Raw genomic sequence first — 57,671 nt, forward strand, 5'->3', positions numbered from 1 at the left:
CGGTCACGTGCCGCAGGACGTGATGCTGTTCAACGGCACCGTGCGCGACAACATCGTGCTGGGCGCGCCGGGCGCGGACGACGACGCCGTGTTGCGCGCCGCGCAGGTATCCGGCGTCGCGGACTTCGTCAACCGTGTGCCGAACGGCTTCGACCTCGCGGTGGGCGAACGCGGCGAAGCGTTGTCCGGCGGGCAGCGCCAAGCCATCGCCATCGCCCGCGCGATGCTGCTGTCGCCGCCGGTGCTGTTGCTCGACGAGCCGAGCAGCGCGATGGACAACCGGTCGGAAGAGCTGTTCAAGGCCCGTCTGTCGGTCCAGCTCGCCGGCCGCACGCTGCTGCTGGTCACGCACCGTCCGTCGCTGCTCACGCTCGTCGACCGCCTGATCGTGATGGATCAGGGCCGCGTCGTCGCTGACGGCCCGAAGGACCAGGTCCTCGCGGCTCTTGCAGGGAGGAAGCTCCATGTCGCTGCTGGCTGAACCCGACGGCGCCGGCGCGCCGACGACGCAACGCATCGCCGCGCTCAAGGCGCTGCGCGGGCGCATCGGCGCCGCGCTGAAGCCGCGCGCCGACGATACCGCGTTCATGCGCGAACGCTGCGCGGCCGCGATGGAGGGGCCGCGCTACTTCACCCACTGGATCCTGTGGGCGACGCTCGCGTTCATCGTCATCGCCCTCCTGTGGGCCGCGTTCGCCGAAGTCGACGAAGTCACCGTCGGGGAAGGCAAGGTGATCCCGTCCAGCCGCGTGCAGGTGGTGCAGAACCTGGAGGGCGGGATCGTCTCCGAGATCATGGTGCGCGTCGGCCAGGTCGTCCAGAAAGGCCAGCCGCTGATGCGCATCGACGATACGCGGTTCACGTCGTCGTACAAGGAAGGACAGGCGAAGGATGCCGCCCTCCTCGCCCGCATCGCGCGGCTGAGCGCCGAAGCGAACGGCGCCGCGTTCGTCGTGCCGGCCGCCCTGGCACGCGCGAACCCGGGCCTGCTGGACGAGGAACGCTCGCTGTTCGAGTCGCGTCAGCACGAATTGCAGGCCAATCTCGACGTGCTCCGGCAACAGGCCGAACAGCACCGGCAGGAGCTCGCGGAAAAGCGCTCGCGCGAGGGGCAGTTGCAACACAGCTACGCGCTCGTCGCGAAGGAACTGGCGTTGACGAGCCCGCTCGTGGAAAAAGGCGCGGTATCGGACGTCGAGGTGCTGCGGCTCGAGCGGCAGGCGACCGACATGAAGGGCGACCTCGATGCGACGCGGCTCGCGATGCCGCGGCTGGAAGCCGCCTATCGCGAGGCGCGCCAGAAAATCGACGAAACGACCGCGCATTTTCGCGCCGACGCGATGAAGGAACTGAATCTCGCGCGCGCCGATCAGTCGGCGCTGAGTGCGGCCAACGTCGCGCTCGAGGATCGCGTCACGCGCACGCTCGTGCGCGCACCGCTGAAAGGGATGATCAAGCAGATCAAGATCAACACCGTGGGCGGCGTGATCCAGCCGGGGATGGACCTGCTGGAAATCGTGCCGCTCGACGACACGCTGTTGATCGAAGCACGCGTGCGGCCGGCGGACATCGCGTTCCTGCATCCGGGGCAGGACGCGACGGTCAAGCTGTCCGCGTACGACTTCTCGATCTATGGCGGCTTTCCAGCCGTCGTCGAGGACATCAGCGCCGACACGATCGTGCCGGACCGTCCCGGCGAGAAACCGGACAGCTATTACCGCGTACTGGTGCGGACCCGGCAAAGCAAGCCGAGCGGCCGGAGCCAGCCGGTCGCGATCGTGCCGGGCATGATCGCGACCGTCGACATCCGCACCGGGCGCCGTACCGTACTGCATTACTTGCTCAAGCCCGTCATCAAGACCAAGGAAATGGCGTTGCGCGAGCGCTGACACGAGAACCGGTTTGCAGTTCATCGGGCATGCGTCGCATCGAGCGGCGCAGCGCCCGCATCAAAACATGACAGGACGGGGAGCACGACATGGCGACGACTTCAAACGGGACCGCGGTTTCCATCAGCAATACGCCGCAGGCAACGAACGACGTATTTACGTCGGCACAGACGGGGCTCACCGACAATACGCTCACCACCGTCTACCTGAACGTGATGGCGAACGATCTCGGCGGCGCGGCCAAGACGCTCTATTCGCTCGACTCCGGCACCGAAACGACCGTCGCGCTCGAACAGACGGCGTTGCTGACGCAGGATACGGGCCGGGCGGAATCGGTGAGCGCGGATCTCAGCGCGCACGGCGCGCACATCTGGATCACGTCGGACGGCAAGGTCGGGTATGACGCGAGCCATCTCGACGCGTCGTGGTTGTCGAACAGCTTCAATACGCTCGGCTACGCGCAGGACAGCTTCACGTACGCGATCCGGCTGGGTAACGGTACGCTGAGCTGGGCGACGGCCTATGTCGACATTGCGCCGCCCGCTCCTGTCGTCGCGCTGGCGCACGACACGGGCATGTCGGCCGCCGACAACCTCACGTCGGACGGTACGCTGTCGGTCGGCGCGGTGGCGCACGGCGCGACCGTTCAGTACAGCACCGACAACGGCGCGCACTGGAACACGAGCTTCTGCGCCGTCGAAGGAACGAATACCGTGCTGGTGCGGCAGATCGACGTGACCGGCAATGCGTCGGCCGTGTCTTCGTGCTCGTTCACGCTGGATACGACTGCCGGGACGGCGCCCGGGGTGGCGTTGGCGGTCGATTCGGGAAGTAGCGCGACCGATCACGTCACGAATGTTGGTGCGCTGAATGTCACCGGGGTCCAGACGGGCGCCACTGTGCAGTACAGCGTCGATAACGGGGCGCATTGGAGTACGAGTTTTAGCGCCGTCGAAGGGCTGAACAACGTGCAGGTTCGGCAGGTCGATGTCGCGGGCAATACGTCGGCGGCTACGTCGTTCAGTTTCACGCTTGATACGTCGGCTGGTGTGCCGGGTGTTGCGTTGACTACCGACTCGGGTAGCAATGCCGCGGACCACATTACCAATGTCGGTACACTGAACGTCTCGGGCATCGAGACCGGCGCCACCGTGCAATACAGCGTCGATAACGGTGCGCATTGGTACACGAGCTTCAGTGCCGTCGAAGGCGTGAACAATGTGCAGGTTCGGCAGATCGATGTCGCGGGCAATACGTCGGCCCCGACTTCGTTCAGCTTCACGCTCGATACGTCGGCTGGTGCGCCCGGTGTCGCGCTCACGAGTGATTCCGGCAGCAATGCCACCGACCACATCACCAACGTCGGTACACTGAACCTCTCGGGCATCGAGGCCGGCGCCACAGTGCAATACAGCGTCGATAACGGGGCGCATTGGAGTACGAGCTTCAGTGCCGTCGAAGGATTGAACAACGTTCAGGTTCGGCAGATCGACGTGGCCGGCAACACATCGTCAGCTACATCGCTCAGCTTCACGCTCGATACGTCGGCCGCATCGCCGAGTGTTACGTTGACCACCGACTCCGGCAACAGCGCCACCGACCACATCACCAACGTCGGTACGTTGAACCTCACAGGCATCGAAACCGGCGCCACCGTTCAGTACAGCGTCGACAACGGCGCACATTGGAACACGAGCTTTAGCGCCGTCGAAGGGCTGAACAATGTGCAGGTTCGGCAGATCGATGTCGCGGGCAATACGTCTGCCCCGACCTCGTTCAGTTTCACGCTGGATACGTCGGCTGCTGCGCCCGGTGTCGCACTCACGAGCGACTCGGGTAGCAGCGCCACTGATCACATCACCAATGTCGGCACGCTGAACGTCACTGGCATCGAAACCGGCGCCACCGTTCAGTACAGCGTCGACAACGGGGCGCATTGGAGTACCAGCTTCAGCGCCGTCGAAGGGCTGAACAACGTGCAAGTTCGACAGATCGATGTCGCGGGCAACACGTCCACCCCGACTTCGTTCAGCTTTACGCTCGATACGTCGGCTGCCTCGCCCGGTGTCGCACTCACGAGCGACTCGGGTAGCAGCGCCACCGATCACATCACCAATGTCGGCACGCTGAACGTCACTGGCATCGAAACCGGCGCAACCGTTCAGTACAGTATCGATAACGGTGCGCATTGGAACACGAGCTTCAGTGCCGTCGAAGGACTGAACAATGTGCAAGTTCGACAGATCGATGTCGCGGGCAACACGTCGTCGGCCACATCGCTCAGCTTCACGCTCGACACCTCGGCCGCCGCGCCCGGTGTCGCACTCACGAGCGACTCGGGTAGCAGCGCCACTGATCACATCACCAATGTCGGCACGCTGAACGTCACTGGCATCGAGACCGGCGCCACCGTTCAGTACAGTGTCGACAACGGCGCGCATTGGAGTACGAGTTTCGGTGCCCTCGAAGGCGTGAATAATGTGCAGGTTCGGCAGGTCGATGTCGCGGGCAATACGTCGTCGGCAACGTCGTTTAGCTTCACGCTCGATACGTCAGCCGCCGCGCCCGGTGTCGCGCTCACGAGCGACTCGGGCAGCAGCGCCACCGACCACGTCACCAACGTCGGAACGCTGAACCTCTCTGGCATCGAAACCGGCGCCACCGTGCAGTACAGCGTCGACAACGGTGCGCATTGGAACACGAGCTTCAGCGCCGTCGAAGGGATGAACAACGTGCAAGTCCGCCAGATCGATGTCGCGGGCAACACGTCGGCTCCCACATCGCTCAGCTTCACGCTCGATTCCTCGGCTGCCGCGCCCGGTGTCGCACTGACCACCGACTCTGGTAGCAGCGCCACCGATCACATCACCAATGTCGGCACGTTGAATCTCACCGGTTTCGAAACCGGCGCGACTGTCGAATACTCGACCGATGGTGGCCATACCTGGAACACCAGTTTCAATGCCGTTGAAGGCGTGAACGACGTGCAGGTTCGGCAAACCGATGTCGCGGGCAACACGTCAGCTGCCACATCGCTCAGCTTCACGCTCGATACCTCGGCCGCTGCGCCCGGTGTCGTGCTCACGAGTGATTCCGGCAGCAATGCCACCGACCACATCACCAACGTCGGTACACTGAACCTCTCGGGCATCGAGGCCGGCGCCACAGCGCAATACAGCGTCGATAACGGTGCCCATTGGAACACGAGCTTCAGCGCCGTCGAAGGCGTGAACAATGTGCAGGTTCGGCAGATCGACGTCGCGGGAAACACGTCGTCGGCCACGTCGCTCAGCTTCACGCTCGATACCTCGGCTGCCGCGCCCGGTGTCGCACTGACCACCGACTCCGGTAGCAGCGCCACCGACCACGTCACCAACGTCGGCACGTTGAATCTCACCGCTGTCGAAACCGGCGCCACGATCGAATACTCAATCGATGGCGGTCATACCTGGAACACCAGTTTCAATGCCGTCGAAGGCTTAAACGACGTGCAGGTCCGGCAGACCGATGTCGCGGGAAACACGTCCGCCCCAACCTCGTTCAGCTTCATGCTCGATACGTCAGCCGCTGCGCCAGGTGTCGCGCTGACCACTGACTCCGGTAGCAGCTCGACCGACCACATCACCAATGTCGGCACGCTGAATCTCACCGGTGTCGAAACTGGCGCCACGGTCGAATACTCGACCGATGGCGGCCATACCTGGAACACCAGTTTCAACGCCGTCGAAGGCGTGAATGACGTCCAGGTTCGGCAGACCGATATCGCAGGCAATACGTCGAATCCGACTTCGCTCAGCTTTACGCTGGATACCTCGGCCGCTGCACCGGGCGTTGCACTGACCGCCGACTCCGGCGGCAACGCTACCGATCACATCACCAACGTCGGTACACTCAATGTTTCTGGTGTGGAAACCGGCGCAGTTGTCGAATACTCGATCGACGGCGGCCACACCTGGAACACCAGTTTCAATGCCGTCGAAGGCGCGAATGACGTACAGGTCCGGCAGACCGATGTCGCAGGCAACACGTCGGACCCGACGACGTTCAGCTTCACGCTCGATACCTCGGCTGCCGCGCCCGGTGTCGCGCTCACGAGCGATTCCGGTAGCAGCGCTACCGATCACACCACCAATGTCGGCACGTTGAATCTCACCGGTGTCGAAACGGGCGCCACCGTCGAATATTCGATCGATGGCGGTCATACCTGGAACACCAGTTTCAACGCCGTCGAAGGCGTGAATGACGTCCAGGTCCGGCAGACCGATGTCGCAGGCAATACATCGGATCCGACGGCGTTCAACTTCACGCTCGATACCTCGGCCGCCGCGCCCGGTGTCGCCCTGACTACCGATTCCGGCAGCAGTGCCACCGACCACATTACCAGTGCCGGCACGTTGAATCTCACCGGTGTTGAAATCGGCGCCACCGTCGAATACTCGACGGATGGTGGTCATACCTGGAACACCAGTTTCAGCGCCGTCGAAGGCGTGAACGACGTGCAGGTCAGGCAAACCGATGTCGCGGGCAATACGTCGGACCCGACGGCGTTCAGCTTCACACTCGATACCTCGGCCGCTGCGCCTAGCGTCGCGCTCACCGGCGATTCCGGCAGCAGTGCCACCGACCACATTACCAATGTCGGTACGTTGAATCTCAACGGTGTCGAAACGGGCGCCACCGTCGAATACTCGACGGATGGTGGCCATACCTGGAACACCAACTTCAACGCCATCGAAGGCGTGAACGACGTGCAGGTCCGGCAAACCGATGTCGCAGGCAATACATCGGACCCGACTTCGTTCAGCTTCACGCTCGATACGTCGGCCGGTGCGCCCGGTGTCGCCCTGACCGCCGATTCCGGCAATAGCTCGACCGATTACATCACCAACGTCGGCACGCTGAATCTTACCGGCATTGAAACGGGCGCCACCGTCGAATATTCGATCGATGGCGGTCATACCTGGAGCACCGGTTTCAACGCCGTCGAAGGCGTGAACGACGTCCAGGTGCGGCAAACCGATGTCGCTGGCAACACATCGGACCCGACCTCGTTCAGCTTCACACTCGATACCTCGGCCGCCGCGCCCGGTGTTGCATTGACGACCGATTCCGGCAGCAATGTCACCGATCACATCACCAATGTCGGTACCCTGAATCTCACCGGTGTCGAAACCGGCGCTACCGTCGAATACTCGACGGATGGTGGCCACACCTGGAACACCAGTTTCAACGCCATCGAAGGCGTGAACGACGTACAGGTTCGTCAAACCGATATCGCTGGCAACACGTCGGATCCGACTTCGTTCAGCTTTACGCTGGATACCTCGGCCGCTGCACCGGGTGTCGCCCTGACAGCCGATTCCGGCAGTAGCTCGACCGATCACATCACCAACATCGGTACGTTGAATCTCACCGGTGTCGAAACAGGCGCCACCGTCGAATACTCGACCGACGGCGGACATACCTGGAATACCAGTTTCAACGCCGTCGAAGGGGTGAATGACGTACAGGTTCGGCAGACCGATATCGCTGGCAACACATCGGACCCGACCTCGTTAAGCTTCACGCTCGATACCTCGGCCGCCGCGCCCGGTGTTGCATTGACGACCGATTCCGGCAGCAATGTCACCGATCACATCACCAATGTCGGTACCCTGAATCTCACCGGTGTCGAAACCGGCGCTACCGTCGAATACTCGACGGATGGTGGCCACACCTGGAATACCAGTTTCAACGCCATCGAAGGCGTGAACGACGTACAGGTTCGTCAAACCGATATCGCTGGCAACACATCGGACCCGACCTCGTTCAGCTTCACGCTCGATACCTCGGCCGCCGCGCCCGGTCTCGCACTGACCGCCGATTCCGGCACTAGCTCGACCGACCACATCACCAACGTCGGTACACTCAACGTGTCTGGTGTGGAGACTGGCGCAGTTGTCGAATACTCGATCGACGGCGGCCATACCTGGAACACCAGTTTCAGCGCTGTCGAAGGCGTGAACGACGTACAGGTCCGGCAGACCGATGTCGCAGGCAATACATCGGACCCGACCTCGTTCAGCTTTACGCTCGATACGTCGTCCGCCGCGCCCGGTGTCGCGCTCACGAGCGATTCCGGGAGCAGCGCTACCGATCACACCACCAATGTCGGCACGCTGAATCTTACCGGCATTGAAACGGGCGCCACCGTCGAATACTCAATCGATGGCGGACATACCTGGAGCACCAGCTTCAACGCCGTAGAAGGCGTGAATGACGTACAGGTCAGGCAGACCGATATCGCAGGCAATACGTCGGATCCGACTTCGTTCAGCTTCACGCTCGATACGTCGGCCGGTGCGCCCGGTGTCGCCCTGACCGCCGATTCCGGCGATAGCTCGACCGATCACATCACCAATGTCGGCACGCTGAATCTCACCGGTGTTGAAACGGGCGCCACCGTCGAATACTCGACCGATGGCGGCCACACCTGGAACACCAGTTTCAACGCCGTCGAAGGCGTGAACGACGTGCAGGTTCGGCAAACCGATGTCGCGGGCAACACGTCGGACCCGACGGCGTTCCACTTCACACTCGACACCTCAGCCGCTGCACCCGGTGTCGCCCTGACCGCCGATTCCGGCAGTAGCTCGACCGACCACATCACCAATGTCGGTACGTTAAATCTCACCGGTGTTGAAACCGGCGCCACCGTCGAATACTCGACCGATGGTGGACACACCTGGAACACCAGTTTCAACGCCGTCGAAGGGGTGAATGACGTCCAGGTCCGGCAGACCGATGTCGCAGGCAACACGTCGGATCCGACGGCGTTCAGCTTCACACTTGATACCTCAGCCGCCGCGCCCGGCGTCGCATTGACCGCCGATTCCGGCACTAGCTCGACCGATCACATCACCAACGTCGGTACATTGAATCCTACGGGCGTTGAAACTGGCGCCACCGTCGAATACTCGATCGATGGCGGTCATACCTGGAGCACCAGTTTCAACGCCGTCGAAGGCGTAAACGACGTGCAGGTTCGGCAAACCGATATCGCTGGCAACACGTCGGATCCGACGGCGTTCAGCTTCACACTCGACACCTCAGCCGCTGCACCGGGTGTCGCCCTGACCGCCGATTCCGGCAGTAGCTCGACCGATCACATCACCAACGTCGGTACGTTAAATCTCACCGGTGTTGAAACGGGCGCCACCGTCGAATACTCGATCGATGGCGGCCACACCTGGAACACCAGTTTCAACGCGGTCGAAGGCGTGAACGACGTACAGGTCCGGCAGACCGATGTCGCAGGCAATACATCTGATCCGACTTCATTCAGCTTCACGCTCGACACCTCGGCCGCCGCGCCCGGCGTCGCGTTGACTACCGACTCCGGCAGCAATGCCGCCGACCACATCACCAACGTCGGTACACTTAGCCTGTCCGGTGTGGAGACTGGGGCAGTTGTCGAATACTCGATCGATGGCGGTCACACCTGGAACACCAGCTTCAACGCCGTCGAAGGCGTGAACGACGTGCAGATTCGGCAGACTGATGTCGCGGGCAATACGTCGGACCCGACGGCGTTCAGCTTCACACTCGATACCTCGGCCGCCGCGCCCGGTGTCGCGCTCACGAGCGATTCCGGTAGCAGCGCTACCGATCACATTACCAATGTCGGTACGTTGAATCTCACCGGTGTTGAAACGGGCGCCACCGTCGAATACTCGACGGATGGCGGTCATACCTGGAACGCCAGTTTCAACGCCGTCGAAGGCGTGAATGACGTACAGGTCCGTCAAACCGATATCGCAGGCAATACGTCGGATCCGACGGCGTTCAACTTCACGCTCGATACGTCGGCCGCCGCACCCGGTGTCGCACTGACCACTGACTCCGGTAGCAGCTCAACCGATCACATCACCAACGTCGGCACGCTGAATCTCACCGGTGTTGAAACCGGCGCCACCGTCGAATACTCGACCGATGGCGGCCATACATGGAGCACCAGTTTCAATGCCGTAGAAGGCGTGAACGATGTACAAATTCGGCAAACCGATGTCGCGGGCAATACGTCGGATCCGACGGCGTTCAGCTTCACGCTCGATACCTCGGCCGCCGCGCCGGGTGTCGCCCTGACAGCCGATTCCGGCGGTAGCTCGACCGATCACATCACCAACGTCGATACGTTGAATCTCACCGGCATTGAAACGGGCGCCACCGTCGAATATTCGATCGATGGCGGTCATACCTGGAACACCAGTTTCAACGCCGTCGAAGGCGTGAATGACGTCCAGGTCCGGCAGACCGATGTCGCAGGCAATACGTCCGCCCCGACCTCGTTCAACTTCACGCTCGATACCTCGGCCGCTGCACCGGGTGTCGCCCTGACTACCGATTCCGGCAGCAGTGCCACCGACCACATTACCAGTGCCGGCACGTTGAATCTCACCGGTGTTGAAACCGGCGCCACCGTCGAATACTCGACGGATGGTGGTCATACCTGGAACACCAGTTTCAGCGCCGTCGAAGGCGTGAACGACGTGCAGGTCAGGCAAACCGATGTCGCGGGCAATACGTCGGACCCGACGGCGTTCAGCTTCACGCTCGATACCTCGGCCGCTGCGCCTGGCGTCGCGCTCACCGGCGATTCCGGCAGCAGTGCCACCGACCACATTACCAATGTCGGTACGTTGAATCTCAACGGTGTCGAAACGGGCGCCACCGTCGAATACTCGACGGATGGTGGCCATACCTGGAACACCAGTTTCAATGCCGTCGAAGGGGTGAATGACGTCCAGGTCCGGCAGACCGATGTCGCAGGCAATACGTCCGCCCCGACCTCGTTCAACTTCACGCTCGATACCTCGGCCGCTGCACCGGGTGTCGCCCTGACTACCGATTCCGGCAGCAGTGCCACCGACCACATTACCAGTGCCGGCACGTTGAATCTCACCGGTGTTGAAACGGGCGCCACCGTCGAATATTCGATCGATGGCGGTCACACCTGGAACACCAGTTTCAATGCCGTCGAAGGCATGAACGACGTGCAGGTCCGTCAAACCGATGTCGCAGGCAATACGTCGGACCTGACGGCGTTCCACTTCACACTCGATACGTCAGCCGCCGCACCCGGTGTCGCACTCACGACCGATTCCGGCAGTGGCTCGACCGATCACGTCACCAACGTCGGTACGTTGAATCTTACGGGTGTTGAAACGGGCGCCACCGTCGAATACTCGACGGATGGTGGACACACCTGGAACACCAATTTCAACGCCGTCGAAGGCGTGAACGACGTACAGGTTCGGCAGACCGATATCGCAGGCAATACATCAGATCCGACTTCGTTCAGCTTTACGCTCGATACCTCGGCCGCTGCACCGGGTGTTGCACTGACCGCCGACTCCGGCAGCAACGCTACCGACCACATCACGAACGTCGGCACACTTAGCCTGTCTGGTGTGGAGACTGGCGCAGTTGTCGAATACTCGATCGATGGCGGTCATACCTGGAGCACTAGCTTCAACGCGGTCGAAGGCGTGAACGACGTCCAGGTTCGGCAGACCGATATCGCAGGCAATACATCAGATCCGACTTCGTTCAGCTTTACGCTCGATACCTCGGCCGCCGCACCCAGTGTCGCACTCACGAGCGATTCCGGTAGCAACTCGACCGATCACATCACCAACGTCGGTACACTCAACGTGTCTGGGGTGGAGACTGGCGCAGTTGTCGAATACTCGATCGACGGCGGCCATACCTGGAACACCAGCTTCAACGCCATCGAAGGCGTGAACGACGTACAGGTCCGGCAGACCGATGTCGCAGGCAATACGTCGGATCCGACTTCGCTCAGCTTTACGCTGGATACCTCGGCCGCTGCACCGGGCGTTGCACTGACCGCCGACTCCGGCGGCAACGCTACCGATCACATCACCAACGTCGGTACACTCGGTGTGTCTGGCGTGGAGACCGGCGCAGTTGTCGAATACTCGATCGATGGCGGTCATACCTGGAACACCAGCTTCAACGCAGTCGAAGGCGTGAATGACGTACAGGTTCGGCAGACCGATATCGCAGGCAATACGTCGGACCCGACGACGTTCAGCTTCACGCTCGACACCTCGGCCTCCGCGCCCGGTGTCGCACTGACCACCGATTCCGGCAGCAACGCCACCGACCATGTCACGAGCGTCGGCACACTCAACGTGTCTGGTGTGGAGACCGGCGCAGTTGTCGAATACTCGATCGACGGCGGTCATACCTGGAACACCAGCTTCAACGCGGTCGAAGGCGTGAATGACGTACAGGTCCGGCAGACCGATGTCGCAGGCAATACATCGGACCCGACTTCGTTCAACTTCACGCTCGATACCTCAGCCGCCGCGCCCGGCGTCGCATTGACCGCCGATTCCGGCAGCAACACCACCGACCACATCACGAGCGTCGGTACACTCAACGTGTCTGGCGTGGAGACCGGCGCAGTTGTCGAATACTCGATCGATGGTGGCCACACCTGGAACACCAGCTTCAGCGCTGTCGAAGGCGTGAACGACGTGCAGATCCGGCAGACCGATGTCGCAGGCAACACGTCCGCCCCAACCTCGTTCAGCTTCACGCTCGATACGTCGGCCGCCGCACCCGGCGTCGCATTGACCGCCGATTCCGGCAGTAGCTCGACCGATCACATCACCAACGTCGGCACGCTGAATCTCACCGGTGTCGAAACGGGCGCCACCGTCGAATACTCGACGGATGGTGGCCACACCTGGAACACCAGCTTCAACGCCGTCGAAGGCGTGAACGACGTACAGGTGCGGCAAACCGATGTCGCAGGCAACACGTCGGATCCGACTTCGCTCAGCTTTACGCTCGATACCTCGGCCGCCGCGCCCGGCGTTGCATTGACCACCGATTCCGGCAGCAACGCCACCGACCACATCACGAGCGTCGGCACACTCAACGTGTCTGGTGTGGAGACTGGCGCAGTTGTCGAATACTCGATCGACGGCGGCCATACCTGGAACACCAGCTTCAACTCCATCGAAGGCGTGAACGACGTACAGGTGCGGCAAACCGATGTCGCAGGCAACACGTCGGATCCGACTTCGCTCAGCTTTACGCTGGATACCTCGGCCGCTGCACCGGGCGTTGCACTGACCGCCGACTCCGGCGGCAACGCTACCGATCACATCACCAACGTCGGTACACTCGATGTGTCTGGTGTGGAGACTGGCGCAGTTGTCGAATACTCGATCGATGGCGGTCATACCTGGAGCACCAGTTTCAATGCCGTCGAAGGCTTAAACGACGTGCAGGTCCGGCAGACCGATGTCGCGGGAAACACGTCGTCGGCCACGTCGCTCAGCTTCACGCTCGATACCTCAGCCGCTGCGCCAGGTGTCGCGCTGACCACTGACTCCGGTAGCAGCTCGACCGATCACATCACCAATGTCGGCACGCTGAATCTCACCGGTGTTGAAACGGGCGCCACGGTCGAATACTCGACCGATGGCGGCCATACCTGGAACACCAGTTTCAACGCCGTCGAAGGCGTGAATGATGTACAGGTCAGGCAGACCGATATCGCAGGCAATACGTCAGCTGCCACATCGCTCAGCTTCACGCTCGATACCTCGGCCACTGCGCCCAGCGTCGCATTGACCGCCGATTCCGGCAATAGCTCGACCGATCACATCACTAACGTCGGCACACTCAACGTGTCTGGTGTGGAGACTGGCGCAGTTGTCGAATACTCGATCGACGGTGGCCATACCTGGAACACCAACTTCAACGCCATCGAAGGCGTGAACGACGTGCAGGTTCGGCAGACCGATATCGCTGGCAATACATCAGATCCGACTTCGTTCAGCTTTACGCTCGATACCTCAGCTGCTGCGCCCGGTGTCGCGCTCACGAGCGACTCGGGTAGCAGCGCCACCGATCACATCACCAACGTCGGCACGCTGAACCTCTCCGGCATCGAAACCGGCGCTACCGTTCAGTACAGTATCGATAACGGTGCGCATTGGAACTCGAGCTTCAGTGCCGTCGAAGGCTTGAACAATGTGCAGGTTCGTCAGGTCGATGTCGCGGGCAATACGTCGTCGGCCACGTCGCTCAGCTTCACGCTCGATACGTCGGCCGCTGCGCCGGGTGTCGTGCTCACGAGCGATTCCGGCAGCAGCTCGACCGATCACATCACCAATGTCGGCACGCTGAACGTCACTGGCATCGAAACCGGCGCCACCGTTCAGTACAGTATCGATAACGGGGCGCATTGGAACACGAGCTTCAGCGCCGTCGAAGGACTGAACAATGTGCAGGTTCGGCAGATCGATGTCGCGGGCAATACGTCTGCCCCGACCTCGTTCAGTTTCACGCTGGATACGTCCGCCGCCGCGCCCGGTGTCGCACTCACGAGCGACTCCGGCAGCAGCGCCACTGATCACATTACCAATGTCGGCACACTGAACGTCTCGGGCATCGAGACCGGCGCCACCGTACAGTACAGCGTCGATAACGGTGCGCACTGGAACACGAGCTTCGGCGCCGTCGAAGGACTGAACAACGTGCAGGTTCGGCAGATCGACGTGGCGGGCAACACGTCGTCAGCCACGTCGTTCAGCTTCACGCTCGATACGTCGGTCGCAGCACCCAGCGTTGCATTGACCACCGATTCCGGCAGCAGTGGCACGGACCATATTACCAATGTCGGCACGCTGAACCTCTCCGGCATCGAAACCGGCGCTACCGTTCAGTACAGTATCGATAACGGTGCGCATTGGAACTCGAGCTTCAGTGCCGTCGAAGGCGTGAACGACGTTCAGGTCCGGCAAACCGATCTCGCGGGCAACACGTCCGCCCCGACCTCGTTCAGCTTCACGCTCGATACGTCGGCCGCTGCGCCGGGTGTCGTGCTCACGAGCGATTCCGGTAGCAGCTCGACCGATAACATCACCAATGTCGGCACGCTGAACGTCACTGGCATCGAAACCGGCGCCACCGTACAGTACAGCGTCGATAACGGTGCGCACTGGAACACGAGCTTCGGCGCCGTCGAAGGACTGAACAACGTGCAGGTTCGGCAGGTCGATGTCGCGGGCAACACGTCGTCAGCCACGTCGTTCAGCTTCACGCTCGATACGTCGGCCGCAGCACCCAGCGTTGCATTGACCACCGATTCCGGCAGCAGTGGCACGGACCATATTACCAATGTCGGTACGTTGAATCTCTCGGGTATCGAAACCGGCGCCACCGTGCAATACAGCGTCGACAACGGCGCGCACTGGAACACGAGCTTCAGCGCCATCGAAGGACTGAATAACGTGCAGGTTCGACAGATCGATGTCGCGGGCAACACGTCGTCAGCCACGTCGTTCAGCTTCACGCTCGACACCTCGGCCGCCGCGCCCGGTGTCGCCCTGACCACCGACTCCGGCAGTAGCGCCACCGACCACATCACCAACGTCGGCACGCTGAACGTCACGGGCATCGAAAACGGCGCGACCGTTCAGTACAGCATCGACAACGGTGCGCATTGGAGTACGAGCTTCAGTGCCGTCCAAGGCGTGAATAACGTGCAAGTTCGAGAGATCGACATCGCGGGCAACACGTCGTCGGCCACGTCGCTCAGCTTCACGCTCGACACCTCGGCCGCCGCGCCCGGCGTTGCGCTGACCACCGATTCCGGCAGCAGCGCCACCGACCACATCACCAACGTCGGCACGCTGAACCTTTCCGGCATCGAAACCGGCGCAACCGTGCAATACAGCGTCGATAACGGTGCGCATTGGAACACGAGCTTCAGCGCCATCGAAGGTGTGAACAATGTGCAGGTTCGGCAGATCGATGTCGCGGGCAATACGTCGGCGGCAACCTCGTTCAGCTTCACGCTCGATACGTCGGCCGCGGCGCCGGGTGTTGCGCTGACCACCGACTCGGGCAGTAGCGGCACTGATCACATCACCAACGTCGGTACGTTGAATCTCACTGGCATCGAAACCGGCGCCACCGTGCAATACAGCGTCGACAACGGGGCCCATTGGAGTACGAGTTTCGGTGCCCTCGAAGGCGTGAACAACGTGCAGGTTCGACAGGTCGATGCCGCGGGCAACACGTCGTCGGCCACGTCGTTCAGCTTCACGCTCGATACCTCGGCCGCTGCGCCCGGCGTTGCGCTGACCACCGACTCCGGCAGCAGCGCCACCGACCACATCACCAACGTCGGCACGCTGAACGTCACCGGCATCGAAACCGGCGCAACCGTACAGTACAGCATCGACAACGGCGCGCATTGGAACTCGAGCTTCAGTGCCGTCCAAGGCGTGAATAACGTGCAGGTTCGAGAGATCGACATCGCGGGCAACACGTCGTCGGCCACGTCGTTCAGCTTCACGCTCGACACCTCGGCCGCTGCGCCCGGTGTCGCGCTGACCACCGATTCCGGCAGCAGTGCCACGGACCACATCACCAACGTCGGCACGCTGAACCTCTCCGGCATCGAAACCGGCGCAACCGTTCAGTACAGCATCGATAGCGGCGCACATTGGAACACGAGCTTCAGCGCCGTCGAAGGGCTGAACAACGTCCAAGTCCGCCAGATCGACGTGGCTGGCAACACATCATCAGCTACATCGCTGAGCTTCACGCTCGATACCTCGGCCGCAGCACCCGGTGTCGTATTGACCACCGACTCCGGCAGCAGCACCTCCGACCACATCACCAACGTCGGCACGCTGAACCTCTCCGGCATCGAAACCGGCGCCACCGTCCAATACAGCATCGACAACGGCGCGCATTGGAACACGAGCTTCAGCGCCGTCGAAGGCGTGAACAACATTCAAGTCCGTCAGATCGACATCGCGGGCAATATCTCGAACGCCACGAGCTTAAGCTTCACGCTCGACACCACCGCGCCGTCGACGCTGTCATGGCAATACAATCAAGGCAGCCACACGCTGACGGCCAACACCGACACGTCCAATGTCTGGAAAGTCCTGATCCACGACAACACGACCAACGCCGATTACACGGCGACGCAGCAAACCGCCGGAACCTGGACCTACACGCAACAGAGCCTGAATCTCAACAAGGACTCCCTCACCGTGACGGAGCGGGACACCGCGGGCAACTCGCGCTCGTTGACGCAGACGGCGCCCGCCGGGGTCGCCGGATCCGAGATCAACCTGGCGCTCGCCGATCCGTCCGGCCACGCGGCCGACCTCGCGGTGACGATCGCCGGCATCCCGTCCGGCTGGACGCTGAATGCCGGCACCGACCTCGGCAACGGCGCATGGCTCGTGCCGACGAACGACCTCGGCGCGCTCACCGTCACGCCGCCCACCTCCTTCACCGGCGCCACCGTGCTCACGGTGACCGAAACCTGGACGGCCGCGGACGGCAGCCACGCCGCCGCCACGATCGCGGACAACGTCGAAGCGTACGCGGCCAACGCGCCGATCTTCGCCTGGTCGGGCGACGACCAACTGACGGGATCCGCCGGCCACGACCTGTTCGTCTTCTCGCAGCCGATCGGCAACGACACGCTGCACACGTTCGACCTCGCCGCCGACAAGATCGATCTCGTGGGCTTCACGGGCATCGCAAGCTTCAGCGACGTCCAGGCGCATCTGGCAGACGACGCGAACGGCAATGCGGTGATCACGCTGGGCGATGGCGCCACCATCACGGTAACGGGCGTGCATTCGACCGACCTCACCGGCGACAACTTCGTGTTCGACCAGGAACCGGTCGTACAGAACGCCGGCGTCATGACGGTGAACGACGGCGCGATGCTGCCGATCGGCGGGATCGTGGAGAACACGGGCACGATCGCGCTCGGCTCGACCGGCGACATCACCCGCTTCGAAATCCTCCCGAAGAGCGCGACGCTGGAAGGTGGCGGGCACGTGACGCTGTCCGACGATAGCCACAACGTCGTGTTCGGCAGCACGCCGGATGCCACGCTCGTGAACGTCGACAACACGATCACGGGTGCCGGCCAGCTCGGCGCCGGCCAGCTGACGCTCGTCAACGAAGGAACGATCGTCGCCGACGGCGCCAACGCGCTCGTCATCGACACGGGCACGCACGCGGTCGCCAACGCCGGCACGCTCGAGGCGACGGGCAGCGGCGGCCTCGTGATCGAAAGCGCGGTGAACAACACGGGCAACCTGTGGGCCAACAACGGCAACCTGACGATCCACGGCGACGTGACGGGCGCCGGCAGCGCGACGATCAGCGGCGGCGCAACGCTCGATTTCGACGGCGCGTCCGCGGAAAACACGACGTTCGCCGATGGTGCCGCGGGGACGCTCAAGCTGGACCACTCCGCCGGTTTCACCGGCACGGTCAGCGGCTTCGGCGCCGGTGACGCGCTCGACCTGACCGACGTGCTGTTCGGCGATCACACGACGCTGAGCTTCACGGCCAACGACACGGGAACGGGCGGCACGCTCACGGTCAGCGACGGCGCCCACACCGCGCAGGTCGCGCTTCAAGGCAATCTGTCGGGCGGCAGCTTCCAGCTCTCGCACGATCAGGGCAGCGGCACCGTGGTCACTTACGTGCCGCCGCCGCTGCCGCACGTTCAGGAGGTTTGAGCCGCCCGGAATACCCCGTGAGCGACGTCCGACGGACGAACTCTCCTCCGGATCGTCGTTCGCGGCAGTGTGTTTGATGCATCTGTCGCGATGGCCGGTCGCATGATCGCCGGCATCGCGCAACGTATAATCGTGCCCAAGGCTGGCTGCAAACCACCGTCGGGCGACAGGAAACAGTCGATGAACAGGAACTGCCCTCTGCTTGCCGTGCTCGCATTCGCGTCGGCGCTCGCGGGCACCGCCGCGCCCGCCGCCGCGCAAAGCCTGCAGGAAGCGGTCGAGCAGGCGATCCGGACCAACCCCGAAGTCCTTGCCACGACATACAACAGAGAAGCGGCGGATCAAGGCCTGAAGCAGGCGCGAGCCGGCTACCTGCCCCGCGTGGACGTCGACGCGGCGATCGGCAAGGAGCAGCGCGACGATGTCGAAACGCGTCTGCTCGGCCTGAACCGCACGACGTTCACGCACCGGACGGCCAGCGTGACGTTGTCGCAAATGCTGTTCGACGGTTTCGCGGTCAAGAGCGAAGTGGCGCGGCAACGGGCACGCATCGACTCGTCCGCGAATCGCGTCGCGTCAACCTCGGAGGACGTGGCGCTGCGCGTGGTGGGCGCGTATCTGGAAGTCCTGCGCCGCCAGGAAACGGTCGCCGCCGCCACCGACAACCTCGAGTCCCACCGCCGGATCCACGATCAGATCAAGCTGCGCAGCGACCGCGGCGTCGGCCGGCGCGCCGACCTTTACCAGGCGGAAAGCCGGCTGGCGCTCGCGCAGGACAACCTGCGCTCCGAGCAAAGCAACCTGAAAGACGCCGAAGTGGCCTACGCGCGGCTGGTGGGCGCGCCGCCGAACGTGCTCGTCAAGCCGGTCGCGCCGGAAGCCACGCTGCCGCCGACGGAACGATTCGCGCTGGATACGGCGCTGGCGAACCACCCGTCCCTCGCGGCCGCCGAGGCGGACGTCGCGCAGGCCAATGCGCACTATGACGCGGCGAAGGCCGCACTATGGCCGCGCATCGATCTGGAGCTGAGCGCGAGCCATGACCGTGACGGTGTGCTCGGTCCGACGAACGACCGCCGCGTGATGCTGCGGTTGCGCTACAACCTGTTTCAGGGCGGCGCCGACAAGGCGCATATCGGCGAAGCGCATGCGCAGATCCGGGAGGCCGAGGAAGACCGCAACCGCACGCGCCTGGAGATCGCGGAAGGCGAATCGCACGCCTACAACGCATACGTCACCGCACGCGACCGGTTGGTCGTGCTCAAGCAGTACGTCGATTCCAGCGCGTCGACGCGCGAGGCGTACCTGTTGCAGTTCGGCATCGGTCAACGTTCGCTGCTCGACCTGCTCAACGCGGAGAACGAGTATTACAGCGCGCGCATCGATTACATCAGCGGCCAGTACGCGGAAGTGGCGAGCGCGTACCGCGTGTTCGCCGGGATGGGGCAGTTGCTCGACACGCTTCACGTCGCGCGGCCCGCGCAGGCGTGGGGCGCCGGCGGCGTGCAGCCGGCGGTGGCCTTCGACCGGCGCACATCCGATCCCGGCAAATGACGAGGCCCCGGGGTCGGCATTGCACCCCGGGGCCCTTCAGTCGTCGACGTTGACTACGGTGTCGGGCATCGTCCGCATGCCCGATACCCGACGGTCAACGTCCGTCGCGCCGCATCAGAACTGATAGCCTGCGCCCACCACCGCGCCGAAGTCCGACCGCGCATTGCCCGTCACCGACGCCTTGACGACCCAGCGATTGCTCTCCGTCACGTACGAGTACCCGGCCGCGAAGCCTTGCTGCCCGTGATAGTTCGACGTCGCCGCCGACACCATCGAGCGCCCGGCTCCCGTCGGCTGCGGCAAACCGGCCACCGCCATCGCCGACGCCACGCCGCCGTACATGTCCTTCTTCAGGTCGTTGAACGAGTTGTACACCTGCCCGATCCGCTGGTCGGTGTAGCCCTTCGCCTGCGTCGACGCGGTATTGAGGTTGTCGTTCAGCTGCTGCACGTTCACCGCGTCGGTCGGCGCCGTGCCGGCCGCCACGTTCGTGACCTGCCGTTCGTTGCCCTTCGCGCCGACCGAGAACGAATTGTCGCGATCCGCAACGGAGCCCTGGCCGACCGCCACCGCGTTCTTGCCGGTTGCCGTCGCCGTCGTGCCGATCGAACCGGCATCGGCACGCGCGATCCACGTCGTGTTCGCATCGGTTGCCGCCGCACGGATCTGGTCGTTGGCCGCCGCCGTCTTCAGCGCGTCGTTGAACTGGGCCATGTTGACCGCGTCGTTGCCGTTCACGCCTGCCGCGACACCGGTCAGCACGCGGTCGCCCGCCGTGCCGGAGAAGTTCACGCTGGTGCCGCCCGAGTCCTTGCCGACCGTGATCGCGCCTTTCGGGTCCTGCTGCTGCACGAGCCCGGCCTTGCCGTTCGCGATGTTGGTCACGTTGTCCTGCAGGTTCGCGATATCGGTCGTGTTCTTCGACACCTGCTGGTTCGTCGCGTAGAGCTGCGAGCCGTTCACCGCGTCCGTGCTGGTCGCGCTGAGCGTGCCGGCCTTCACGTTGGTGATGCGCGTGCCACCCGCCCCGCCGAGCGTGATCGAGCCCTTCGAGCTGTCGTCGTACTGCACCGCGAGCGCGCCGAGCTGGTCGAGGTTCGACTGCACCGACTTCAGCTGCTTCACGTTCACCGCGTCCGTATCGTCGGTGCCGGCCGCGACGTTCTTCAGCACGACCGCCGCGTTCGGGTTGCCGCCGATCAGTGAGACCGAGTTCAGCCGGTTGCCGTTGCCGTCGACGTCGTACTTGACGACGTTCTTCACGGCCTCGCCCGTCTGGTTCGACACCTGCGTGATCTGCTGCTCGAGATCGGACTTCACGCCGTACAACTGGCCGCCGTTCACCGCGTCCGTGCTGCCGGCCGCGACATTGCCGTCGGCGACGCTGGTCAGCTTCGTCGGCGCGCCGCCACGGGCGGCGTTGTATGCGCCGAGCGTCGGGTCGAACTGCAGCGCATCCTTCTGCAGCCCGGCGATCGCGGTCGTATTGACGGCGATGTTCGTTTCGGCATTGCCGATGCGCGTCTCGTGATTCCCGAGCGTCGTCGTGTTGCTGCCGACGCGGCCATCGAGATTCGTCAGCGCGTCGCCGACATTGTTGAACGAATCGCCGCCGATCTTGTACGCGGGCGCCGTGATCGAGCCATCCGTATTCGCCGTCGCCCCGCCGCCGAGCGCGGATGCCGTGCCGTCGATCGCGCGGCGCAGCTGCGCGCCGTTCACGGCGTCCGTGCTGCCGGTCGACACGTTGCCTTCCGCGACGTTGGTCACGCGCACGGGAATCCCGCCGTTGCCCGCGCCCAGCGAAACCTGATGCTTGCTCGCATCGTCGTACTTCACGGCGAGCGCATCGAGCTGGCTCGTGCCGTCGTGAATCGCCGCGTTCAGCTGGTCGACGTTCACCGCGTCGGTGCCGTTCTGGCCAGCCGCGAGGTTGCCGATGCGTTGCGGGCTGTTGCCGCCGTGGCTCGCATCGTAAGTGCCGAGGCTCGGGTTCCACTGCAGCGCATCCTGCTGCAGCGCGGCGATGTTACCGGTGTTCGTCGTCACCTGGTCGCCGAGCTTCGTCACGCTGTTGCCGACGTTGGCGATCGACTGGTTCAGCGTATCGGTCGCCTTGCCGAGCTGGCCGACGTTCACCGCGTCGTTCGCGCTCACGCCGTCCGCAACGTTGTGCAGGCCGACCGGTGCCGGCGCGCCCTGGCCGCCGAGCGTGACGCCGCCATGCGCATCGTCGTCGTACTGCACCGCGTTCTTCGTCGCGTTGGCGATCTGGCTCGTGATCGACGTGCTCAGGTTACCGATCGTCGTGCTCACGCTGTTGGTCACGCTCGTGCTGAGCGATGCGAGGCCGCTGCCCAGTTGCCCGACGTTCACGGCATCGTGCGCATCCTTGCCGTCCGCGACATTGTGCAGCGTCGTGCCGTTCGGGCCGGCGAACGTGACCGAGTCGAAGCCGCTCGCGCCGTCGTACTTCACGTTGCGCGCATCGGCTGCCTGCAGGCCGCCGATGTTCGACGCGGCCGTGCTCAGCGATGCATTGAGGCCGGTCACGTTGTTCTGCAGGTTCGTGATGTTCGCGGCGGCGGTCGACAGCGAGGTCTGCAGCGGCGCAACGCTGCCCTTCAGCTGGCCGACGTTGACCGCGTCCGTATCGGCGACACCGGCCGCCACACCGCTGATCGTCGTGCCGGCGCTGCCGTCGAGCGCGATCGCGGCATGCGAATCGTCGGTGTATTTGACGACGTTCTGCGTCGCCGTCACGATGCTCGTGCTGAGGCTGTTGCCGACGTTGGTCACGCGCTGGTCGACGTTCGCGATCGACGTCGACAGCGTGTTGCCGACGGAGGTCACGCGTGCGTCGACGTTGGCGATGCCGGTGCTGAGCGTGCTGTTCACGTTCTTCAGCTGCTGGACGTTCACGGCATCCGTATCGGCCGCGCCCGCTGCGACGTTCTTGATCTGGCGTTCGTGGCCGAGCGAACCGAACGAGACGGCCCCGCCGACCGGTGCAGCCGTGCCGCCGAATACCGGCGTACCGCCGTTGTTCGCACCGACGCTGCCCGAGCCGATCGCGACCTGGTTGTTGTCATTCGTCTGCGCACCGGCGCCGATCGCGACGGATTGCGTGCCGCCCGCACGGGTCTGCGTCGCGGCATCGTAGGATGCGCCGTTCGACACGCCGTCGCTCGTGGTCGGATTCGCGCCGCCGATCGCAATCGAGCGATCGCCGCTCGCCAGCGCCGAGTGACCGAGTGCGATCGAACTCGTGCCATGCGCATCGGCAACGTTGCCGAGCGCCATCGAGTAATCGCCGATCGCGGCGGACTGACGGCCCACCGCGAGCGCCGTATTGCCCTGCGCGACGGCCACCGTGCCGATCGCCGTGGCCGAGTTCGCCAGTGCCTGGGCGCCGACGCCGATCGCAATGCCGCCGCCGCTGCCGGAGCCACCCTGGCTGCCCGCGTTCGACTGGTCGCCGATCGCGATGCCGCTGGAGCCGGCCTTCGCATTCGTTCCAGACGTGAAGTTCGTGCTGCTCGTCGCCACGAACGTCCCGCTCTTCGTCGCGACACACAACGGGTTCGTACCGTCGATGCACTGCCCGTTCAGCGCGTTGTCCGGGTTGCCGCGATCGACGAAATTGTCCGCGTGTGCAGCCCCCGCGACCAGCACACCTGCGCTTGCGAACATGGCGGCGACGAGCGCCGAAATCTGGTTCCTCTGCATTTTTTGCTCCGTTTTGTGGCTTTTGGTTTGAATTTGGACTACTTAGGTTTATTTACAGCTTCGACTTCAACTTCGAACTCAATGCGCGATACGCTGCCCAGGCGCGTCGCTCGGTCGACGGCCCGTTCCGTTCATTCGATAAAAACCATCAGGAATACAAAATGACTGCCATAGACGAGCTCGTCCCTGCTGATTCTCGCGAGTCAACCTGCTGTCATTGACATTCCGAATTGAATGCCGCGCGTGGCGCGACCAACCCCGTTTCTTTTATTTCATCTGCTGCACGCGAACGAATTTCCATCCACGTCGATAATGCGGATGCGACGGACGTCGTGACGAATATTCGTCGGCGCGCACATCAATTGATGCACCGGACTCTAATCCCGCAACGTCTGCCACGGTATGCCGGAGGTCCAACCCGTCGAATCCATCCGTCATCCAAAGTTCGGACGAATTATGAGACACGCCCCGGCATTAGTGAAGGCGGCATTCTTTATAGATTGCAAAATGCAATGTTTTCAATGTCTTAGGTTAAAAACACCAATCTCGCAAACGATTTCGTATTGCCGCGCTTAATAAAAATGTTTTCCTGGAAGGATAAATACTTTGCTGGAGCGGAGTGCCATTAAAAGCAATCTCGCAAAAAACTGCAAAATACCGAAAAGGGGATTCAACGTTAGCCCCGACTCGCATCCCAATAATAGAGATAGGCACTCTAGCGAGAATCGAGATATCCCCCTACAATTCCGCTCGCATCGATTCCGGCAGCGGCAATCTTCCGCCCCTTTATCGGCTCAGCGATCAAAAGAAACAACGCCGAGTAATGCGCCGACATACTGCCTGCCGTGCAGTCCGGCGAAGTCCGCTTGTCGATGCGAGCGTACCGTGCGTTTTCGCGAAGTCATGTCACGGCTTCCGACGATTTTCCCGAACCGGAATCGACCGCGCGCAGGAACGCTGCCCACAGCCTTTCCTGAACAGGTACACGATGTCGCCATCGACCGCCGCGTTGAATAATGCCCATATCCTGATCGTCGACGATCAGCCCGACCAGCTCCGTTTGCTGATCGACGTCCTGCGCAGCACCGGATGCCGGATCAGCATCGCATTCGACGGCGTGCAGGCCTGCCAGCGCGCGCAGGCACTCATGCCCGACCTGGTGCTGATGGATGTCCGGATGCCGCGCATGGACGGTTTCACCGCGTGCCGGCGGCTTGCGGCCGATCCGCTGACGAGCGCGATCCCCGTCATTTTCCTGACGGTGGCCGGCGACTTGCACGAGCGCGTCGAAGGGCTCGAAATCGGCGGCGTCGATTATGTGGTGAAGCCGTTCGAACCCGCCGAAGTCGTCGCGCGAATCCGCGTGCAGCTCGCGCGAACGAAACGGCCATTGCCGATGGATGCGCCCGCCGCGCACGATCCGTTTGCGACGGGCAAGGACGACGACATCATCGTGCGCGCGGCCATTCGGCATCTGTCGCGCACGCTGAACGACCCGCCGACCGTCGAGCAGCTGGCGCGCGCGGTCGGCACGCACGAGAAGCGGTTGTCGCGCGCGTTTCGCGACAACCTGGGCCAGACGGTGTTCGAATATCTGCGGCACGAGCGCCTGCGCATCGCGCAGGACCTGCTCGATACGACGTCGCTCAGCATTGCGAGCATCGCGAAGGAGATCGGCTTTTCCACGCCGGCGAATTTCGCCACCGCGTTCCGCGAACGGTTCGGCATCACGCCGACCGAATGGCGGCGAGAACGCCATGCGGCCGGGCGTGATGCCGCCCGGGAACCGCAGCGCGACGCGTAGTCGCGCCCGGCATCGCGGGTACGGCTACCAGTTGTATTTGGCGCTGGCCAGCACCGTCCGCTCGTTGCCGAACACGCATACCGTGTAAGACGTGCAGCCGCTGACGTAGCGGCGGTCGAACACATTCGCGACATTCAGCGCGAATCGCCAGTGACGCAGCTCGTAGTGCATCGCGAGATCGTACAGCGTGGCGCTCGGCACCGTCAGCGAATTGTCCGGCGCACCGGCCGACGCACTCTGGTAGCGCACGCCGGCGCCGACGCCGAGGCCCGACAGCGCGCCGGTGTGCCAGGTCCAGTCCGTCCACAGCGACGCCATCTGCCGCGGCAGCGGCACGGACACCGGCCAGTTGTTCAGCGACGCATCGTTCGCCTGCACGTTCTTGACGTCCTGATAGACGTACGACGCGACGATCGACAGCTCGCGCGTCACGTTCCCGACCGCGCTCAGTTCGATGCCGCGCGAACGCACCTTGCCGGTCTGCACGGACGACGTGCCGGTGGGGTCGAGATTCGGCGGCGTCGGCGTCAAGACGTTGGTCTGGTCGATCCGATAAACGGCCGCGGTGAGCATCAGGTTCCGGCCGGCCGGCTGCCAGCGCAGCCCGGCTTCGGTCTGCTTGCCGCGCGTCGGTTTCGGCAGGCCGCCGCCGTACATCCGCACGCCGATCACTGGATCGAACGACGTCGAATAGCTCACGTAAGGCGACAATCCCGCATCGCCCTGATAGGTGAGCCCGACGCGCCCTGAAAACGCACTGACGTCCTGCTGCGTGCCGATGCCGGCCGCCCGGTCGTCGAAGCGCGCGTTCACGCGATCTTCGCGGCCGCCGAGCGTCAGCGTCCAGCGGTTCCAGCGCATCTGGTCCTGCGCGTACGCGCCGAGCGAATTCATCGCCGTGTACTGATCGACGTGCCCGAGCGACGTGCGGCCGGAAAAGATCGCGGCCGTCACCGGACGATAGACGGGGTGGTAGAGGTTGAGCGACGGCGCGAGCGCGAGCCACACGCTGTTGGTCGTCGTCTGCCGGTCGAACTGCAGGCCGAGCAGCAGCGTGTGCTCGAGCGGGCCGGTGGCGAAGCGCGCCTGCGCGCGATTGTCGATGTCGAGCCGGCTGTAGTTCAACTGAAACAGGCCCGCGAACCGCATCATGTTCGTCGTGCTGCCGGGCATGAAGCCGTTGCCGAACACCGTTGCGTCGTCGAGCGACAGGCGCGACCAGCGCACGTCCTGTTGCAGCGTCCAGATCGGGTTCACGCGATGCTCGAGCGCATAGCCGAGCGACCATTGTTTCTTCCGGTAGTCGTTGAACGTCGGGTCGCCCATGTAGATGTCCTGCGACAGACGCCCGTTCCGATTCGGCAATACCGTGCCCGACGCCGGGAGGAAGTTCGACGAAATGTCGCCGTGATCCTGCAGGAACGAAGCGGACACCGTTAGCGACGTGTCGGCCGTCGGCCGCCAGCGGAACGACGGCGCCACCGCGACGCGCCGGTCGGCATTCGGGCCGGTCACCGCATTGCCGTCGCGCGCGATGCCGACGAAGCGATACGCATATCGGCCGTCCGGATCCAGTTTGTCGCCGATGTCGAGCATGGTCTGCTTGCGCGCATCGTTGCCGATCTGCACGCCGGCTTCGCGCACGCGCTCGCCGTCGGCCAGCTTCGTGTGCGCATCGACGATCGCACCCGGCTCGCCCGCGCCGTACAGCACCGACGTCGGCCCGCGCAGCACGGCGATCGAGTCGATCGTGTAAGGATCGACGCGCCAGTTCGCGATGACCGCCGTGTTCGGCGCCGCCAGGCCGTCGACATACAGCGTCGGCGTGAAGCCGCGCAGCGCCGCATACCAGTCGGTCCGCGTATCGGAGCCGAACGTCGCGAAACCCGGCACGTAGCGCAGCGCCTGGTTCAGGTCGGTCGCGCCGGTCATCTCGATCTGCTGCGCGGTCACGATGTTGGTCGTCTGCGGGATCTCGGCGACCGGCGTGTCGGTCCTGGTCGCAGTGGCGGTACGCAACCCGACCAGCCCGAGCGATGCGCGGGCGGCCTCGCCCGTCACGTCGATCTTCGGCAGCATCGCCGCCGCATCGCCCGATGGCGTTGCCGCCGCGTTCGATGCCTGCGCGTGCGCGCCGCCCGCGGCCGCCGCGCACAACGTTCCCCCGGCCGCGATCGCGATTGCGCGTCGCACCGAACCTGTTGCCGTTCCCATCGTTTAGCTAGTGTCTCCGTCGTGTTGCCCGGGTGCCGCGCGCCCGGTCGTGCTTCGTTGCGGGGCTGGCCGGCGGTGCGGGCCTGTCGCGCACGAGTCGGTGCGCGTCGTTCGATTGCGTCGTTTTTGAGCGCCTGAATGATATCGGCGGAACGTTGTGCGGTCTTTAGAAAAAATGCCTGCCGGCGCACGATCGTTCACCGCGTGTCCGATCAGATCGGCGAGGTCGGCGCGACGAACTTCAGCGTCGTGAACGCGGCGCTGCTGTCGGATGGCGTGGACGTGCCCGTCACTGTCACGTCGTTCGCGCTCGACGTGACGATCGAGCCGGATAAGCTCACCGCGCCCGGCCCGAACGTGTAGTGCGTCGCGGTGCCCCACTGCGTGTCGACCGTCGTCGTTGCCGAGGCGGCGGCCCGCATTGCCGTCACACCCGCGCAAGCCAGCGTCGAGCGCGACGCGACCCACGCCGCACGTCGTGCAAACCGTTCGTTCAAACCTGGGAGGCTGCTTGTCATCGTGTCGTTCTCCGATTCTTGTCGTTCGTGGCTTCACCGGCATGGACTTGCCGCGGCGTGCGGACCAGGAGTGCGATATGAAACCCGCACCACGTCATCCGTCGTATGACGACCGTCCGAAATAGTGGGAATCTATCGTTCTGCATACCTGAAAAGTCTGCCGCCCGCACGCCGGCGACGATCATATCTCGCAAACGTATCAATCGCCATTTTTTTCCGCTTTCTTAGCATGTTAATCAACTGGAGCGTGATAATCGGCTATCGAAAAATTTGGCACGACGCCACCCATTCGTGGTCCTCATCGCCCTCCATTCCGTTACAATCCGCGTCGTCATGCGATGACTGATTTCGCCGCGTGCCCTTCCGTCACCGCGCGACATCGCTTGCCTTCCGTGAAACTCGTCAAGGAACCAACGCGACATGCACGACACCCCTCTCCTGCTTGAATCGGGCGCGCGCGTTTCCCGGCGCACCTTCCTTTACAGCGTCGGAGCGCTCGCGCTGTCGGCATGCAACGGCTCCGGCGCAAGCGAGAGCGTCCGCGGCGTCACGAGTGCGGCAGCGGCGGCCGGCAACCGTGCGCTCGCGCGCGTGGCGACGGGCACCACCGCCGTCACGACCCGTACGGCGTTCGCCCATCCGGGGTTGCTGCACACGCAGGCCGATTTCGACCGGATCGCGCAGAAGGTCGCGGCGGCCGCGTCGCCGTGGCGCGACGGCTGGAACACGCTGATTGCCAACAGCCATGCGCAGTTGACGTGGTCGCCACGCCCGCAAGCCGTCGTCACGCGCGGCGGCACCGGCGCGCAAAACTATCCGGTGCTGTACAAGGACATCGCGGCCGCCTACGCGTGCGCGCTGCGCTGGAAGGTCTCGGGTAACAAAGCGTATGCGGACAAGGCCGTGCAGATCATGAACGAATGGTCGTCGACGCTGCAGAACCTCGCTGGCGACTCGAACGTCGATCTGGCCGCCGGCCTCTACGGGTACGAATTCGCGAACGCCGGCGAAATCATGCGCACGTATCCCGGCTGGGCCGCGGCCGACTTCGCCGCGTTCCGCGCGATGATGGCCGACAAGTTCTACCCGATCAACGCCGACTTCCTGAACCGCCACAACAACACGGACATCACGCACTACTGGGCGAACTGGGATCTGTGCAACATCGCGTCGATCATGGCGATCGGCGTGCTGTGCGACGACCACGCGAAGTTCGACGAAGCCGTCAACTATTTCATCGACGGCGCGGGCAACGGCGCGATCGCGCAGGCCGTCTATTACCTGCATCCCGGCCACCTGGGCCAATGGCAGGAATCGGGCCGCGACCAGGGGCACAACACGCTCGGCATCGCGCTCGCCGGCGCGATCTGCGAAATGGCGTGGAACCAGGGGATCGACCTGTACGGCCACGACAACAACCGCTTCCTCGCGGGCGCCGAATACGTTGCAAAAGCGAATCTCGTGCAGCCGGACGGGACGTTCCCGACGGTGCCGTACGCGCGCTACGCCAACGTCGACGTCACGCAAGCGCAATTCTCGACCGGCAGCCAAGGCGTGATTCGTCCGTGCTGGGCGCTCGTCTATAACCATTACGTGAACCGCAGGGGACTCGCCGCACCGTGGTCCGAAAAGTTCGCGCGCGCGATCCAGCCCGAAGGCGGCGGCGGCAACTACGGCGAAACGAGCGGCGGCTACGACCAGCTCGGCTACGGCACGCTGACGTGCACGCGCGATCCCGTTGCACCCGCAACCGCACCGAGCGGGCTGACCGCGTGGCCGGCCGCCGGGCACGTCGTGCTGTCGTGGTGGGGCATCGCGAATGCCGCCAGCTACGACGTGAAGCGTGCCGTAACCACGGGCGGTCCGTATACGACCATCGCGACCGGCATCGTCGATCCGTTGACGTATACCGACAACCCGGCCGCGGGCACCTGGTACTACGTGATCAGTGCGCGCACGGCATCGGGCGAATCCGCGAATTCGGCGGAAGTGGCCGCATCAACGGCCCTGCAACTGCATACGCTGCTGACGTTCGACGAGACCGGCGGCACGAGTGCGGCGGACGCGAGCGGCAACGGTCATGGGGGCACGCTCGTCGGCGGCGCATCGCGCGGGCCCGGCAAAACGGGCAATGCTGTGTCGCTCGACGGCTCTACCGGCTACGTCGCGTTGCCGAACGACATCGTCACGGACGTGTCGGATGTCACGATCGCGGCGTGGGTCAACTGGCGAGGCGGCCAGACGTGGGCGCGCCTCTTCGATTTCGGTTCGGGCACCGGCCGCTATCTGTTCGTCACGCCGAAGAGCCACGGCGGCACGATGCGCTTCGCGATCACCACCAATGGCGGCCATGGCGAGCGCACGATCGACGGCAACGCGGCACTGCCGGCGGGACAATGGGCGCACGTCGCCGTCACGCTGGCGGCCGACACCGCGACGCTCTATCTGAACGGCGATGCGATCGGCTCGGCGAACGACGTCATCTTCGCGCCCTGGCGCATCGGGAAAACCGCGCAGAACTGGATCGGGCGTTCGCAGTATCCGGGCGATCCGTTCTTCAACGGCCTGATCGACGAATTCCGCATTTATCGCGGGGCGATGTCGGCCGAACAGGTGAAGGCGCTCGCGCAGGGAGCGTGATGCTTGCCACCGCCGGCCGCGCGGCCGGCGCTTACAACATCGCCTGACTGATCAAACCGTACTGTCGGAATACCGGATCGGTCGCGCCGCGGTGCGCGTCGACAGGCGCGTTGCGAACCATCTTCGAGCAGGTGTCGACGCGTTTCATTCCCTGCGCGTCGAGCCAGTCCGGCAAACTCGTTCCCGACGGTACGTCGATGCGAATGAATTCATTCTCCCGCGTGCTCAGCCAGTGACTGATCAGCGCCTTCGCCTGCGCATCGTCGCTCGAACGCCGTGCGACGACCGGGCCGATCACGTAACCGCGACCGAAGCGGCGCAGCACTGAAAATCCGGCGATCTCGCCATCCTGCTCGAGCACGACGCTTTCGCCCCGCTTCATCAACGCCGACATCAGCGCGTCGCGCTCGAAGCCGGAAGCACGCGCGTCCAGCTCGACGAAGCGGCTCAGATCGGCGGGTGTGCCAGCCCGCAGTCGAGCGCCGTCGGGCAGCGCAACCGCTGCGGGTTGACTCACGTTCCCTTGATATTGATCCAGCGATCCGCACACGTTGAAACCGAGCTTTTCGTAGAGCGGCTGGCCCGCTGGCGTCGCATGCAGGAATACGATGCGCGATCCGAGTTCGTCGAGGAGGACCTCCATCAGCGCGCGGCCGATCCCTCGGCCCTGATGCTCGGACGACACGATCACGTGTCCGATAGCAGCACGGTCCGCACCGTACTTCCAGCACATCGCCGTACCGATGACCACCCCGTTTTCCTCGGCCGCGAACGCGATCGAGGTGTCCGCGGAAAACTGCCAGTCTTCCGCCCTGAACGGCCACCGAAGCGCCATGGAGAGTGCGTGGGCCGCGGGTACGTCGGCCGCGGTAAACCTGCGGTAGTGCAGCGCCGTCGCGGCGCCGGAAGCGTTCATTACGTGTTCGTCGTTCATCAAAGTCATCCTTCGAAATGGCGCAGTTTCACAACCCAACTATAGGAATGAATGATTTTCCTGTGCCTAACGATCTATAAATTCACCATTAATCAAAACTTAATGCCAAGCACGCGCATGACCATTCGATGCGGCCCGACTGCCGACCGGGTCGGCGTCACGCACAGCGTCACGGGAATCGCGCGAAATAATGCTGTGCGAGGGCCACCCAGTACCGGACGCCAGCCGGAATGATGTCGTCGTTGAAATCGTATTTCGGGTGATGCAGCGCCGGCGACGCCGAACCGACCGGCGCATTGCCGATCAGCACGTACGCGCCGGGGCGCTCCTCCAGCATGAAGCCGAAGTCTTCGGACGTCATGTTCGGCGGCACGTCGCGGTACAGGCGTTCTTCGCCGAACGTGTCGCGAATCACCGCTTCGCACAGTGCCGTCTCGACCGGCGTGTTGACCGTTGCCGGGTAGTACTGAAAGAATTCGACGTCGACCTGCGCGCCATAAGCCGCCGCCAGCCCCTCGCACATGAGCCGGATGTCGCGCTGCAGCTGTTGCTGCAAGGCCGACGACAGCGTGCGGATCGTGCCGCGCAGCTCGGCCGTGTCCGGAATGACGTTGTCCGTCGTGCCCGCATGGAACATGCAGACGGAAATCACCGCCGGGTCGACGGGATCCTTGTGCCGCGCGGCGATCGTCTGGCACTGCAGCACCATCGAACACGCGAGCGGAACGGGATCGATGCCCAGGTGCGGCTGCGCCGCATGCGCGCCCTTGCCGGTGATCGTGATCCTGAACCGCGAGCCGGCGGCCATGATCGGGCCGGTGCGCAAGCCGAAATGCCCGGCTGGCAAACCGGGCCAGTTGTGCATGCCGAATACCGCCTCCGTCGGGTATCGCTCAAACAGCCCGTCATCGATCATCTTGCGCGCGCCCGCGCCGCCCTCTTCCCCCGGTTGAAATACGAAATGGACGGTGCCCGGCAGCTGCGGCAACGCTTTCAGCACGCGCGCGGCGCCGAGCAACATCACGGTATGGCCGTCATGGCCGCACGCGTGCATGATCCCGTGCGTGCACGACGCATGCGCGAAGTCGTTGGCCTCGTGGATCGGCAACGCATCCAGATCGGCGCGCAGCACGATGCCGCGGCCCGGATCCGTGCCGGGCAGGCTCGCCACGACGCCCGTGCCGCCGAGCCCGCGCGACACCGCATAGCCGAGCGCTTCGAGCTCGCGGACGACGACGTCGGCCGTCCGGTGTTCTTCGAATCGCAGCTCGGGATGCGCATGCAGGTCGCGGCGCAGCTTCGCCCAGTGCGCGTAATGCGCTTGCAGCGACGTGTCGGGAATCACGGGGTTTTCCAATTTCGGCACCTTCGAAAAGTAGACGGCTGGGTCAGTCGTAAAAGCCGACGACGGACTTGATCTCCATATACTCCTCCATCCCTTCGACCCCGTACTCGCGACCGTTGCCCGACTGCTTGTAGCCACCGAACGGCGCCTGCGGATCCCATGCCGGGTAGTTCAGATGCACCTGCCCCGAGCGGATGCGCGCGGCCACCGCACGTGCGCGTTCCTTGTCGGCGCCCTGCACATGCGCGCCGAGCCCATAGACGGTGTCGTTCGCGATCGCGACGGCTTCGTCGACCGTATCGTAAGGAAGGATCGCGAGGACCGGACCGAAGATCTCCTGCTGCGCGATCGCCATGTCGGTGCGAACGTCGGAAAAGATCGTCGGCCGCGCATAGAAGCCGCGGTCGAATCCCGCGGGCCGTCCGGGGCCGCCGGCGATCAGCTTCGCCCGTTCGTCGATGCCCGCGTCGATCATCTGCGCGACGCGACCGAACTGCGCGCGATTGGCGAGCGGCCCGTGCGTCGTCGCGTCGTCGAACGGATCGCCGACGATCAGCCGCTGCGCTGCCGCGACGGCCAGTTCCTCGACCGCGCCGAGCACGTCGCGCGGCACGATCATGCGGGTCGGCGCGCTGCACGATTGCCCCATGTTGCGAAACGCGGCGGCCACGCCCGGCCCGATGGCCTGCTGCAGGTCCGCGTCCGGCAACACGATGTTCGGCGATTTGCCGCCCAGCTCCTGCGCGACGCGCTTGACGGTCGGTGCCGCCGCCTGCGCCACGAGCACGCCCGCGCGCGTCGACCCGGTAATCGACACCATGTCGACTTCGGGGTGCGACGACAGCGCGGCGCCCACCGCCTCGCCGCTGCCGCTCACCAGGTTGAACACGCCCGCGGGCACGCCCGCATCGGCGATCACTTCCGCGAACAGCAGCGCGCTGAGCGGCGACAGCTCGCTGGGTTTCAGCACCACCGTGCAGCCTGCGGCGAGCGCCGGGCCGACCTTCGCGGTGATCTGATAGATCGGCCAGTTCCACGGCGTGATCAGCGCGCATACGCCGATCGGCTCGCGTACGACCGCGGTCGTCCCGCGCCGCGTGACGAACGGGTAGCGGGCCAGATTGTCGCGCGCAACCCGGATATGCTCGGCCGCGAGCGGCACATGGGCGCCGCGCGCATAACCGATCGGCGCGCCCATTTCCAGCGCAAGCGCCGTGGCGAACCATTCCGCGCGCTCCAGCATCAACGCATGCACGCGGTCGAGCAGCGCGGCGCGTTGTTGCGGCGAGGTCGCGGCCCAGCGTTCGAACGCGCGGCGCGCGGCCTGCACCGCGCGGTCGGCGTCGCGTGCGGTGCCGAGCGGAATCTCGCACAGCGTGTCTTCGGTGGACGGGCAGACGACCGCGAAGCGGTCGCCGCCGTCGGGTAAAACCCAGTCGCCGTCGATGAAGAAGCGATCGAGCCTGCCGGCTTCCAACAGGTGACGAACGGGTGAATTGACGAGTGAATTCATTGGAGCGTGTCCTTGAGTCGATACCATGCGCCGACGAACGGCAGAAACCAGGGTTTGCCGAAGTGACCCGGAATCGCGGGCCAGTCGAAACCTTTCCACGGATTGAGATCGGCGCGTCCGTCCATGATCTCGGCCATCAACGTGCCCATCAGCGTGGCCATGTGCGTGCCGTGGCCGCTATAACCCATCGAGTAGTAAACGCCGTCGCGCTCGCCGGCGCGCGGCAGGCGGTTGGCCGTCATGTCGACCATCCCGCCCCAGCAATAGTCGATGCGTACGTCGGCCAGCTCGGGAAACACGGCGGCCATCTGCTGCCGCAGGATCAGCCCGCTCTTTTCGTCGGAGCGCGGATTCGACGCGGCAAAACGCGCGCGCCCGCCGAACAGCATCCGGTTGTCGGGCGTGACGCGAAAGAAATTCACGAAGTTCTTCGTGTCGGTGACCATCCGGCGCGTCGGCAGCAAGCGGTCGAGCAGATCGTTCGGCAACGGCTCGGTGACGATGATGAACGCGCCGACCGGCACGATCCTGCGGCGAACCCAGCCGAACGGCCCGACCTGCGAAATGCCGCTCGCGAGCAGCACCTGGCGCGCGCGGATCTCGCCGAGCGGTGTTTGCACCGCGTACGCGCCGCCCGCTTGCCGCTTCAGGCCGAGCACCGGCGCATGCTCGAGAATATGCGCGCCGCGGGCTTGCGCGGCGCGCGCGAGGCCGCGCACATAACGGCCAACATGCATCCCGGCGCTCTTGCCGAACAGCAGCCCGCCGTGATATCGGTTCGAGCCGATCTCGTCGCGCAGCTCCGCCTTCGTGACCAGGCGCGTGTCGGGGTCGACGCTCGCCGCGAGCAGGGCCTGACTTCGCGCGAGCTTGTCGTAGTGCTCGGGCTTCGCCGCGAGCTTCAGCTTGCCGCGGCGCACGAAATCGCAATCGATCGACTCCTCCCTGACCAGCCGCTCGACCGTGTCGACGCCCGCGTCGAACGCGAGATAGAGCCGGTTGGCCAGTTCCGTGCCGAGGCGCTGCGACAGCGACGCGTAATCCTGCGCGAAGCCGTTGTTGCACATGCCGCCGTTGCGTCCCGATGCCGCCTGCCCGACGGTGCCCGCCTCGCAGACGATCACGCGCGCGCCTTTCTTGGCCAGCGCCAGTGCGGCGGCCGAACCGGTGATGCCGCCGCCCACCACCACCACGTCGCAACTTCCGTCATGCAACGCCGGCGAGCTGCTCGCGAATGGCTCCGACGTATCGAGCCAGTAGGAACTGAAACGCATCAGGCACTCCCAAGCTGTCCACCGCACCGTGCTGCCAGACCGACCAACGTTCGCCGCGCCGATCCGGCCGCTTGCCCGCGATCCGGATCGGCGCGCCTCGTCCAGGCTGCCCCCGCGTCAGCGCGACGGTCCTGCATTAGAAATCCGCGACCTTGCCCCATGCGGACTCGCTGAACCGGCCGGGCCGGTACGGCGCCGGGTCCACGAAAGGTTGCGCACCAGACGCGAGATCGGCGATCAGGTGCCCGGCGCCCGGGCCAATCCCGAAGCCGTGACCCGAAAACCCCGCCGCGAGGATCAGCCCCGGCACGCCCGGCACTTCGCCGATGCCCGGCACGCCGTCCGGCGTGCTGTCGACGAACCCGGCCCACGCGTGCGTGATCTTCGCTTCGCGCAGTTCGGGCAACAGTTCGGCCGCGCGGCGGTACGTTTCGGCGACCGTCGGCATGTCGGGCTTCGGATCGAGAATGCGCACGGCTTCCATCGGCGTAGGCGCGTCGAGGCGCCAGCGCTTCAACGTTTCGTGGCCGCCGCGCACGCCTTCGAGGCCGCCCGGCAGCAGATTGCGCCAGCGTTTCGCGAACATCGGCACGAATTGCGGCGCGAAGCGCAGGAACTGCGGCGTCAGGTCCACGCGCGCGCGGCCGCTGATCGCCAATGCGTAGCGTCCGTCGCTGCGGCGCGTGATGGACACGCCGGACGTGTACATCGCATCCGGCAACGGCGTTTCGACCGGCGACACGCTCAGGATCGACTGACGGATCGACGCTTGCGGAAACCGGATGCCGAGCTGGCGGCAGAACGACGACGCCCATGCACCGCCGGCCATCACGACCGTTCGGGTCTTGATGACGCCCGCCTCGGTGACGACGCCCGCGACCCGGCCGCCTTCGAGTTCGATGCCGCGCGCCGCGCAGTGCTGGTGGACACTGCCGCCCAGCTTGATCAGCGCGGCGGCCACGGCCGGCGCGGCCTTGCCTGGATCGGCCGTGCCGTCGGTCGGCGAGAACACGCCGCCCTTCCACTGCCGCCCGGTTGCCCGTCCGCGCTCGGCGGCCTGCTTGCTGTCGAGCATGTACGTGGTCACGCCCGCGGTCTTCGCGAATTCGCCCCAGCTGGCCCAGCGGGACAGCTCGGCCTCGTCATTGCTGAGATACAGCAGCCCGCAGCGATGAAAGCCCGTGTCTTCGCCGGATTCGGCCGCAAATCGTTCCCACAGATCGATGCTCTTGCTCGCCATCGGCAACTCGCGCGCATCGCGGTTTTGCTGGCGGCACCAGCCCCAGTTGCGGCTCGACTGTTCGGCGCCGATGCGGCCCTTCTCGACGAGCGCGACCGATATGCCGCGGCGGGCCAGATAGTAGGCGGTGAAGACGCCGATGATGCCGCCGCCGATCACGACGACGTCGGCCGCGGCCGGCGGCGTGGACAAGGTTTCGATATGGCGCAGCGGAGGGGACATGCTCAGTCTCGTTCGGTGGAGGGTTTGACGTTCTGCATCACGTAGAACTTCGCCACGCGTTCGCTGCTTTCCCACCCGATCGACGCGCCGCGCGGCACGAACAGTGCGTCGCCGGTACCGAGCGACTGCACGCTGCCGTCGGGCGCCGCGAACCGGACGCCGCCGTCCAGCAGGAACATGAACTCGTTCGCACGATGCGGCCGGACGATCCGGTGATACGGCGTCGAATCCCACGTGCCCGCGCAGTACCCGGCGCCGTCGTCTGTGAACACGTTGTCGCTGCGGCATTGCGGCGCGGGGCCGAGCAGCACCTCGGCCGGCAGCGTGGCGGACGGCTTGAAGTCCGCGTCGGCGTGGAGCTCGAAGAGGCCGCGTTTCGTCGGTTGCGCGCACGCTGCCGCGCAGAACATCAGCAGCACCGGCGATTGCGCGGCGATGCGCAGTGCGGTGCCGCCGCCGATGACGGCGCCTTGCCCCGGGCCGAGCACCAGCGGCGCGGCCCCGGCCGCTTCGAGCGTCAGCTCGCCTTGGACGACGACGACGGTTTCGATGTGCGGAAAGCTCGGCACGTCCAGTTCGCCGACGAACACGATCCGCCCCGCGGCCATCGCGTCGGGGCCTTCCCACGCAATCTCGCGATGCGACGCGAACGGATCGCTCGCGCCGAACGCCTGCTTGCGGAACGCGGTGGAAGACGGTGCGCCGTCGGCCCGGTGCAACACGAAAACTGCGGTCATTTCTGCTCCTGTGCAGTGCGCGGCGGACTGGTTCAAAAGCCGTCACGCGATATCGGAAATCGTCGTTCGCCGGCTCTTCTGCCGGACATCCTCAGCGGGGCATGTCGTCCATGCCTGTGCTTACGCCGCGTGACACGACGCATCGCGGCGTTCGCTGCGCAGGCGCGTCGATGGCGCTCGCGCCGGCGCGCCGCCCGTGCGGGCGACCACGTAATCGCGCGGCGTGATCCCGAGCACGCGCCGGAAATGCCGGCATAGATGGCTCTGATCGAAGAAGCCGACGTCGGTCGCGACGACCGACGGTGCGAGACCGGCGCGCAACAGGTCCTGCGCCCGCCGTATCCGCACGAGACACAGATACCGGTGCGGCGACAGCCCGGTTTCGCTGCGAAAACGCGCGGTGAAACGCGACACGCTCAACCCGGCCACCGCCGCGAGCGTATCGAGGTTCAGCGGCTGCGCGAACGATGCGTCGATCGTGCGCAGCACGTCGCCGATCGCCGGCGAGACCGGCCGCGCGACACGCGGCGAGCCAACGAATTGCACTGTCATGTCGAATTCTCCCGGCGCTCGCTTCAATGCAGGAAATCCTGCATCCGGTAATACGCGCCGACGAGCGGCAAGAACCACGCGTGCCCGAAATGGCCCGGTATCGCCGGCCATTCGAGCTCGCGCCACGGGTTCGACGCGGCCGCGCCATACAGCACGTCGGCCATCACGCGGCCCATGTGCACCGACATCTGCACGCCGTGGCCGCTGTAGCCCATCGAGTAATAGAGGCCGTCGTGCTGGCCCGCGCGCGGCAGCCGGTCGGCGGTGATGTCGACGAGGCCGCCCCAGCAGTAGTCGAGCCGCACGCCGGCCAGTTCCGGGAAGTAGCCGGCCATGCCGGCACGCAGGACGTCGCCGCTCTTCGCGTCGGAGCGCGGGCTCGACATCGCGAAGCGCGCGCGGCCGCCGAACAGCAGCCGGTTGTCGGGCGTCACGCGGAAGTAGTTGCCGATCTGGCGCGACGTCACGTATGCGCGGCGATGCGGAAACAGCCGGTTCAACTGCGCGTCGGGCAGCGGCTCGGTCACGACGATGAAGCTGCCGACCGGCGCGATGCGTCGCCGGAACCACGCGAACGGCCCGTGCTGCGATGCGCCGGTCGCGACCAGCACGCGGTCGGCGACGATCGTGCCGCGAGCGCAGGTGATCGTGTGGCGCTCGCCGTCGAGCCGGTCGAGCTGCGTGACGGCCGCGTGCTCGTACACGCGTGCGCCGGCCCGCACGGCCGCTTGCGCGAGCCCGACGCCGAACTTGCCCATGTGCATCTGCGCGCCGTTGCGCTGCAGGAGTCCACCGTAGAAACCGTCGGAGCCGACTTCGTCGCGGATGTGCGACGGGTCGATCAGCTCGATGTCCGGATCGACGTCGCGCCGCAACGCGTTGAAGGTCTTTTCAAGCCCCGCGAAATGCTGCGGTTTCGCGGCGAGCTTCAGCTTGCCGGCGCGCCGGAAATCGCAATCGATCGCCTGTTCGGTCACGATCGTCTCGACGCTCTTCACCGCGCTTTCGTACGCGCGATAGAACTGCTTCGCCTGCGCGGCGCCGATGCGCGCGGCCAGCGACGCGTAGTCCTGCGCGACGCCCGTATTGCACTGGCCGCCGTTGCGGCCGGACGCTTCGCCCGCGACCTGCGCGGCTTCGAGCACGACCACCGAGACGCCGCGCTGCGCGAGCGCGAGCGCCGCCGACAATCCGGTGAAGCCGCCGCCGATCACCACGACGTCGGCCCGCCCTTCGACGGGGCCAACGCTTCCGGCGCGAAACGCGGGGCGGGTATCCAGCCAGTACGATTCCAGTTTCATTGGATCCTTCTCGAGCATGCCGGCAATGACGATCGGCGACCGTTCAATGAGAATCATTTAATCACCGTCAAAAACCGCAGTTGCCGCGTATTCGCGCGCGGCACGCGTACAAATTGCCGTTTTGCGCGACCGCCGCAGCAGACTATGCGGAACGCCGGCTGCCGCGGCATGCGCGATGAACACGTGACGTGTCGCGCGCTACAGACGCACCGGCTGCACCGGCGCTCCGCCGGCCTCCACCGGCTCCGCCTGGAAGCGCGCGAGATCCTCCTCGCTGCGATGGCACAGCACCTGCGCGCCGTTCCCGAGCGTGCGCAGCGACGGGGCCGTCCGGTTGCACACGCCGTCCACGCGCATCGCGCAGCGCGACAGGAACGGACACAGCTCGGCCTCGTTCTCGCGCTCGCCGATCGGCACCAGCGGCCGATGGCAACGCTCGGCCGCGTCGTCGAGCCAGCCCGCGCGCAGCTCCGGCGCCGACGACACGAGCAGATGCGAATACGGGTGGTAAGGCGGCGCGCACAGCGCGTCGCGGCTGCCCGTCTCCACGCGGCGGCCCGCATACAGCACGACGATGTCGTCGCTGATCGCGCGCACCTTCGCGATGTCGTGCGTGATGAACACGTACGACACGCCGAGCTTCGCCTGCAGGTCGCGCAGCAAGTCCATGATCGCGGCGCCGACCACGGTGTCGAGCGCCGACGTGACTTCGTCGCACAGGATCAGGTCGGGCTCGGCGGCGAGCGCGCGCGCGAGGTTCACGCGCTGCTTCTGGCCGCCCGACAGCTCGCCGGTGCGCCGCGCGGCCACCGCCTGCGGCAGCCGCACGAGGTCGAGCAGTTCCGCGACGCGCTGCCGCGCACGCGCGCCCTTGATCCCGTGATAGAACGCGAGCGGCCGCGCGAGCGTGCGCTCGACGGTATGCACTGGATTGAGCGCGGTATCGGCGTTCTGGAACACGATCTGCACGCGGCGGTGCTGCTCCTTGGAGCGCTTGCCGATATCGAGCGCGAGCGGCTCGCCGTCGAGCAGGATCTGCCCGCCCGTCGCCGGCACGAGGCCCGCGATCACCTTCGCGAGCGTCGTCTTGCCGGAGCCCGATTCGCCGATCACGCCGACCGTCTGCCCGCGCCCGATGCGCAGGTCCACTTCGTGCAGGATCACCTTCGCGGGCCAGCCTTTCGCGGTCCGGCCGCCATAGCCGGCGATCGCGCCGCGCACGTCGAGCAGCGGCGCGGGCGCGGCCTGCGCGAATTTCGCATCGCGTTCGACCGCGCCCGGCGTGACCGCCGCGATCAGGCTCTGCGTGTACGGGTGCGTCGGCGCATGCAGGATCTGTTCGGTCTCGCCCGCTTCGCGGATCTGGCCGTCGCTCAACACGACGATCCGGTCGGCCATCTGCGCGACCACCGCCAGATCGTGCGATACGTACACCGCACTCATCCCGTAGCGCCGGATCACGTTCTTGAACGCCTGCAGCACGTCGATCTGCGTGGTCACGTCGAGCGCCGTCGTCGGCTCGTCGAGGATCACCAGCTCCGGATCGGTGATCAGCGCCATCGCGGCCATCAGCCGCTGCAACTGGCCGCCCGACACCTGGTGCGGATAGCGCTTGCCGATCGTCTCCGGCTCGGGCAGCGCGAGCGCGCGGAACAGCTCGACCGCCTTCGCCTGCGCATCGCGCTTCGTCATCGTCTTGTGGATCAGCGCGCTCTCGATCACCTGGTCGAGAATCGTGCGCGACGGGTTGAACGCGGCGGCCGCGCTCTGCGCGATATACGCGACCTTGCGGCCGCGCAAGGCGGTCAGCGCCTGCGCGGACAGCGTGCATACGTCCGTGCCGCCGAGCTTCACCGAGCCGCCGGCGATCCGGCAGCCGGCGCGTGCATGGCCCATCAGCGACAGCGCGATCGTCGTCTTGCCGGAGCCCGACTCGCCGATCAGCGCGAGCACCTCGCCGCGCCCGACGTCGAAGTCGACGTCGTGGACGATCGTCGTTTCCACGCCGCCCGGACGGCCGCCGACCACGCGCAGCCCGCGCACTTGCACGAGCGGAGTCGATTCATCTCGCATCAGCGTTCTCCCGCGGCCGCGGCCGCGCCCTTGCGGCGGCCGCGATGCGGCAGGCCGTCGATCAACAGGTTGACGCCCACCGTCAGGATCGCGATCGCGACCGCGGGCATGATCGCGACGGCCGAGCCGTCGCCGAGGCTGGCGATGTTCTCGCGCACGAGCGAGCCGAGGTCCGCATACGGCGGCTGCACGCCAAGCCCGAGAAAGCTCAGGCCGCTCAGCAGCAGCACGACGAACGTGAAGCGCAGCCCGGTATCGGCGAGCATCGGATGGATCATGTTCGGCAGCATCTCGACGCAGGCGATGTACAGCGCGCTTTCGCCGCGCGCCTTGGCCACCTGCACGAATTCGAGCGTGCTGATGTTGACCGCCAGCGCGCGCGCGATCCGGTACGAGCCCGGCATGTAGCTCACCGCGGCGGTCAGCACCAGCAGCGGCAGCGACGAGCCGAATGCGGCGACGAACATCAGCGCGAACATCTTCGACGGAATCGACGTGAGCGCGTCGAGCAGCCGGCTCATCGTCTCGTCGACCGCGCGGCCCGACACGGTCGCGAGCAGCCCGAGCGTCGTGCCGGTCACCGCGGCGAGCAGCACCGCGGCCAGCGCGAGCAGCACGGTCAGCCGCGTGCCGTACAGGATCCGGCTCAGCATGTCACGGCCGAGGAAGTCGGAGCCGAACGGCAGCTTCGCACTGAAAGACGCGAACACGTCCGGCGTGACGATCGCGCCGACGTCATGCGGCGCGATCAGCGGCCCGAACACCGCAACGAACAGCATCAGGCCGACCATCGATAGGCCGACGCGGCCGCCGGTCGTCAAGGCGATGCGCGCGGCGCGGCCCTTGCGCGGCTGGTCGGGGGCGGGCGCGGCAGGCGGCATGCTGCCCCGCCCGAGGGGCGGGTCGCCGGATGGCGGCAGCGCGCTGCTGCGTTGTACGGGTTCGATCGGTTGCATGGGCGGCATCTCGGAAGGAAAACGAAACACTCAGGTGCGCAGTCGCGGGTTCGACACGATCGAGCACAGGTCGGCGAACAGCACCAGCGTCAGGTAAGCGACGCAGAAGATCAGCGTGCAGGCCTGAACCAACGGGAAATCGCGGTTGCTGACGGCGTCGACCATCAGGCTCGCGAGGCCCGGATAGTTGAAGATCGTCTCGACGACGATCACGCCGCCGAGCAGATACGACAGGCTCAACGCGATCGCATTGGCGATCGGGCCGATCGCGTTCGGCAACGCATGGCGCAGCACGACGCGCGCGGGGCTCGCGCCCTTCAACACGGCCATCTCGACATACGACGCGCTCAGTTGCTCGATCACCGCGGCGCGCGTCATCCGCGCCATCTGCGCGATCACGACCGCGCACAGCGTCAGCACCGGCATCGCATACGCACGCAGGAAATCGTGCAGGCTTTCGATCGGGCCGCTGTACGACAGCGCGGACAGCCAGTGCAGCTTCACCGCGAACACGAGCACGGCGACCGTCGCGATCAGGAATTCCGGCGTCGCGACGAGCGACAGCGTGCCGAGGCTGATCACGCGGTCGATCGCCGACTCGCGCTTGACCGCCGCGAGGATCCCGAGCAGCAATGCGATCGGCACCGACACCGCGGTCGTGATCGCCGCCAGCGTGAGCGACTTCGGCAGGCGCCCGCCGATCAGCTCCGACACCGGCATGTCGCCGGAAAACGATCGGCCGAAGTCGCCGTGCAGCAGCCCGCCGAGCCAGTGCAGGTAACGCACGTGCGCCGGCATGTCGAGACCGAACTGCTGGCGCAGCGCGGCGACCGTCTCCGGCGTCGCCGACTGGCCGAGCGCGGCCTGCGCGGCGTCGCCCGGCAGCAGGTTCGTGATCATGAAGATGATCGCGGACACGATCAGCAGCGTCAGCGCGGTGACCGCGATGCGCCGGCCGATCAGCCCGATGAGAATTCGGTTCATGAAGCGGCACTCCCGAAAAAACCGCGCGTGGCCGGCGCGGTGGTCCGCACCGGCCGCGCGACGGCGGCCAGCCACAACGTCATGCGTTCCACCACACGTTCTCGGCGAACGTGAAGCCCATCATCGGCCCGGTGGGGATCGAGCCGAGGCCCGCGAGCCGCTTGTCGTAGCCGTCGAGGAAGCTGATGAACGCCGGAATGCCGACCCGGCCCTGCTGCGCCACGATCACCTGCATGTCGCCGTACATCTGCTTGCGCTTCGCGTCGTCGGTTTCCGAACGCGCGGCGAGCAGCAGCTGGTCGAACTTCGCGTTCTTCCAGCCCGACTCGTTCCACGGCGCATCCGACTTGAAGAACTGCGTGAACAGCACGTCGGCGCTCGAGCGCGGGTTGATGTTGCCGAAGGTGAGCGGGTGCTTCATCCAGTGGTTCGACCAGTAGCCGTCGGGCGACGCGCGGTTGACCTGCAGGTTCAGCCCGATCTTCTGGCCGGCCTGCTGCAGCAGCACGGCCATTTCGATCGACCCGTTCGCGTCGGACGTCGCATAGATCGGCGGCAACGTGGCGCCGAGCGCGCCCGCCTTCTGCAACAGGAACTTCGCCTTGTCCGGATCGTGCGCCCGCTGCGGCAGCGACGCGTTGAAGTAGCGGTGCCCCGGCGGAATCGGCTGGTCGTTGCCGATCACCGAGTAGCCACGGAACACCGCCGTGCGGAGCTGCTCGCGATCGAACAGGTACTTCATCCCTTCGACGAAATCGGGACTCGAGACGATCGGGTTGTCGCTGCGCATGATCAGGTCGGTATAGAGACCCGACTTGGTTTCCTTCAGCGCGTAGCCCGGCGTCGACGAGACCCGCTGCGTCGAGCGCGGATCGATCGCGTTGATCAGGTGCACGTCGCCCGACAGCAGCGCGTTCAGGCGCGCGGCGCTGTCGCTGATGCCGATCAGCTCGATCTCGTCGAGATACGGCTTGCCCGGCTTGAAGTAGCTGTCGTTGCGCACGCCGACGGTCGACACGCCCGGCTTGAACGACTTCAGCTTGTACGGGCCGCAGCCGATGCCGGTCGAGAAGTCGGTCGTGCCGTCCTTGACGATCACCAATTGCGGCGTCGCGAGGATCACCGGCAGGTCCGCGTTCGCGCTGGCGAGCGTGAGCGTGACTTCGTCCGGGCCGCTCGCCTTCGCGTCCGCGAACTGTTCGGCAAGCGTCTTGACCTTCGACGCGGTGGCCGCGTTCTTGTGGCGCATCAGCGAAAACACCACGTCGGCCGGGCCGACCGGCTTGCCGTCGTGGAACGTGACGCCCTTGCGCAGCTTGATGATCCACGTCTTCGCATCGGTCGTCTGCAGCGACTCGGCGAGGTTCATCTGCGGCGTCAGGCTCGCATCGAGCTGCGTGAGGCCGCTGTAGAACATGAAGAAGCGCGTGTAGTCCGCGCCCGTCGAGCCCTTGGCCGGGTCGAGCGTATCGGCCGTCGAGCCGGCTTCGTTCGCGACCCGGATCTTGCCGCCGCGCTTCGGCGCGGGCGCGGCGAATGCAGAGCCGGGGGTCATCAGCAGTCCGCCGGCGCCGGCGGCCATCATGCCGCTCGCCGCCATGACCTTCATCATGTCGCGGCGCGTGAAGCCGCCCTTGCCGCCGTTGTCGATATCGTCGCTCATCCGAACTGCTCCTGACTGTGGAAAGTGGGGTCCTGGGTCCAGCGTGGTTCTCGAATCCCGCCGCGCCCGCTTGCTGGTGGCGGGCGCAACGTCGTACACATGCAATTCATTTAAGCATCGCCAAAATGCGGTTTGTCGCGATTCGGGCCGCCCGCACGATACGAATCGACCGTTTTGAGCGGCCCGCGCAGCATGAATTGCTGCGTGCACGCACGTGTCGCCGTTGGCCCGGCGGCGTGTCGCGGTGGTTGCCGAACCCGTGTCGATGCAGGAAATCGTAAGGCCGCGGCCGCCGCAGATTGCGCCGACAAAATTGCCCGTTCGGCATCCGGCGCGCGTTTGGCTCACGCAAACCGCACGTTTGTGTCGAATGCGTGCGCGCCTGCCCACGACGGCCGAAACGAGCGGCACGTTGCGGCAGATCGCCGCATGCACGGGCGTCGACGGTGGGGATCGCGACGGGCCGTCGCGCAGGAAAGTTCAGAAGAATGCCGCTCGATCGGAACCGCTTGGCGGGAAGACGGGAAGAAGGCGGGACTGCCCGGAAACCGGGCGCGTGCAGCCGTCACGCAGCGAGCCGGAATACCGATACGGCGGCCCGCAGGCGCGCCGCCTGCTCGTCCAGCGACGAAGCGGCCGCAGCCGCCTGCTCGACGAGCGCGGCGTTCTGCTGGGTGACTTCGTCCATTTGCGCGACCGCCAGCCCGATCTGTTCGATGCCGGTGCTTTGCTCGGCCGATGCCGCCGAAATCTCGCCCATGATGTCGGCCACCCGGTCGATCGACCGGACGATCTCCGTCATGCGCGCGCCGGCCGTCTCGACGAGCCGGCTGCCGCTGCCGGCGCGCTCGACCGACGCGTCGATCAATCCCTTGATGTCCTTCGCGGCCGCGGCGCTGCGTTGCGCGAGCGAGCGGACTTCCGACGCGACGACGGCGAACCCGCGCCCCTCCTCGCCGGCCCGCGCGGCTTCCACCGCGGCGTTGAGCGCGAGAATGTTGGTCTGGAACGCGATGCTTTCGATGACGACGGTAATGTCGGCGATCCGCACCGATCCGTCCGAAATCTGCCGCATCGTTTCGACGACCGCCTGCACGGCCGCGCCGCCGAGTTCGGTCGCATCCTTCGCCTGGGCCACGAGCGCATTCGCCTGGCGTGCGTTGTCGGCGTTCTGTTTGACCGTGGACGTGATCTGCTCCATGCTCGCCGCCGTTTCCTGCAGCGACGCGGCCTGCTGCTCCGTGCGCTGCGACAGATCCAGGTTGCCTTGCGCGATCTCGCCGGTGCCGGTGGCGATCGAGTGGGTCGTGGTCTGGATCTCGGCGATGGTGTCGGTCAGCCGCGCCTTCATGTCACCCAGCGCGACGAGCAGGCTGCCGGGCGCGGCGTGCGCCGTATCGAACGGCACGTCCAGTTCGCCGGCGGCGATGCGGGCGGCGATCTGCGTCGCATGCGCGGGCTCGCCGCCCAGCGTGCGCCTGACGCTGCGCAGCACGCCCCATGCGATGGCCGCGAGCGCCGCGGCGATGACGAGCGCGATGGCGCCCAGCACCATCGCGAGCCGGGCAAACGCCGCATTGATGTCGTCGTAGAAAAATCCCGTGCCGATCCACCAGTTCCAGTCCGGAATCGCGACCACGCCCTGCAGCTTCGGCTCCAGGTCCGCGTCGGGGCTGCGCTTGATCAGCACGTCGACGAGCGCGAAATGCGACTGCGCCATCCCCGCGCGGTACGCGTCGCTGTCGGTCAGGCCGCTGGTCGTGCGGTTGCCTTTCGCGCGCGTGCCGATGAACTTCGCGTTCGGGTGGACGAGGTTGACGCCGTCGGACGTCGTGACCCAGAAGTAGCTCTTCGAATTCGCGTTGAGCGCCGCCAGCGCGGCCTTGGCCTGCTGCTGCGCCTGCTCCTGCGTGAGCGTGCCGCTCGTCTGCATCGCGCGATACGAATCGACCAGGTGCTCGGCCTTGGTCAGCAGAATGACGATCTCGTCGCGGCGGCTGTCGATCAGCGCGTCGCGCAGCGTGTGCAGCGACAACGCGGCGAGCAGGACGACGCCGAGCAGCGCCGCGGCGACGAGCATCAGCAGTTTGGTGGACAACCTCATGCGGGGGCCTCGAAATATTAACCGTTCGGTACATATATCGGCCCGGGCGACCCCGCCCTTGAACGACTCAATATCGGTAATTACCCTCGTTTCGTGCGCTGATCGAACGCGCGACGGGACGCGACAGGCTCCGACGGCATCGCGGTCAAGTCCCGTCCCGTCGCGCCGATCGATGAATCGGCCGGCGCAGGCGACTTACAGGCCAAGCTGCGTCGCCAGCTGGCCGATGTCCGACACTTCGTAATAGTTGTAGAACGGCGTGCCCGGCTCGTGACCGCGGTTCACGAACGCCTTGTGCTTGATCCCGAGATCCTCGGCCGTCATCAGGTCGTAGCGCAGGCTCGACGACACGTGCAGCACGTCTTCGGGCTTGCAGCCGAGCTTGTCGAACATGTATTCGAAGCCCTGCATCCGCGGCTTGTACGACTGCGCCTGCTGCGCGGTAAACACCGCATGGAACGGCGCGCCGAGCTTGTCGACGTTGCTCATGATCTGGTCATCCATCGCGTTCGACAGGATCACCAGCTTGTACTTCGACGCCAGCCGCGACAGCCCGGCCGGCACGTCCGGGTGCGGGCCCCACGTCGGCACCGCATGATAGAAAAGCTCGGCCTCGGCTTCGTCGAACTTCACGCCGACCCGTGCGCACGTGCGGCGGACCGCGTTGACGACGACGTCGCGATACGGCTTCCACGCGCCGAGCACCTCGTCGAGCCGATAGGCGGCGAACGCGCGCACGAAGGCCTCCATCGTGGCCGGCGACAACCGATCCGCATAGATTTCGCGCGCCGTCTCGGCCATCCGGAAATGGGTCAGCGTGCCGTAGCAGTCGAAGGTGATGTACTTCGGTTCAAACTGGATCATGGTCAGGTCCTGTCGGTGTGAAGCCCCGGCAGGGCCGGGGATGGGCTGGGTTTAACGAAATTGAATCAGGGCAAAAAGTCGTTCGCGCATCGTTCGGCGCCGCTCAAAACGCACAATCGCCGCAAGTTGCCCGGCACATGCAGCACGATCTGCGGTGCGATCGGGCGCGGCGCAGCGGGGCCGGCCGGTGGGCGCCGCGCTATCGCAGCGGGCTCGCCTACCGGTGCGGCCCTCCGGCAGGCGGCAGCGCCGCCGTGCATTCATCGCAATGTCCTTCCCACAGCAGGCGTGGTGGGATTGATCGGCCGCGCCGGCACGATCAGCGCGTTCGTCCGCGTCGATCGAACGGGTTTGCGTCGATCTCGCGGGCGCGCCCGTCACCGCCGGAAAACAGGCGAATCGTCCTATCCGCGCCGCACCCGCGCTGGCAGAGTGAATGCGTCATTTCCACCCATCCGGAGTCCGGCGTGTCCGACCTCAACCCTTCCCGCACGCTTACCTATCGCCCGTTCGTCGAAACCGACCTGCCCGCCGCGCACCGCCTGTCGGAAGCGGTCAAGTGGCCGCACCGCCTCGACGACTGGCGTTTCGCGCTCCAGCTCGGCGGCGGCTTCGTCGCCGAGGACGAATCCGGCATCGTCGGCACCGCGCTCGGCTGGCGCTTCGACGACGCGCACGCGTCGCTCGGCATGGTGATCGTGTCGCCCGAGCGCCAGGGCCGCGGCATCGGCCGAGAACTGCTCGCGCGCGTCGTCGACAGTCTCGGCGCGCGCACGATATTCCTGCATGCGACGCCGTCCGGCGAACCACTCTATGTGAAGTTCGGCTTCGAAGCGATCGCCACGATCGACCAGCACCAGGGCGCCGCGTTCCAGCCGCCGCTGATCTCGCTGCCGCCGGGCGAGCGCCTGCGCCCGCTCGGCACCAACGACGGGCCGCGCCTCGCGGCGCTCGCATCGCGCGCGGCAGGCTACGAGCGTGGCGCGGTGACCGATGCGCTGCTCGACGTCGCGAACGGGATCGCGCTCGATCGCGACGGCGAACTGCTCGGCTTCGCGCTGTTCCGCCGCTTCGGCCGCGGCCATGTGATCGGCCCGGTGATCGCGCCGGACGCGCTGCGCGCGCAGGCGCTGATCAGCCACTGGCTCGCGCTGCACGAAGGCATGTTCGTGCGCCTCGACGTGCCGGGCGACAGCGGGCTGTCCGACTGGCTGCAGGGGCTCGGCCTGCCGCGTGTCGATACCGTCGTCGCGATGGCGCGCGGTGCGGCGCCCGCGCGCGATCCGGCGCTGCGCGCGTTCGCGATCGTCAACCAGGCGCTCGGCTGAGCGGCACGCACGATGAGCTTCCTGTACAAGGCCGACCCGGTGCGCGGCGCGCAATGGGCACAACGCTTCGCGCAACGCGCGCCCGACCTCCCATTCCGGATCTGGCCGGATCTCGGCGATCCGCACGACGTGCGCTACCTCGCCGCGTGGCAACCGCCGGACGACCCGGTCGCACTGCTGCCCAACCTCGAGGTCGTGTTCTCGGTCGGCGCCGGCATCGATCAATTCGACCTGTCGCGCGTGCCCGCGCACATTCCGGTCGTGCGGATGATCGAGCCGGGCATCGTCGAAGGGATGGTCGAATACGTGACGCAGGCGGTGCTGACGATCCACCGCGACCTGTTCGACTATGCGGCGCAACAGCGCGTACAGGCATGGTCCGAGAAGCCGGTGCGCGCGGCCGCGTCGCGGCGCGTCGGCGTGCTCGGGCTCGGCACGCTCGGCCAGGCCGTGCTCGACACGCTGCGACGCTTCGGTTTCCCGTGCGCCGGCTGGAGCCGCACGCCGCGCACGCTCGACGGCATCGCCTGCTACGCGGGCGACGCGGCGCTCGACGCGTTCCTGGCCCGCACCGACGTGCTGATCTGCCTGCTGCCGCTCACCGACAGCACGCGCGGCCTGCTCGGCGCACGCGTGTTCGATGCGCTGCCGGCCGGCGCGTCGCTCGTGCAGGTCGGGCGCGGCCCGCAGCTCGATGCGGCCGCGCTGCTCGCCGCGCTCGACAGCGGCCGGCTCGACAGCGCGATCCTCGACGTGACGGAGCCGGAACCGTTGCCGGCCGGCCACCCGTTCTGGACGCATCCGCGCATTCGCATCACGCCGCACATCGCGAGCGCGACGCGGCCCGACACCGCGGTCGACGCGGTGCTCGAGAACCTCGCGCGTCATCGCGCGGGACAGCCGATGATCGGCATCGTCGATCGCGCGCGCGGCTACTGACGCGTTCGCCCGGCCCGGCGGGGCGCGCAGCAGAAAATGCCGAAGCGCCCCGTGCAAACGCCGCGACCATACGTTTCAGGCGACAAATTGAAGACGCGTGCGGATTTCTCGCCCGGTAGCATGGACTCACCGCTGACACCCGACGAGAGTCCCGCCCTGCCATGAACCAAGCCGCGCTGATCGAAGCAGATCGTCAACACCTGATCCACCCCGTCGTCAACTATCGCGCGCACGAGGCGCGCGGCGTCACCGTGCTCGAATCCGCGGACGGCGTGTTCCTGCGCGACGGCGACGGCCATACGCTGCTCGATGCGTTCTCGGGCCTGTGGTGCGTGAACGTCGGCTACGGCCGCGACAGCATCGTGAAGGCCGCCGCCGAGCAGATGAAGAAGCTGCCCTACGCGACCGGCTATTTCCATTTCGGCTCGCAGCCCGCGATCGAGCTCGCCGAACGGCTCGCGGCGCTCGCCCCGCCGTCGCTGAACCGCGTGTACTTCACGCTCGGCGGCTCGGATGCGGTCGATTCCGCGGTGCGCTTCATCACGCACTATTTCAACGCGACCGGCCGCCCGTCGAAGAAGCAGATGATCGCGCTCGAGCGCGGCTATCACGGTTCGTCGTCGATCGGCGCCGGGCTCACCGCGCTGCCCGCGTTCCACCGCCATTTCGACCTGCCGCGCGCGGACCAGCACCATATTCCGTCGCCCTACCCGTATCGCCACCCGCTCGGCGACGATCCGCAGGCGCTGATCGCCGCGTCGGTCGCCGCGCTCGAAGCGAAGGTCGCGGAACTCGGCGCGGACAACGTCGCCGCGTTCTTCTGCGAGCCCGTGCAAGGCTCCGGCGGCGTGATCGTGCCGCCGCCCGGCTGGCTGAAGGCGATGCGTGACGCATGCCGGCGCCTCGGCATCCTGTTCGTCGCCGACGAGGTGATCACCGGCTTCGGCCGCACCGGCCCGCTGTTCGCGTGCGAGGCCGAACAGGTCGATCCGGACCTGATGACCGTCGCGAAGGGCTTGACCGCCGGCTACGCGCCGATGGGCGCGGTGCTGATGTCCGACGAAATCTACGAAGGCCTCGCGGGCAGCCGCGCGGAGTCGGCCGTGGTCGGTCATGGGCATACGTATTCCGCGCACCCGGTGAGCGCGGCGATCGGCCTCGAGGTGCTGAAGCTCTATCACGAAGGCGGGCTGCTCGCGAACGGCCAGGCGATGGCGCCGCGCTTCGCGGCGGGGCTCGATGCGCTGCGCGCGCATCCGCTCGTCGGCGACGCGCGCTCGGTCGGCCTGCTCGGCGCGCTCGAACTGGTGTCCGACAAGGCGCGCAAGACGCGCTTCGACGCGGCGCTGAACGTGCCCGACCGGATCGCGGCGGCCGCCTACGCGAACGGCGTGGTGTTTCGCGCATTCGGCGACGGCGTGCTCGGCTTCGCGCCGGCGCTGAGCTTCACGGCGGGCGAGTTCGACCTGCTGTTCGAACGCGTGCGCAAGACGCTCGACGACGTGCTAGCCGACGCGGGCGTGCAACGCGCGCTGGACGCCGCGCACGCGCAGCCGGCCTGAGCCGGCCGAGGGAAAGCCGGGCTTGTGGCGGCCATCGTTCGACTCTAAAGTAACCGGACATTCCATTTTTCCGCTCTCACGTGAACATGACGGACAGCAAGCTGGATCGCATCGACCTGCGCATCCTCTCCCAGTTGCAGAAGCGCGGCCGCATGACCAACGTCGAGCTGGCCGATGCGGTCGGGCTGTCGCCCAGTCCCTGCCTGATCCGCGTGAAGCGGCTCGAGAAGGCCGGCTACATCGGCGGCTACGGCGCGCACATCCAGCTCGAGAAGCTCGGCGACGTGCAGGTCGTGTTTACCGAGGTCACGCTGGCCGACCACCGCCGCGAGGACTTCGACCGCTTCGTCGCGGCGATCCGCAACGTCGACGAGATCGTCGAGTGCCATCTCGCGAGCGGTGGCTACGACTATCTGCTGAAGTTCATCACGCGCAGCGTGAGCCATTACCAGACGATCGTCGAAGGGCTGCTCGAGCAGAACATCGGCATCGAGAAGTATTTCAGCTACGTGATCATCAAGTCGCCGTTCGTCAAACGGCACTACCCGCTCGAATCGCTGTTCGGCGACCGTCACTGACTACCGCAGCGTGCGGCACCCATGAGCGTGGCAGTTCGCTGTCCGCGTGGGATAGTCGCGCGCCCGCGCCGCAGCCGCTGCCGCCGAATCGCTTCATCCAAGGACCTGTCATGCCGCTTACGCTTTCCCGACCCGAACTCGTTCGCACCGCCAACCTGATCGACGGCGCGTGGCGCGACGCGCGCGACGGCCGTCGCTTCGACGTCACCGATCCGGCCACGCTCGACACCGTGGCCCACGCCCCCGACAGCGACGCCGCCGACGCGCGCGCCGCGACCGACGCGGCGGCACGCGCGCTGCCCGCCTGGCGCGCGACGCCCGCTCGCGACCGCGCCGCGATCCTGCGCGCATGGCACGCGGCGATCGTCGCGCATACCGACGATCTCGCGAAGCTGATGTCGCGCGAACAGGGCAAGCCGCTCGCCGAAGCGCGCGGCGAAGTCGCGTACGGCGCGTCGTACGTGCAGTGGTTCGCCGAGGAAGCGACGCGCACCTACGGCGACCTGATTCCGCAGCAGCAGCGCGGCAAGCGGCTGAGTGCGGTCAAGGAGCCGATCGGCATCGTCGCCGCGATCACGCCGTGGAATTTCCCGCTCGCGATGATCGCGCGCAAGATCGCGCCCGCGCTCGCGGCCGGCTGCACGGTCGTCGCGAAGCCGGCCGAGGACACGCCGCTCACCGCGCTCGCGCTCGCCTTCCTCGCGCAGGAAGCCGGCGTGCCGCCCGGCGTGCTGAACATGATCGCCGCGTCGCGTGAGCGCGGCATCGACGCCGTGGCCGACTGGCTCGCCGACGGCCGCGTGCGCAAGATCACGTTCACCGGATCGACGCCCGTCGGCAAGCTGCTCGCACGCGAATCGGCGGCGACGCTGAAGAAGCTGTCGCTGGAGCTGGGCGGCAATGCGCCGTTCATCGTGTTCGACGATGCCGAGCTCGACGCGGCGGTCGACGGGCTGATGGCCGCCAAGTTCCGCAACGGCGGCCAGACCTGCGTGTCGCCGAACCGCGTGTACGTGCAGGCCGGCGTCTACGATACCTTCGCCGCCAAACTCACCGCCCGTGTCGCCGCGCTGAAGGTCGCGCCGGCGACCGACCCGGCCGCGCAGATCGGCCCGATGATCAACGCACGCGCGGTCGACAAGATCGCGCGCCACGTCGGCGACGCGATCGAGCACGGCGCGCGCGTGCTCACGGGCGGCAAGCGCCTGCCCGAACTCGGGCCGAACTATTACGCGCCGACGGTGCTCGGCGACGCCACCGCCGACATGCAGCTGACCTGCGAGGAAACCTTCGGTCCGATCGCCGCGCTGTTCAAGTTCGACACGGAAGACGAAGCCGTCGACGCCGCGAACGACACGCCGTTCGGGCTCGCCGCGTATTTCTATACGCAGGACCTGCGCCGCATCGCGCGCGTGTCGGCACGGCTCGAAACGGGCCTCGTCGGCATCAACGAAGGCGCGCTCGCGAGCGAGGCCGCGCCGTTCGGCGGCGTGAAGGAATCGGGCTACGGCCGCGAAGGCTCGCGCTACGGCCTCGACGATTACCTGTCGATCAAGTACCTGTGCCAGGGCGGGCTCGACTGAAGCCGCGCCGCCGCCGTCATCCGCGGCGGTTATGCAATCGTCACGCAGTCGTGGCGCGCCGCTGCCGGCGCGCCCCGCTCGCACACGTTTGCGGTGCCTGCGCGCAGTCAGCGCCTCGCATGCCAGCCTCGATTTCCGGGCACACCTGCCGTTAACCCGGATTTGACCAGCGCCGCTGCCGTCGCAGCCCGCTTCCCGTACGAGCGCGAGCCATGCCTGCATCCCCTTCGATCGAGAAAATTGCCGACTGGGCCGGCCGCCACCATCTGATCGTCGGTGTGCTGGGCACGCTGATGTCGGTCGCGGCGCTCGGCATCAGCGCGGTGACGCTGTGGGCCGCGCGAAACGAAGTCGTCGAACATGCGCACGAGACGTCGCGCAATGTCGCGGCCGTCCTCGTCAGCGAGATCGCGCGCACCGTCGAAACGTCCAACAACGCGCTCGTGTCGCTCGCCGCCGATCTCGGCAACCCCGCCATCGTGCGCCTGAAGGCCGGGTTGCGTCACGACGTGCTGTTCGAGCGCACGGCCGCGCAATACGTGACCGGCATGGGCGTGACGGACCGCTACGGGCGGCTGATCGACGGTTGTTGCGGCCCGACCCACAACTGGGACTTCAGCGATCGCGACTACTTCAAGGTCCATCGCGATTCGGACAACGTCGGCCTCTACGTATCCGAGGCATACCGCGCGCGTTCGCGCGGCGGCACCGAATCGATCGCGCTGTCGCGGCGCATCGAACGGCCGGATCACGCGTTCAACGGGATCGCGGTGGTCGCCGTCGATCTCGCCTACTTCGATCAGCTGCTGTCGCGCTTGAACGTCGGACCGCACGGCGTCAGCGCGATCCTGCGCGCGGACGGCACGATCCTCGCGCGCAATCCACCGTTGAGCGATCACCAGATGGTGCGCCTGCGCCGGTCGAAATCGTTCGAGCGGATGGTGAGCCGCGAAGCGGGCTTCTATGCCGCGCGCTCGAGCATCGACGGGACGTTGCGGCTCTACACGTACCAGCGGGTACCCGGCACGCCGCTGATCGCCGTGGTCGCGCCGGCCGAGCGCGACGTGCTGGCCGGCATCACGCGCCTGACGTGGACGGCGGGCGTGTCGGCGTGCGTGATCGGCGCGCTGTTCTGCGCGGTGGTGTGGCTGCTCGCCTTCGCGCTACGCGACAACCTGCGCAAGCAGACGCTGCTCACGGACCTCACGCGCACCGATCCGCTGACGGGCCTGCACAACCGGCGCGCGCTCGACGCCGCGCTCGCCGACGAATGGGAACGGCTGCAGCGCGGCAGCGACGGCAGCCTGTCGGTGCTGTTCATCGACGCCGATCACTTCAAGCAGTACAACGACCGGTACGGCCATGCGCAAGGCGACACCGCGCTGCGCTTTCTCGCCGAATGCATCCGCGCGCATACGCGACGGCGCGGCGATCTCGCCGCACGTTACGGCGGCGAGGAATTCGTCGCGGTGTTGCCCGACACGGACGAGCGCGGTGCGCAGCAGGTCGCCGAAGCGATTCGCGGCGCCGTCGAACGCAACCGGCTCGACGGATTCGACGCGACGATGCCGGCCTTCACGGTCAGCATCGGTTGCGCGACCGGCCATCGCGCGCGGCCGCCGTCCGTGCATGCGCTCACGCATCAGGCCGACCTCGCCCTCTATGCGGCCAAGCGCCAGGGCAGAAACCGCGTGTGCGTCGCCGACGCGGAATCGCTCGCCCAACCGGCGTGAGCGCTGCGGTTCTAGTCTCCTGTTTCGACAATGCACGCATGCTCGGCTCGCGCATCGCCGCCACTATCGGGCGTCGCCGACGACCGGATCGCTCCGTCCAGCGTGTTCAGCATCACGAATTCACCAAATAGTGAGAATTCGCGCGCGTCGACCGCGCCCCGCAACAAATCCTTAACCGCCACGTCACGATCGCCCACGACAATCCGCCATCTTCGACCCTCAGGATGGAGTCTTGCATGTTGGTATCACGGAGCCGTTTCCCGCTGCACGTCGCAGCGCTGTCGAGTGCGTTCGTCCTGGTCGCCTGCGGCGGCGGTGACGACGTCGCGTCGACGAACCCGACCATCGCGGCCGTTCCGGCGCCGCCGGCGGACCCCGGCTTCGTCGACAGCGCCCCAGTGCCGAGCGTGCCGGCCTTCGTCGACAACATCGCGACCAACCAGCGCGGCGACGCGCGCTATGCCACGCTGTCGACCAACGCGGCCGTGCGCGTGGTGAGCCGCTTCCTCGACCTGTGGCAACCGTCGACGATGCTGGTCGATGCGGCCGTGAGCGCGCCGGCCAACGGCGCGTTTCCGGCGATCTCGCCGTCGACCTGCTCCGGCCTGCCCGGCAGCGGCACGCCGTGCGGCACGATCCTGAACGACACGGTGCTGGCGGCCAATGTCCAGTATGTGATCAACGCAACGACCGCCCGCACGCAGCAGCAGGCCGACGCCGCCTACTTCGACGACCGGCGCGGCAAGGGCTACAGCGTGACCGACGGCATGGGCCCGCTCACCAGCGCGTGGCGCACGGCCGCGCAGCAGACCACCAGCATCACCAGCGTGCCCGCCGACGCGACGACGGTGCTGTACAACGACGCCGGCAACAACGTCGGCGTCGGCAGCAGCGCGAACGCGAGCTTCGGCAAGGTCGTCGACCTGCTCAACGAAATGGGCAACAACGCGTCGACCGAACCCTCGAAGCGCTTCTACAAGTATGCGCGGCCGTATCGCTGGAGCTCGAGCGTCGTCGTCGCGCCGACACTCGTGCCGGCCGAAAGCACGACGCCCGCGACCGACGGCGGTTTCATCAGCGGCCACCAGGCCGAAGCGATGCGCGATGCGATGACGATGGCGTGGCTCGTGCCGGAACGATTCCAGGAGATGGTGAGCCGCGGCCTCGAACTGGGCGAGAACCGGATCCTCGCCGGCATGCACTCGCCGCTCGACGTGATCGGCGGCCGCATGCTCGCGCTGGCTGT

31 protein-coding genes (2 of these 31 only partly in view) are annotated in these 57,671 nt (G+C 65.9%); 13 read left to right on the forward strand and 18 right to left on the reverse strand.

The window, feature by feature from the left end; genetic code table 11:
- From LMA02_RS33215 to LMA02_RS33230, 4 genes are all read left to right on the forward strand, one after another.
- Window positions 1-481, forward strand: the final stretch of a protein-coding gene (locus LMA02_RS33215) for a type I secretion system permease/ATPase (RefSeq protein WP_228910133.1). Its footprint begins 1,721 nt before the window's first position; 481 of the gene's 2,202 nt are visible here — the last part of the coding sequence; the start codon falls outside the window, past its left edge; it ends in the stop codon at window positions 479-481.
- The gene (locus LMA02_RS33220) at window positions 465-1,889 is read left to right on the forward strand and encodes an HlyD family type I secretion periplasmic adaptor subunit (RefSeq protein ID WP_228910134.1); all 1,425 of its coding nucleotides are present in this window, start codon (window positions 465-467) and stop codon (window positions 1,887-1,889) included. The genes LMA02_RS33215 and LMA02_RS33220 overlap by 17 nt, the downstream gene beginning before the upstream one ends.
- 89 nt (window positions 1,890-1,978) lie before the next feature.
- Window positions 1,979-18,481: an Ig-like domain-containing protein gene (locus LMA02_RS33225; RefSeq protein ID WP_228910135.1), complete on the forward strand. Its 16,503-nt coding sequence runs from the start codon at window positions 1,979-1,981 to the stop codon at window positions 18,479-18,481.
- A 180-nt stretch (window positions 18,482-18,661) separates the two neighbouring features.
- Window positions 18,662-20,035: a TolC family outer membrane protein gene (locus LMA02_RS33230; protein ID WP_228910136.1), complete on the forward strand. Its 1,374-nt coding sequence runs from the start codon at window positions 18,662-18,664 to the stop codon at window positions 20,033-20,035.
- A gap of 114 nt (window positions 20,036-20,149) precedes the next feature.
- Here LMA02_RS33230 and LMA02_RS33235 read toward each other — a convergent pair whose 3' ends face one another.
- A complete protein-coding gene (locus LMA02_RS33235; protein WP_228910137.1) occupies window positions 20,150-23,764 on the reverse strand; it encodes a YadA-like family protein in 3,615 nt (1,204 codons plus the stop codon).
- A gap of 988 nt (window positions 23,765-24,752) precedes the next feature.
- Between LMA02_RS33235 and LMA02_RS33240 the strand changes: the two genes are divergently transcribed.
- Window positions 24,753-25,568: a response regulator gene (locus LMA02_RS33240; RefSeq protein WP_228910919.1), complete on the forward strand. Its 816-nt coding sequence runs from the start codon at window positions 24,753-24,755 to the stop codon at window positions 25,566-25,568.
- A gap of 24 nt (window positions 25,569-25,592) precedes the next feature.
- On the opposite strand, the gene LMA02_RS33245 is transcribed toward LMA02_RS33240, so the two are convergent.
- Together LMA02_RS33245 and LMA02_RS33250 are read right to left on the reverse strand one after the other, a co-directional pair.
- Complete coding sequence (locus LMA02_RS33245; protein ID WP_228910138.1) at window positions 25,593-27,782, reverse strand: TonB-dependent siderophore receptor; 2,190 nt, start codon at window positions 27,780-27,782, stop codon at window positions 25,593-25,595.
- Window positions 27,783-27,994: 212 nt separating this feature from the next.
- Window positions 27,995-28,300, reverse strand: a complete 306-nt coding sequence (locus LMA02_RS33250; RefSeq protein ID WP_228910139.1) for a hypothetical protein — start codon at window positions 28,298-28,300, stop codon at window positions 27,995-27,997.
- A gap of 420 nt (window positions 28,301-28,720) precedes the next feature.
- Between LMA02_RS33250 and LMA02_RS33255 the strand changes: the two genes are divergently transcribed.
- Window positions 28,721-30,940 carry a LamG-like jellyroll fold domain-containing protein gene (locus LMA02_RS33255; RefSeq protein ID WP_228910140.1) on the forward strand — a complete coding sequence of 740 codons (2,220 nt, stop codon included), beginning with the start codon at window positions 28,721-28,723 and terminating at the stop codon, window positions 30,938-30,940.
- Between the two features lie 31 nt (window positions 30,941-30,971).
- Here the strand turns inward: LMA02_RS33255 and LMA02_RS33260 are convergent, their stop codons facing one another.
- The 14 genes from LMA02_RS33260 to LMA02_RS33325 all read right to left on the reverse strand — a co-directional run bounded on the left by LMA02_RS33260 (window position 30,972) and on the right by LMA02_RS33325 (window position 48,702).
- Window positions 30,972-31,874 carry a GNAT family N-acetyltransferase gene (locus LMA02_RS33260; protein WP_228910141.1) on the reverse strand — a complete coding sequence of 301 codons (903 nt, stop codon included), beginning with the start codon at window positions 31,872-31,874 and terminating at the stop codon, window positions 30,972-30,974.
- A 169-nt stretch (window positions 31,875-32,043) separates the two neighbouring features.
- Window positions 32,044-33,231, reverse strand: a complete 1,188-nt coding sequence (locus tag LMA02_RS33265) for a M20 aminoacylase family protein (RefSeq protein ID WP_228910921.1) — start codon at window positions 33,229-33,231, stop codon at window positions 32,044-32,046.
- A 31-nt stretch (window positions 33,232-33,262) separates the two neighbouring features.
- Window positions 33,263-34,732, reverse strand: a complete 1,470-nt coding sequence (locus tag LMA02_RS33270; RefSeq protein WP_228910142.1) for an aldehyde dehydrogenase family protein — start codon at window positions 34,730-34,732, stop codon at window positions 33,263-33,265.
- Window positions 34,729-36,006 carry an NAD(P)/FAD-dependent oxidoreductase gene (locus LMA02_RS33275; RefSeq protein ID WP_228910143.1) on the reverse strand — a complete coding sequence of 426 codons (1,278 nt, stop codon included), beginning with the start codon at window positions 36,004-36,006 and terminating at the stop codon, window positions 34,729-34,731. The genes LMA02_RS33270 and LMA02_RS33275 overlap by 4 nt, the downstream gene beginning before the upstream one ends.
- A 136-nt stretch (window positions 36,007-36,142) precedes the next feature.
- Window positions 36,143-37,468 carry an NAD(P)/FAD-dependent oxidoreductase gene (locus LMA02_RS33280; RefSeq protein WP_012372400.1) on the reverse strand — a complete coding sequence of 442 codons (1,326 nt, stop codon included), beginning with the start codon at window positions 37,466-37,468 and terminating at the stop codon, window positions 36,143-36,145.
- Window positions 37,469-37,470: 2 nt separating this feature from the next.
- Window positions 37,471-38,205, reverse strand: coding sequence for a cupin domain-containing protein (locus LMA02_RS33285; protein WP_228910144.1), 735 nt, complete (start codon window positions 38,203-38,205; stop codon window positions 37,471-37,473).
- A 120-nt stretch (window positions 38,206-38,325) separates the two neighbouring features.
- Window positions 38,326-38,757 (reverse strand): helix-turn-helix domain-containing protein, encoded by a 432-nt coding sequence (locus LMA02_RS33290; protein ID WP_228910145.1) that lies wholly within the window; start codon window positions 38,755-38,757, stop codon window positions 38,326-38,328.
- A 23-nt stretch (window positions 38,758-38,780) separates the two neighbouring features.
- Window positions 38,781-40,115 carry an NAD(P)/FAD-dependent oxidoreductase gene (locus LMA02_RS33295; protein WP_228910146.1) on the reverse strand — a complete coding sequence of 445 codons (1,335 nt, stop codon included), beginning with the start codon at window positions 40,113-40,115 and terminating at the stop codon, window positions 38,781-38,783.
- Between the two features lie 141 nt (window positions 40,116-40,256).
- On the reverse strand, window positions 40,257-42,131 hold the full coding sequence (locus LMA02_RS33300; protein ID WP_228910147.1) for an ABC transporter ATP-binding protein: 1,875 nt from the start codon (window positions 42,129-42,131) through the stop codon (window positions 40,257-40,259).
- Complete coding sequence (locus tag LMA02_RS33305) at window positions 42,131-43,087, reverse strand: ABC transporter permease (protein ID WP_228910148.1); 957 nt, start codon at window positions 43,085-43,087, stop codon at window positions 42,131-42,133. Before LMA02_RS33305 ends, LMA02_RS33300 begins: the two co-directional genes overlap by 1 nt.
- Before the next feature lie 30 nt (window positions 43,088-43,117).
- Window positions 43,118-44,071 (reverse strand): ABC transporter permease, encoded by a 954-nt coding sequence (locus LMA02_RS33310; RefSeq protein WP_228910149.1) that lies wholly within the window; start codon window positions 44,069-44,071, stop codon window positions 43,118-43,120.
- A 79-nt stretch (window positions 44,072-44,150) separates the two neighbouring features.
- Window positions 44,151-45,734 carry an ABC transporter substrate-binding protein gene (locus LMA02_RS33315; protein ID WP_228910150.1) on the reverse strand — a complete coding sequence of 528 codons (1,584 nt, stop codon included), beginning with the start codon at window positions 45,732-45,734 and terminating at the stop codon, window positions 44,151-44,153.
- Window positions 45,735-46,299: 565 nt separating this feature from the next.
- Window positions 46,300-47,838 carry a methyl-accepting chemotaxis protein gene (locus LMA02_RS33320; protein ID WP_228910151.1) on the reverse strand — a complete coding sequence of 513 codons (1,539 nt, stop codon included), beginning with the start codon at window positions 47,836-47,838 and terminating at the stop codon, window positions 46,300-46,302.
- Between the two features lie 195 nt (window positions 47,839-48,033).
- Window positions 48,034-48,702: a haloacid dehalogenase type II gene (locus tag LMA02_RS33325; RefSeq protein WP_006749698.1), complete on the reverse strand. Its 669-nt coding sequence runs from the start codon at window positions 48,700-48,702 to the stop codon at window positions 48,034-48,036.
- A 467-nt stretch (window positions 48,703-49,169) separates the two neighbouring features.
- On the opposite strand from LMA02_RS33325, the gene LMA02_RS33330 reads away from it, so the two are divergent.
- From LMA02_RS33330 to LMA02_RS33355, 6 genes are all read left to right on the forward strand, one after another.
- Complete coding sequence (locus LMA02_RS33330) at window positions 49,170-50,030, forward strand: GNAT family N-acetyltransferase (protein ID WP_228910152.1); 861 nt, start codon at window positions 49,170-49,172, stop codon at window positions 50,028-50,030.
- A gap of 12 nt (window positions 50,031-50,042) precedes the next feature.
- The gene (locus LMA02_RS33335; protein WP_228910153.1) at window positions 50,043-50,969 is read left to right on the forward strand and encodes a 2-hydroxyacid dehydrogenase; all 927 of its coding nucleotides are present in this window, start codon (window positions 50,043-50,045) and stop codon (window positions 50,967-50,969) included.
- Between the two features lie 161 nt (window positions 50,970-51,130).
- Window positions 51,131-52,531, forward strand: a complete 1,401-nt coding sequence (locus LMA02_RS33340; protein WP_228910154.1) for an aspartate aminotransferase family protein — start codon at window positions 51,131-51,133, stop codon at window positions 52,529-52,531.
- A gap of 86 nt (window positions 52,532-52,617) precedes the next feature.
- Window positions 52,618-53,109 carry an Lrp/AsnC family transcriptional regulator gene (locus tag LMA02_RS33345; RefSeq protein ID WP_034191873.1) on the forward strand — a complete coding sequence of 164 codons (492 nt, stop codon included), beginning with the start codon at window positions 52,618-52,620 and terminating at the stop codon, window positions 53,107-53,109.
- A 110-nt stretch (window positions 53,110-53,219) separates the two neighbouring features.
- Window positions 53,220-54,692 carry an NAD-dependent succinate-semialdehyde dehydrogenase gene (locus LMA02_RS33350; protein WP_228910155.1) on the forward strand — a complete coding sequence of 491 codons (1,473 nt, stop codon included), beginning with the start codon at window positions 53,220-53,222 and terminating at the stop codon, window positions 54,690-54,692.
- Between the two features lie 212 nt (window positions 54,693-54,904).
- Window positions 54,905-56,425: a GGDEF domain-containing protein gene (locus LMA02_RS33355; RefSeq protein ID WP_228910156.1), complete on the forward strand. Its 1,521-nt coding sequence runs from the start codon at window positions 54,905-54,907 to the stop codon at window positions 56,423-56,425.
- 11 nt (window positions 56,426-56,436) lie between these two features.
- Here the strand turns inward: LMA02_RS33355 and LMA02_RS33360 are convergent, their stop codons facing one another.
- Window positions 56,437-56,622: a hypothetical protein gene (locus LMA02_RS33360; protein WP_228910157.1), complete on the reverse strand. Its 186-nt coding sequence runs from the start codon at window positions 56,620-56,622 to the stop codon at window positions 56,437-56,439.
- Between the two features lie 39 nt (window positions 56,623-56,661).
- Here LMA02_RS33360 and LMA02_RS33365 point away from each other — a divergent pair, with 39 nt between their 5' ends.
- Window positions 56,662-57,671, forward strand: partial view of a phosphatase PAP2 family protein gene (locus LMA02_RS33365; RefSeq protein ID WP_228910158.1) — the 5' portion only. The gene runs 949 nt beyond the window's last position; the window shows 1,010 of its 1,959 coding nt (coding positions 1-1,010); its start codon is at window positions 56,662-56,664; its stop codon lies beyond the right edge, outside the window.

Source organism: Burkholderia sp. B21-005, from assembly GCF_020843965.1.
GTDB classification, from domain to species: domain Bacteria; phylum Pseudomonadota; class Gammaproteobacteria; order Burkholderiales; family Burkholderiaceae; genus Burkholderia; species Burkholderia ambifaria.

Bases quoted from the DNA above. Each gene is read 5' to 3' on its own strand.
- LMA02_RS33250 (WP_228910139.1), bottom strand. From the start codon at position 28,300: ATGACAAGCAGCCTCCCAGGTTTGAACGAACGGTTTGCACGACGTGCG.
- LMA02_RS33300 (WP_228910147.1), bottom strand. From the start codon at position 42,131: ATGCGAGATGAATCGACTCCGCTCGTGCAAGTGCGCGGGCTGCGCGTG.
- LMA02_RS33270 (WP_228910142.1), bottom strand. From the start codon at position 34,732: ATGAATTCACTCGTCAATTCACCCGTTCGTCACCTGTTGGAAGCCGGC.
- LMA02_RS33225 (WP_228910135.1), top strand. From the start codon at position 1,979: ATGGCGACGACTTCAAACGGGACCGCGGTTTCCATCAGCAATACGCCG.
- LMA02_RS33255 (WP_228910140.1), top strand. From the start codon at position 28,721: ATGCACGACACCCCTCTCCTGCTTGAATCGGGCGCGCGCGTTTCCCGG.
- LMA02_RS33335 (WP_228910153.1), top strand. From the start codon at position 50,043: ATGAGCTTCCTGTACAAGGCCGACCCGGTGCGCGGCGCGCAATGGGCA.
- LMA02_RS33340 (WP_228910154.1), top strand. From the start codon at position 51,131: ATGAACCAAGCCGCGCTGATCGAAGCAGATCGTCAACACCTGATCCAC.
- LMA02_RS33325 (WP_006749698.1), bottom strand. From the start codon at position 48,702: ATGATCCAGTTTGAACCGAAGTACATCACCTTCGACTGCTACGGCACG.
- LMA02_RS33260 (WP_228910141.1), bottom strand. From the start codon at position 31,874: ATGAACGACGAACACGTAATGAACGCTTCCGGCGCCGCGACGGCGCTG.
- LMA02_RS33315 (WP_228910150.1), bottom strand. From the start codon at position 45,734: ATGAGCGACGATATCGACAACGGCGGCAAGGGCGGCTTCACGCGCCGC.
- LMA02_RS33295 (WP_228910146.1), bottom strand. From the start codon at position 40,115: ATGATTCTCATTGAACGGTCGCCGATCGTCATTGCCGGCATGCTCGAG.
- LMA02_RS33235 (WP_228910137.1), bottom strand. From the start codon at position 23,764: ATGCAGAGGAACCAGATTTCGGCGCTCGTCGCCGCCATGTTCGCAAGC.
- LMA02_RS33290 (WP_228910145.1), bottom strand. From the start codon at position 38,757: ATGACAGTGCAATTCGTTGGCTCGCCGCGTGTCGCGCGGCCGGTCTCG.
- LMA02_RS33240 (WP_228910919.1), top strand. From the start codon at position 24,753: ATGTCGCCATCGACCGCCGCGTTGAATAATGCCCATATCCTGATCGTC.
- LMA02_RS33355 (WP_228910156.1), top strand. From the start codon at position 54,905: ATGCCTGCATCCCCTTCGATCGAGAAAATTGCCGACTGGGCCGGCCGC.
- LMA02_RS33220 (WP_228910134.1), top strand. From the start codon at position 465: ATGTCGCTGCTGGCTGAACCCGACGGCGCCGGCGCGCCGACGACGCAA.
- LMA02_RS33350 (WP_228910155.1), top strand. From the start codon at position 53,220: ATGCCGCTTACGCTTTCCCGACCCGAACTCGTTCGCACCGCCAACCTG.
- LMA02_RS33310 (WP_228910149.1), bottom strand. From the start codon at position 44,071: ATGAACCGAATTCTCATCGGGCTGATCGGCCGGCGCATCGCGGTCACC.
- LMA02_RS33280 (WP_012372400.1), bottom strand. From the start codon at position 37,468: ATGTCCCCTCCGCTGCGCCATATCGAAACCTTGTCCACGCCGCCGGCC.
- LMA02_RS33245 (WP_228910138.1), bottom strand. From the start codon at position 27,782: ATGGGAACGGCAACAGGTTCGGTGCGACGCGCAATCGCGATCGCGGCC.
- LMA02_RS33320 (WP_228910151.1), bottom strand. From the start codon at position 47,838: ATGAGGTTGTCCACCAAACTGCTGATGCTCGTCGCCGCGGCGCTGCTC.
- LMA02_RS33305 (WP_228910148.1), bottom strand. From the start codon at position 43,087: ATGCAACCGATCGAACCCGTACAACGCAGCAGCGCGCTGCCGCCATCC.
- LMA02_RS33230 (WP_228910136.1), top strand. From the start codon at position 18,662: ATGAACAGGAACTGCCCTCTGCTTGCCGTGCTCGCATTCGCGTCGGCG.
- LMA02_RS33345 (WP_034191873.1), top strand. From the start codon at position 52,618: ATGACGGACAGCAAGCTGGATCGCATCGACCTGCGCATCCTCTCCCAG.
- LMA02_RS33275 (WP_228910143.1), bottom strand. From the start codon at position 36,006: ATGCGTTTCAGTTCCTACTGGCTCGATACGTCGGAGCCATTCGCGAGC.
- LMA02_RS33285 (WP_228910144.1), bottom strand. From the start codon at position 38,205: ATGACCGCAGTTTTCGTGTTGCACCGGGCCGACGGCGCACCGTCTTCC.